Source organism: Bacillus sp. 03113 (assembly GCF_006546985.1).
GTDB lineage: Bacteria > Bacillota > Bacilli > Bacillales > Cytobacillaceae > VATK01.
The window spans coordinates 1-57,671 of record NZ_VATK01000013.1 but is presented as its reverse complement, the minus strand read 5'-3'; the positions used below and the strand labels follow the sequence as shown (position 1 = coordinate 57,671).

At 35.7% G+C, this 57,671-nt stretch carries 47 protein-coding genes (1 of these 47 running past the window's edge); 14 read left to right on the top strand and 33 right to left on the bottom strand.

From position 1 onward, the window contains the following. Positions 1-1,571, bottom strand: partial view of a transglycosylase domain-containing protein gene (locus FDO66_RS13710; protein WP_141433230.1) — the 5' portion only. 511 nt of this gene lie to the left of the window's left edge; the window shows 1,571 of its 2,082 coding nt (coding positions 1-1,571); the start codon lies at positions 1,569-1,571; its stop codon lies off the left edge, out of view. A 122-nt stretch (positions 1,572-1,693) separates the two neighbouring features. Next, a complete protein-coding gene (locus FDO66_RS13705) occupies positions 1,694-2,548 on the bottom strand; it encodes a GNAT family N-acetyltransferase (protein ID WP_141433229.1) in 855 nt (284 codons plus the stop codon). A 223-nt stretch (positions 2,549-2,771) separates the two neighbouring features. Between FDO66_RS13705 and FDO66_RS13700 the strand changes: the two genes are divergently transcribed. From FDO66_RS13700 to FDO66_RS13680, 5 genes are all read left to right on the top strand, one after another. Further along, entirely contained in the window at positions 2,772-4,373 is a 1,602-nt protein-coding gene (locus FDO66_RS13700) for a spore germination protein (protein ID WP_141433228.1), read from the top strand. A gap of 78 nt (positions 4,374-4,451) precedes the next feature. Continuing rightward, positions 4,452-5,651, top strand: coding sequence for a Ger(x)C family spore germination protein (locus FDO66_RS13695; RefSeq protein ID WP_141433227.1), 1,200 nt, complete (start codon positions 4,452-4,454; stop codon positions 5,649-5,651). A gap of 43 nt (positions 5,652-5,694) precedes the next feature. Further along, positions 5,695-6,774, top strand: coding sequence for a GerAB/ArcD/ProY family transporter (locus FDO66_RS13690; RefSeq protein WP_141433226.1), 1,080 nt, complete (start codon positions 5,695-5,697; stop codon positions 6,772-6,774). A 243-nt stretch (positions 6,775-7,017) separates the two neighbouring features. Next, on the top strand, positions 7,018-8,127 hold the full coding sequence (locus FDO66_RS13685) for a GerAB/ArcD/ProY family transporter (protein ID WP_141433225.1): 1,110 nt from the start codon (positions 7,018-7,020) through the stop codon (positions 8,125-8,127). A 115-nt stretch (positions 8,128-8,242) separates the two neighbouring features. Further along, positions 8,243-9,346: a GerAB/ArcD/ProY family transporter gene (locus FDO66_RS13680; protein ID WP_141433224.1), complete on the top strand. Its 1,104-nt coding sequence runs from the start codon at positions 8,243-8,245 to the stop codon at positions 9,344-9,346. Between the two features lie 38 nt (positions 9,347-9,384). On the opposite strand, the gene FDO66_RS13675 is transcribed toward FDO66_RS13680, so the two are convergent. Together FDO66_RS13675 and FDO66_RS13670 are read right to left on the bottom strand one after the other, a co-directional pair. Next, positions 9,385-9,939, bottom strand: a complete 555-nt coding sequence (locus FDO66_RS13675; protein ID WP_141433223.1) for an NAD(P)H-dependent oxidoreductase — start codon at positions 9,937-9,939, stop codon at positions 9,385-9,387. 14 nt (positions 9,940-9,953) lie between these two features. After that, positions 9,954-10,670: an SDR family oxidoreductase gene (locus tag FDO66_RS13670; RefSeq protein ID WP_141433222.1), complete on the bottom strand. Its 717-nt coding sequence runs from the start codon at positions 10,668-10,670 to the stop codon at positions 9,954-9,956. A 180-nt stretch (positions 10,671-10,850) separates the two neighbouring features. Between FDO66_RS13670 and FDO66_RS13665 the strand changes: the two genes are divergently transcribed. After that, positions 10,851-11,195: a winged helix-turn-helix transcriptional regulator gene (locus FDO66_RS13665; RefSeq protein ID WP_181444582.1), complete on the top strand. Its 345-nt coding sequence runs from the start codon at positions 10,851-10,853 to the stop codon at positions 11,193-11,195. Between the two features lie 116 nt (positions 11,196-11,311). Here the strand turns inward: FDO66_RS13665 and FDO66_RS13660 are convergent, their stop codons facing one another. Next, positions 11,312-11,686, bottom strand: coding sequence for a winged helix-turn-helix transcriptional regulator (locus FDO66_RS13660; protein WP_141433220.1), 375 nt, complete (start codon positions 11,684-11,686; stop codon positions 11,312-11,314). Between the two features lie 329 nt (positions 11,687-12,015). On the opposite strand from FDO66_RS13660, the gene FDO66_RS13655 reads away from it, so the two are divergent. Beyond that, positions 12,016-12,696, top strand: coding sequence for an NAD(P)H-dependent oxidoreductase (locus FDO66_RS13655; RefSeq protein ID WP_258535731.1), 681 nt, complete (start codon positions 12,016-12,018; stop codon positions 12,694-12,696). Positions 12,697-13,076: 380 nt separating this feature from the next. On the opposite strand, the gene FDO66_RS13650 is transcribed toward FDO66_RS13655, so the two are convergent. Together FDO66_RS13650 and FDO66_RS13645 are read right to left on the bottom strand one after the other, a co-directional pair. Continuing rightward, positions 13,077-13,703 (bottom strand): LysE family translocator, encoded by a 627-nt coding sequence (locus FDO66_RS13650; protein WP_141433219.1) that lies wholly within the window; start codon positions 13,701-13,703, stop codon positions 13,077-13,079. 54 nt (positions 13,704-13,757) lie between these two features. Continuing rightward, positions 13,758-14,411, bottom strand: coding sequence for a GntR family transcriptional regulator (locus FDO66_RS13645; RefSeq protein WP_141433218.1), 654 nt, complete (start codon positions 14,409-14,411; stop codon positions 13,758-13,760). Positions 14,412-14,644: 233 nt separating this feature from the next. On the opposite strand from FDO66_RS13645, the gene FDO66_RS13640 reads away from it, so the two are divergent. Both FDO66_RS13640 and FDO66_RS13635 read left to right on the top strand, forming a co-directional pair. Next, positions 14,645-15,460: a carbon-nitrogen hydrolase family protein gene (locus FDO66_RS13640; protein ID WP_141433217.1), complete on the top strand. Its 816-nt coding sequence runs from the start codon at positions 14,645-14,647 to the stop codon at positions 15,458-15,460. Between the two features lie 79 nt (positions 15,461-15,539). Then, complete coding sequence (locus FDO66_RS13635; RefSeq protein WP_141433216.1) at positions 15,540-16,184, top strand: LysE family translocator; 645 nt, start codon at positions 15,540-15,542, stop codon at positions 16,182-16,184. A 55-nt stretch (positions 16,185-16,239) separates the two neighbouring features. Here the strand turns inward: FDO66_RS13635 and FDO66_RS13630 are convergent, their stop codons facing one another. Both FDO66_RS13630 and FDO66_RS13625 read right to left on the bottom strand, forming a co-directional pair. Then, positions 16,240-16,830 (bottom strand): class D sortase, encoded by a 591-nt coding sequence (locus FDO66_RS13630; protein WP_141433215.1) that lies wholly within the window; start codon positions 16,828-16,830, stop codon positions 16,240-16,242. A gap of 126 nt (positions 16,831-16,956) precedes the next feature. Then, positions 16,957-23,118, bottom strand: a complete 6,162-nt coding sequence (locus FDO66_RS13625) for a lamin tail domain-containing protein (RefSeq protein WP_141433214.1) — start codon at positions 23,116-23,118, stop codon at positions 16,957-16,959. A 416-nt stretch (positions 23,119-23,534) separates the two neighbouring features. Here FDO66_RS13625 and FDO66_RS13620 point away from each other — a divergent pair, with 416 nt between their 5' ends. Beyond that, positions 23,535-24,797 carry a HupE/UreJ family protein gene (locus FDO66_RS13620; RefSeq protein ID WP_181444577.1) on the top strand — a complete coding sequence of 421 codons (1,263 nt, stop codon included), beginning with the start codon at positions 23,535-23,537 and terminating at the stop codon, positions 24,795-24,797. Positions 24,798-25,183: 386 nt separating this feature from the next. After that, complete coding sequence (locus FDO66_RS13615; protein WP_141433289.1) at positions 25,184-25,990, top strand: alpha/beta fold hydrolase; 807 nt, start codon at positions 25,184-25,186, stop codon at positions 25,988-25,990. A 49-nt stretch (positions 25,991-26,039) separates the two neighbouring features. On the opposite strand, the gene FDO66_RS13610 is transcribed toward FDO66_RS13615, so the two are convergent. The 8 genes from FDO66_RS13610 to FDO66_RS13575 all read right to left on the bottom strand — a co-directional run bounded on the left by FDO66_RS13610 (position 26,040) and on the right by FDO66_RS13575 (position 31,694). Next, the gene (locus FDO66_RS13610) at positions 26,040-26,882 is read right to left on the bottom strand and encodes an oxidoreductase (protein WP_141433212.1); all 843 of its coding nucleotides are present in this window, start codon (positions 26,880-26,882) and stop codon (positions 26,040-26,042) included. Positions 26,883-26,946: 64 nt separating this feature from the next. Then, a complete protein-coding gene (locus tag FDO66_RS13605) occupies positions 26,947-27,240 on the bottom strand; it encodes a YciI family protein (RefSeq protein WP_141433211.1) in 294 nt (97 codons plus the stop codon). Positions 27,241-27,468: 228 nt separating this feature from the next. Then, on the bottom strand, positions 27,469-28,083 hold the full coding sequence (locus FDO66_RS13600) for an alpha/beta hydrolase (RefSeq protein ID WP_141433210.1): 615 nt from the start codon (positions 28,081-28,083) through the stop codon (positions 27,469-27,471). 40 nt (positions 28,084-28,123) lie between these two features. After that, complete coding sequence (locus FDO66_RS13595; RefSeq protein ID WP_141433209.1) at positions 28,124-28,732, bottom strand: flavin reductase family protein; 609 nt, start codon at positions 28,730-28,732, stop codon at positions 28,124-28,126. 72 nt (positions 28,733-28,804) lie between these two features. Next, positions 28,805-29,743, bottom strand: a complete 939-nt coding sequence (locus tag FDO66_RS13590; RefSeq protein ID WP_141433208.1) for a ring-cleaving dioxygenase — start codon at positions 29,741-29,743, stop codon at positions 28,805-28,807. 78 nt (positions 29,744-29,821) lie between these two features. Beyond that, positions 29,822-30,220, bottom strand: coding sequence for a DoxX family protein (locus FDO66_RS13585; RefSeq protein WP_141433207.1), 399 nt, complete (start codon positions 30,218-30,220; stop codon positions 29,822-29,824). Between the two features lie 29 nt (positions 30,221-30,249). Then, positions 30,250-30,663, bottom strand: coding sequence for a MarR family winged helix-turn-helix transcriptional regulator (locus tag FDO66_RS13580; RefSeq protein WP_141433206.1), 414 nt, complete (start codon positions 30,661-30,663; stop codon positions 30,250-30,252). Between the two features lie 170 nt (positions 30,664-30,833). Beyond that, positions 30,834-31,694, bottom strand: a complete 861-nt coding sequence (locus FDO66_RS13575) for a LysR family transcriptional regulator (protein WP_141433205.1) — start codon at positions 31,692-31,694, stop codon at positions 30,834-30,836. A 142-nt stretch (positions 31,695-31,836) separates the two neighbouring features. On the opposite strand from FDO66_RS13575, the gene FDO66_RS13570 reads away from it, so the two are divergent. Further along, positions 31,837-32,523: a class I SAM-dependent methyltransferase gene (locus FDO66_RS13570; RefSeq protein WP_141433204.1), complete on the top strand. Its 687-nt coding sequence runs from the start codon at positions 31,837-31,839 to the stop codon at positions 32,521-32,523. A gap of 105 nt (positions 32,524-32,628) precedes the next feature. Here the strand turns inward: FDO66_RS13570 and FDO66_RS13565 are convergent, their stop codons facing one another. From FDO66_RS13565 to FDO66_RS13550, 4 genes are all read right to left on the bottom strand, one after another. Continuing rightward, complete coding sequence (locus FDO66_RS13565) at positions 32,629-33,954, bottom strand: amidohydrolase family protein (RefSeq protein ID WP_181444576.1); 1,326 nt, start codon at positions 33,952-33,954, stop codon at positions 32,629-32,631. A gap of 362 nt (positions 33,955-34,316) precedes the next feature. After that, complete coding sequence (locus FDO66_RS13560; protein ID WP_141433202.1) at positions 34,317-35,501, bottom strand: NupC/NupG family nucleoside CNT transporter; 1,185 nt, start codon at positions 35,499-35,501, stop codon at positions 34,317-34,319. Positions 35,502-35,782: 281 nt separating this feature from the next. Continuing rightward, complete coding sequence (locus tag FDO66_RS13555) at positions 35,783-37,432, bottom strand: 2-hydroxyglutaryl-CoA dehydratase (RefSeq protein ID WP_141433201.1); 1,650 nt, start codon at positions 37,430-37,432, stop codon at positions 35,783-35,785. 132 nt (positions 37,433-37,564) lie between these two features. Then, a complete protein-coding gene (locus FDO66_RS13550) occupies positions 37,565-41,053 on the bottom strand; it encodes a BadF/BadG/BcrA/BcrD ATPase family protein (protein ID WP_141433200.1) in 3,489 nt (1,162 codons plus the stop codon). 216 nt (positions 41,054-41,269) lie between these two features. On the opposite strand from FDO66_RS13550, the gene FDO66_RS13545 reads away from it, so the two are divergent. Continuing rightward, positions 41,270-42,685 carry a glycoside hydrolase family 18 protein gene (locus FDO66_RS13545; RefSeq protein ID WP_141433199.1) on the top strand — a complete coding sequence of 472 codons (1,416 nt, stop codon included), beginning with the start codon at positions 41,270-41,272 and terminating at the stop codon, positions 42,683-42,685. Positions 42,686-42,756: 71 nt separating this feature from the next. Here the strand turns inward: FDO66_RS13545 and FDO66_RS13540 are convergent, their stop codons facing one another. The 12 genes from FDO66_RS13540 to FDO66_RS13485 all read right to left on the bottom strand — a co-directional run bounded on the left by FDO66_RS13540 (position 42,757) and on the right by FDO66_RS13485 (position 56,935). After that, positions 42,757-43,218, bottom strand: coding sequence for a 2-thiouracil desulfurase family protein (locus FDO66_RS13540; RefSeq protein ID WP_141433198.1), 462 nt, complete (start codon positions 43,216-43,218; stop codon positions 42,757-42,759). A gap of 346 nt (positions 43,219-43,564) precedes the next feature. Then, on the bottom strand, positions 43,565-44,944 hold the full coding sequence (eat, locus tag FDO66_RS13535) for an ethanolamine permease (protein WP_141433197.1): 1,380 nt from the start codon (positions 44,942-44,944) through the stop codon (positions 43,565-43,567). Positions 44,945-44,958: 14 nt separating this feature from the next. Beyond that, on the bottom strand, positions 44,959-45,672 hold the full coding sequence (eutC, locus tag FDO66_RS13530) for an ethanolamine ammonia-lyase subunit EutC (RefSeq protein ID WP_141433196.1): 714 nt from the start codon (positions 45,670-45,672) through the stop codon (positions 44,959-44,961). A gap of 17 nt (positions 45,673-45,689) precedes the next feature. After that, entirely contained in the window at positions 45,690-47,060 is a 1,371-nt protein-coding gene (locus tag FDO66_RS13525; protein WP_141433195.1) for an ethanolamine ammonia-lyase subunit EutB, read from the bottom strand. A gap of 169 nt (positions 47,061-47,229) precedes the next feature. Further along, positions 47,230-48,669: an ethanolamine ammonia-lyase reactivating factor EutA gene (locus tag FDO66_RS13520; protein WP_141433194.1), complete on the bottom strand. Its 1,440-nt coding sequence runs from the start codon at positions 48,667-48,669 to the stop codon at positions 47,230-47,232. Positions 48,670-48,759: 90 nt separating this feature from the next. After that, positions 48,760-49,332, bottom strand: a complete 573-nt coding sequence (locus FDO66_RS13515) for an ANTAR domain-containing response regulator (protein ID WP_141433193.1) — start codon at positions 49,330-49,332, stop codon at positions 48,760-48,762. Beyond that, positions 49,332-50,408 carry a sensor histidine kinase gene (locus tag FDO66_RS13510; protein ID WP_141433192.1) on the bottom strand — a complete coding sequence of 359 codons (1,077 nt, stop codon included), beginning with the start codon at positions 50,406-50,408 and terminating at the stop codon, positions 49,332-49,334. The genes FDO66_RS13515 and FDO66_RS13510 overlap by 1 nt, the downstream gene beginning before the upstream one ends. A gap of 222 nt (positions 50,409-50,630) precedes the next feature. After that, the gene (locus FDO66_RS13505; protein WP_141433191.1) at positions 50,631-51,806 is read right to left on the bottom strand and encodes a mannitol-1-phosphate 5-dehydrogenase; all 1,176 of its coding nucleotides are present in this window, start codon (positions 51,804-51,806) and stop codon (positions 50,631-50,633) included. Position 51,807: 1 nt separating this feature from the next. Next, positions 51,808-52,239 carry a PTS mannitol transporter subunit IIA gene (locus FDO66_RS13500; protein WP_141433190.1) on the bottom strand — a complete coding sequence of 144 codons (432 nt, stop codon included), beginning with the start codon at positions 52,237-52,239 and terminating at the stop codon, positions 51,808-51,810. An 11-nt stretch (positions 52,240-52,250) separates the two neighbouring features. Beyond that, positions 52,251-54,332: a BglG family transcription antiterminator gene (locus tag FDO66_RS13495; protein ID WP_141433189.1), complete on the bottom strand. Its 2,082-nt coding sequence runs from the start codon at positions 54,330-54,332 to the stop codon at positions 52,251-52,253. Positions 54,333-54,381: 49 nt separating this feature from the next. Next, entirely contained in the window at positions 54,382-55,824 is a 1,443-nt protein-coding gene (locus tag FDO66_RS13490; RefSeq protein ID WP_141433188.1) for a PTS mannitol transporter subunit IIBC, read from the bottom strand. Between the two features lie 133 nt (positions 55,825-55,957). After that, entirely contained in the window at positions 55,958-56,935 is a 978-nt protein-coding gene (locus FDO66_RS13485) for an HD domain-containing protein (protein ID WP_141433187.1), read from the bottom strand. 83 nt (positions 56,936-57,018) lie between these two features. On the opposite strand from FDO66_RS13485, the gene FDO66_RS13480 reads away from it, so the two are divergent. Then, entirely contained in the window at positions 57,019-57,513 is a 495-nt protein-coding gene (locus FDO66_RS13480) for a GNAT family N-acetyltransferase (protein WP_141433186.1), read from the top strand. The last annotated feature ends 158 nt before the right edge of the window (positions 57,514-57,671 follow it).

Below are 57,671 nucleotides of genomic sequence, written 5' to 3'. Positions count from 1 at the left end.
ACAGCTTTCGAAGTAACCTTAGTTGTTTTTGGCTTATAGTCAACCAGCACATCTCCTGTTGGACCCACGATTTTAGTGATTAAGTGACCTTCACTTCGCTTTCCTCCATTCGGAAAGGTTGTATATGCTTCTGCCAGTTGGAGAGGTGATATCCCTTTATGCATCCCGCCTAATGCCACTCCTAAATATTCATCTTCTTTATCCAAAGGAATTCCATATCTTCTTAGCGAGTCTAATCCCTTTTCTAATCCAATCTCATTCAATAGCCATACTGCTGGTGCATTAAGCGAGTCCTCAATAGCCTCATACATTGGAACCTCGCCTTTATATGTTTTCGAAAAATTTTCTGGCGTGTAGCTTCCATATTGAATTTTTTCATCCTTTAGAGTAGAAGAATAGGTGTAGCCTTCCTCAAGAGCTGGTGTATAAACAGCAAGAGGCTTCATCGTTGATCCTGGCTGAGCTTTCAAATGAGTCGCTCGATTAAACCCTCGAAAAACAGTTTTTCCCCTTCCGCCAACGAGACCTCTAACCCCGCCTGTGCTTGGATCTAATAAAACAGCTCCACTTTGAATAAGAACCTTATCCTTACTTCTCGGGAATAGGTAATTTTGTTTATATAGATTTTCAACTGATGTTTGAATGTTTTGATCCATTTCCGTATAAATACTATATCCTCTTGTTAGGATTTCTTCTTGAGTAAGTCCGTATTTGTTAATTGCCTCATCAATGACTGCATCTACATAATATGGATATTTACGATCAATAAAGTTACCTCCACCATCTTTAAGGACGATGTTCTCTTTTTTCGCTTTCTCATATTCAGAAGCTGAAATAAATCCTTCTTCTTTCATTTTACTTAACACAATATTTCTTCTTTGAATTGCTCGATCGTAGTGATTGAAAGGATTCAGAGCAGAGGGAGCCTGCAATAGACCTGCCATTAAAGCAGCTTCGCTCACCGTAACATTCTCAATATCTTTATTAAAATATTTTTTTGAAGCTTCATCGATTCCCCAAGCACCACTGCCGAAATAAACTTGATTTAAATACATTTGCAAAATTTCATCTTTTTTATAATGTTTTTCAATCTCAACCGCCAGAAATAATTCTTCAATCTTTCTTTTATAGGTTTGCTGCGGAGATAATAAAGCATTTTTTGTCAGCTGCTGAGTTATTGTACTTCCGCCCCCTGTAATACTTCCAGCAAAAAGATTTTTAATAAAAGCCCTGGTAATTCCTTTCACATCAAAACCATGATGCTTATAAAAGCGTTCATCCTCAATCGCAATAACAGCATTTTTCACATAGTCAGGTAATTCTTCAATCGTAACTCCTTCTGTACGATTGGTTTTAATGCTAGTGGCAACATCTCCATCTTTATCATAGATAATGGTCGATTGATTGATCCCATCTTTTAAAGATTGTACATTGACTCTACGAGCTAAAAAAGCAAAAAGGAGAATATTCAAAAGGATAATGACGAGTGTAATTAGTAAAAGTACTTGAGTCAGATGCTTGCTATTCCAAAAACGTGCGAATGCTTTCCAAATCGAAAGTAAATGTTTCATAAGATCCTCGACTTTCTAGCAATATAATCTAGTTAATATTGATTGTATTCATTTTCTAATTAATATAAACGCTAATCGTATGAGTTCAGACATTATATGAACATAGATTAGTCTTTCTTACTTCATAATGTTAAATACATTTCGTATTGCGCAATCGAATCTTTTTTAAAGCCAATATGCTTTAAAAATCCAGCTAATAGACCATTATTCGGGAAAGCAATTGACATTTTTACAAATTCCAACTCTTTATGAGCTGAATAAAGTAAATGAGTTGCAACTCCTTTTCCTCGAACATCACGATCCACAATGATACAGCTGATTTTCCCTATATTGTTTATGCAAAGGCAGCCTACTAATTTTTCTTGGACGTACGCCCCATAATAGACATCATTTTTTATTTCTCTCATAAAATCAATGTCGTTCTGCCAATTGATATGAAAGTACTTCCATCGATCTACTGCCAGTTCAAACTCTTGAAATGAAATTCTGCTGACCGTTATTTCTTTAGAAGGAGGCGTATCTTTTAATTTTGACAGATCCCTTAGTGAAAAGAAAGAAATATCATAAACCTTCTCATAACCTAGCTTCTGATAAAATTTAATAGCTCGATCATTACCAACAATAACTTCAAGAAAAAGCTGTCTACAATCATGCTTGATTGCTTCTTCTTTGTGCATAATAAAAAGCTCATTGCTAATTCCTAACCCGCGATAGCTGGGACTTAATGCTAATGCACCACATCTTATCGTTTTTACATTTTCATAGTTTTTAATTCCGCCAAGCATTAATCCAACAGGATCATCTCCATGAAACGCAATAAAAGAATGTTCTGTTGCATTCCCCTCCGGCCCAAAAAACTGCTGGATGAATTGATCTTTAGTCAGATTAAATTGGATCATATAGTCAGAAAATCCATCTCGAAAAGCTTGATAGACTAAATCATTTTCTACTTCACTACATCTTTTATATGTAATCATCCTCTATAAGTGAGATCGTAACGTAACGTTTCCATTTGATCCACTACATGTTCACTTCCTTTCTAATCTGAAATTTACACGCATTTCATATATTGACATTATCATTATCTTACATATTTATACAATATTTTAATCTACATCTTAGGAAAAAGAGAAATGATCGCATATTCCTAAAGGTCCGAGGAATAATGAAAATAAATAAATATTGATATGGGTGTGAGATATGTTTCTTAAAAAGAAATCTAAAAAACCGATTAAAAAAAAAGCAACAGATCAAGGAAATAATGCTCTTATCCAGAAAGACTCTCAAACGTTAAACAACGACCTTCAACTAAATATCAATGAAATTAAAGAACAGACAGGAAATAGTACAGATATTACCATTCGAGAAGTTCAAGCAATAGCTCTTAATCAAAAAAAAGCTGCAATTATCTATATCAGCGGAATATCCGATATTCAATTAATCAATAATGATGTCTTGCTAGGGATTATGTTAGGTCATGAAAAAGTAAACCTTAAAGATGCTGAATTAAAGGATCCAATAGAAATCATCAAAAATCAGATTCTTTCTATAGGCAGTATTAAAGAGATAGATGATATGGAATCACTATTGGCGAGTATCCATTCAGGGAACACGGTTATTTTAGTTGATGGCTGTACAAAAGGAATAATGGCCAGCTCTTCTAATCGTAAAGAAAGAGGCGTTGAGGAGCCTTCTTCCCAAACAGTGATCCGTGGTCCAAAAGAAGGATTTGTAGAAAATATAGGCACCAATATTGCACTACTAAGAAGTAAAATTAAAACTCCAAACCTTTGGAAAATAGATCGTAAAATTGGGAAGCTGACACAAACAGATGTTTCAGTCATGTATATAAAAGGCATCGCCAATGATAAAATCGTGACGGAAATTATGGATCGATTAGATCGAATTGATACTGATAGTATTTTAGAAAGTGGTTATATCGAAGAGTTTATTCAGGATCAAACATCTACTACTTTCCCTACTATAATGAATACAGAAAGACCAGACTCAGTAGCTGCGGCTCTATTGGAAGGGCAGATTGCCATCATAGTTGACGGAACACCATTTGTATTAATTGCACCTGTCACCTTTTTTAATTTTTTCCAAGCAAGCGAGGATTATTATCAACGATATGATATCGCCACTTTTCTTCGTATCCTTAGATATATAGCCTTTTTTGTTTCGATGCTACTCCCTTCTATATATATAGCAATAACCACTTTCCATCAAGAAATGCTGCCAACAACCTTATTAATTGGGCTATCCGCTCAAAGAGAAGGTGTCCCTTTTCCGGCGTTTGTTGAAGCATTACTAATGGAATTTACATTTGAGTTTCTAAGGGAAGCAGGAGTTCGTATGCCAAGAGCGATTGGACCTGCAGTTTCAATCGTCGGAGCACTCGTATTAGGGCAAGCTGCTGTACAAGCAGGGCTTGTATCAGCTGCCATGGTCATAATGGTCTCTTTTACAGCCATTTCAAATTTTGTAGCTCCCATTTTAAATATCTCGATTACTGCACGTTTAATCCGATTTGGTTTAATGCTCCTTGCTGCTAGTTTAGGATTATTTGGCATCATCGCAGGGCTTTTTGCTATTTTAATTCATATGCTTAGCATCCGTTCCTTTGGCATCCCTTATTTAGCACCTTTATCCCCCTTGATTCCTTCTAATTTAAAGGACATTTTTATAAGAGTGCCATGGTGGGCGATGTCCAATCGGCCACGCTTATTTTCACAGCAAGACAATCAGCGTCAGAAAAAGCAGCTTCAACCATCACCTCCAAAGAACAAGAGAAATGAATAAAGGAATTCGGTGTTCTATTTCAGGATAATCCTTTCATTTCAGGACACGATAAGACTGAAAAGATAAGGAGAGGAAGCTATGAGACGATCTATCACTTTAATAATAGTCCTTTCAATAAGTTTGATTTTAAGCGGCTGCTGGAATCGGAAAGAATTGAATAGCTTCGGGATCGTTATTGCAACGGCTATAGACATAGATAAAAACAACGAATGGGTAACATCGTTTCAAGTGGTCATTCCTGGGGCGATTGCGACCCAAACAGGTGGAGCAGGTGCTCAAGCGCCGATAACTGTTTTTTCAACAAGAGGATCCACTATAAATGAAGCTTACCTTAATGCAAGCAGGGAAACCCCACGCAAGCTCTTTCTCTCTCATAATCGCGTTCTTATTTTAAGTGAAAGAGCAGCTAAAAAGGGAGTTAAACAAATAATGGATTTTTTAATACGTAATGTAGAAAGCAGAGAAACAATGTATATCGTATTAACTAGAGAAAATGTTCGAAATCTATTGGAAATTCTTCTTCCAGTTGAAAAAATACCGGGAAATGCTATTAAACAAATTCTCGAAGGTGAGAAAACAATCCTTTCGATTACGAAACCAGTTAAATTTATTGAATTTGCGTCTGCCCAGTTTAATCCAACAACAAATGCATTTCTGCCTGAAGTTATTGTGTCTGGCAATGAAAACAAGCAGCGGAACTTGGAAGCTATTGGAGAAACAAAAAGCGATGCTGTATTAAAGGTAGATGGACTAGGAGTATTTCAGGATGGAAAGCTTAAAGACTGGATTCATCGTGAAGACAGCATTGGCATCTCTTTCCTTACTGATTCCGTTGACAATGCTGTAATTGATTTTACATGTAACGAAAATAAAAAGAATTCATCCTTTACGATTGAAAAAAGTTCGACAAAGAAAAAGCCTCATATTCGAAATGGAGAACTTTTTATGGATGTAGAAATAAACGCAAAAGGAACTTTAACCGAAACAGCATGCAAAGAGGACTTCAGTAATCCAACAACTCTTAAAAAGATGGAAAAAAACATTCGGAAGGAAGTTATTAAAGATGTTGAAAGAGGGTTTAATCGAGCAAAAGAATTGAATACAGATCTCGTAGGATTTGGCGATTCTTTTCATAAAAAGCATCCTCAAAAGTGGAAAAAATTAGAGAAGGATTGGGATCATTCCTTTTCAACGATAAAAATGAATGTTTCAGTTCATGTAGAAATTAATCGAACAGGTTTAATGAAGGAATCGTTTAGTAAAGCAGCAAAACCATAGATACATTTCTAATACGATTATCTCAATAAAAGGAATGATTCGTTTGGAGAAAATAAATAAGTATCAACTCTTTGCCATGATCATTCTCTTTTTAATCGGAAGCTCTACTTTATTCCAATTAGGAATGGAGGCAAAGCAGGATGCTTGGATTGTCGTCATAATTGGAATGTTATCATCCCTAATTCTTTTGTCGCTATTTTTGTTTATTCAAAAAAAAGAGCTCGATAAAAATCTCGTTCAAATGTTTACCTACTATTTTGGACCCTTTTTTGGGAGCCTTTTGGTCATTCTCTATTCACTTTATTTCATGTATGAATCTATGCGCAACTTTCGGGATTTTGGGGAATTGACCTTAATGACATTCTTGCCGCAAACACCGATCTCTATTGTTATGCTTATTATGCTTTTATTATCTCTTTATGCGATTTATAAAGGAATCGAAGTTGTTTTTCGAATTGGAGAATTTATCATTCCTGGAGTGCTTTTTTTCCATCTGTTATTATTTGTCTTGTACATTTGTTCACGCATTGTCCATTTCGACAATCTTCTCCCTATACTCGAGAATGGCTTTATATTTGTAGTAAAAAAATCTTTCCCTGATCCATTCTTTTTTCCCTTCGGTCAAATGGTCCTTTTTCTTATGTTTTGGTCCTATTTAAATGAGCAAGAGAAAATGACCAAAACAACAATTTATGCTTATTTTACAAGCGGAATATTAATTATGCTGCATTCTTTATTCAATGTGGCTATTCTTGGAACGACCTATGCAAAGATAAGCAACATACCTATGCTATCATCTGTAAGGATTATTCAAATTGCAGATGTAGTCGAGCGTTTTGATGCTTTGGTTATTCTTCTTATTTTTGCAGGTCTTTTTATAAAAGCGACGTTATGGTATTTAGCTGCTGTATTTGGACTACAGCAACTTTTAAAAAAAGATTACCGAAAGCTTGCATTTCCTGTTGGCGTTATAATCTACGCTGCTTGTTTTTTAGAACCAAACTGGGTTACACATATATGGGTAGGAAATATCGTTGGAAACAAATACTATGTTAGCCGTCTTTTTATGCTCATATTTCCCCTTCTTTTATGTATTGTCATGCTTATAAGAAAAAGGGGGTAATCGAGCAAAAGAATTAAATACAAGTCTTGTTGATTTTGGCGACTCTTTTTCATAAAAAGGATCCTTAAATAAAAAAAAACTAGAGAAGGATTGGGATTGTTCCTTTTCAAGGATCAAAATGAATGTTTTCATCCATGTAGAAATTAATCGAACAGGTTTAATAAAAGAATCGTTTAGTAAAGCAACAGCAAAACCATAGAAGCTATCTAAAAGGATTGATCTCAACAAAAGGAATGATTCGATTTGGAAAAAATAAATAAGTATCAACTCTTTGCCATGATCATTTTATTTTTGATCGGAAGCTCTACTTTATTTGAATTAGGGATTGATGCCAAGCAGGATGCTTGGATTGCCGTCATTATTGGTATGTTAGCATCACTAGTTCTTTTATTGTTATTTTTATCAATTCAAAAACAAGAGCCCGATAAAAATATCAGTCAAATATTTGTCCACTATTTCGGATCCCTTTTTGGCAGCCTTTTGGTTATACTTTATTCGCTTTATTTTATGTATGAATCTATGCGAAACATTCGAGATTTTGGGGAATTAACATTAATGACTTTTTTGCCGCAAACACCAATTGCTATTGTTATGCTCATCATGGTCGTACTATCTCTTTATGCTATTTATAAAGGGATCGAGGTCGTTTTTCGCATTGGAGAATTTATTCTGCCTGGAGTACTGTTTTTCCATCTGTTATTGTTTGTCTTGTACATTTGTTCAGATATTGTCCATTTTGATAACCTCCTCCCTATCCTTGAAAATGGTTTATTGCCTGTCGTAAAAAAAACTTACCCTGAACCTATATATTTTCCATTTGGACAAATGGTCATATTTCTGATGTTTTGGTCATACTTAAATGAGCAAGAGAAATTGATTAAAACATCTCTTTATGCTTATTTGACAAGTGGAATATTAATAATGTTACATTCGTTATTCAATGTAGTTATACTTGGAACAACCTATACGAAAATAAGCAATATAGCTCTGCTATCATCTGTAAGGATTATTCAAATTGCAGATGTGTTCGAACGGTTTGATGCTTTAGTTATTCTCCTAATTTTTGCAGGCCTTTTTATAAAAGCAACATTATGGTATTTAGCTGCTGTATTAGGATTAGGGCAAATTCTAAAAAAAGATTACCGTAAGCTTGCATTCCCTGTCGGAATTATCTTATATGGTGCTTGTTTTTTAGAACCAAACTGGGTTACTCATTTGTGGATAGGAGATATCATTGCAAATAAATACTATGTAAATCCTATTTTTATCATAATTCTGCCTCTCCTTTTATTTTTTGTCATACTTGTAAGAAAAGGTCTTACTAAGAAAAAAGATCCAATAGCTAAGTATTAGAAAAAATTATTTTTCCCTCAATAAGGAAATTCATTGAAAGGTATAGTGAAAGAATGCTTTAACACCATAGAATCATTTTTAACGAACTCATCTCAGGTAGAAGGAATGATTTAACTTGGAAAAAATAAACGTTTATCAACTCTTTGCTATGATCATTCTATTTATAATCGGAAGCTCTACTTTATTTGAATTAGGGATTGAGGCAAAGCAGGATGCTTGGATTGCCGTCATCATTGGCATGTTATCATCCCTAATTCTTTTATGGCTGTTTTTGTTTATTCAAAAACAAGAGCCCGATAAAAATCTCGTTCAAATGTTTCTTCACTATTTCGGGCCCTTTTTTGGATACGTTTTTGTCATTCTCTACTCCCTTTATTTTATGTATGAATCTATGCGCAACTTTCGAGATTTTGGGGAATTGACCTTAATGACTTTTTTGCCGCAAACACCGATCGCTATTGTAATGATTATTATGGTTTTATTGTCTCTTTATGCAATTTGTAAAGGAACCGAGGTTGTTTTTCGAATTGGAGAGTTTATTCTTCCTGGAGTACTGTTTTTCCATCTGTTATTATTTGTCTTGTACATTTGCTCAGGTATTGTCCATTTTGATAATCTTCTTCCCATACTCGAAAATGGCTTTATATTTGTAGTAAAAAAATCTTTCCCTGATCCATTCTTTTTTCCTTTCGGTCATATGGTCCTTTTTCTAATGTTTTGGTCAAATTTAAATGAGGAAGAAAAAATGATTAAAACATCTATTTATGCTTATTTTACAAGCGGGATACTAATGATGTTACATTCGTTATTCAATTTGGCCATTCTTGGAACTACCTATTCGAGGATAAGCAATATCCCTATGCTATCATCTGTAAGAATTATTCAAATTGCAGATGTATTCGAGCGTTTTGATGCTTTGGTTATTCTCCTTATTTTTGCAGGTCTTTATATAAAAGCGACGTTATGGTATTTAGCTGCTGTATTGGGATTGGAGTCAATTTTTAAAAAAGATTACCGAAAGCTTGCAATTCCAGTTGGAGCCATTATCTACGCTGCTTGTTTTTTAGAACCAAACTGGATTACACATATATGGTTAGGAATTATTATTGGGGATAAATTTGTTAATCGCACTTTTATGCTAATTCTTCCTCTTCTTTTATTTGTCGTAATGCTTATAAGAAAACGAATTAATAAAAAAAAAGTTCTACTTAAAATATAAGCCTGGGTCATCTCATAAGGCCCAGGCTAATATTTTACTTATGATAATTCAAATAATTCATTTAAATGCTGTTGAAGGTTCGCTTTGAACTGCTCTATATTTGGATTTGTTATGACATCATAGCATGCAAAGCTTTTTAAAGGTTTCATTCCTATGAATTCATGGATTTTATGCAAATGTAAAATCACTTCATCCAAGCTCTTACCTTCAAAAAATTGTAATGGATCATTAAAAGCATTTTCTGGAGCATTCCATGTAACAGAAAACATATATTTCTTATCCTTAAACAATCCGCCTCTTCCATACTCTTTTGAACCTTCAAAAAATAAGCCGTAGGCATATACTTCATCCATATACGTTTTTAATAGCCCCGGTACGCTAAACCAAAAAATAGGTGTTTGAAATATGACCACATCTGCCCATTTGAATTTTTGTTTTTCTTCTTCTATTTCATATCCTTCTTGAATAATGGTTGTTTTAATTTCATAGTTTTCACTTAATAGATGGATCATTTCATCCATAATCGTTTGATTTAATATTCCTCTTGCACTTTGGTATTTTTGATGTCCATTTATGATTAAAATATTCTTCATTTGCCCCCGCTCCTTTAGATTAAAATATGTCCGCCTTCAACATGGAGAACCGTACCTGTTGTAAACTCATTTTCTATTAAGTACAAGACACCTTTTGCAACATCTTCAGACTGTCCAACCTTCTTAACTGGAAGCTTTTCTTTAATCGAGGAGTAAAAGCTTTCTCTACTTTCTGGATCCATTTTGCTTCTTGAAGGAGTATCAATAATACCAGGTGATACGACGTTTACTCGTTTCGGTGCTAGCTCAAGAGCAAGTGTTTTGCCTAAGTTTGAGATTGCAGCATTGACAGCTCCTAATGCTGCAGAACCAATCATTGATTTATAGGCAACAACACCTGAGAACAAGGTAATGGATCCATCTTGTGCTAATTTTTCTGCACCATATTTCGCTGCATAATACTGACCCCAAAATTTATTTTCAAACAGTTCTCTTACTTTTTTCGTTTCGGTTTGTAAAAAAGATCCTCCAAAAGTGACAGCTGCTGTTACAACTAGGTGATCAACACTTTCTATATGAGCAAAGAAGGCTTTCACTTCTTCTTCATTTGTAAAGTCTAATGAGTATATTTGCACTTTACCTTGTAAGGTTTGTGCTGCTTGCTCTAACTTTTTCGTAGATCTGCTTACTATTGTTACTTCCGCTCCTTTTTGTAAAGCTAGTTCAGCTGCAGATAATCCAATACCTGAGCTTCCCCCGATAATAATCACTTTTTTTCCTTCTAAAGACATTTTCAAATCACTCCTAAGAAATAGATTTTTCATATCCTCATCATAAACATGTAAATATACTTATGGAAGTAGTGATAAATTTTAAAGTGACTTTCTTTAAGGAAACTAATTTGCTAAATAAAGCTTCATACGATAGAATTTATTTAATATTTTATTGGAGGATGAGAATAATTGGAGGAAATGAAACTTGAACGAGGTATGCCAGACAGTGATTGTCCAATTGGTAAAGCTTTAGATGTGATTGGAAGCAAATGGACTTTTCTTATCCTAAGAGATCTCATGATAGATGGAACTTTACGATTTAGCGATTTATTAAAATCATTAAAAGGGATTAGTCCCAAAACTCTTTCTTTACGTCTAAAAGAACTTGAAAAAAGTGGGCTTATTAATCGCATTGTCTATCCAGAAATCCCTCCAAGAGTAGAATACACCTTGACGGACAAAGGAAAAGAATTAGAGAATATATTAATTGAATTGAAGAAATTTGGGTTAAGTTTAACAGAATCAGAAAAGCAAGAAGCTTAACAATCCGATAAGAATTTAACAATAAATCCCTCTATTAAATTTAACAAATAAACTTCATAGAGGGATTCTCAAAAATCGAATTTATCTATTAGTGTGATTTTTATCAAATTAAACCCTTACATCTCATTTTCTCTTACATGTGAAATTCGCTTCGAATACTCAATTCCCCATTCTCTCATCTTTAGAATAATAGGAGTTAAAGTACAGCCAAATTCAGTTAAAGAGTACTCTACTTTTGGAGGAACCTCTTTATATACCTCGCGATAAACAATTCCGTCATTCTCTAATTCTCGTAATTGAAGTGTTAGCATTCTTTGTGTAATCCCCGGTAAAAGTCTCCGTAATTCGTTAAATCGCTTTGTTCCATCTAATAAGTGAAATAGAATGACACCCTTCCATTTCCCACCGATTACATCTAATGTCGCTTCAACTGGGCAAGAATACTTACCGCCATTTGCACATGTTCCATAACCGCTTTTTCGATCTCTCATTTCCCCACCTCCATTAGTATAAAAAATGATACTATACAACATTTATGTGCGTACTTTAAATAATTGTATTATGCTTATAAAATAAACTTACAACAATTGCTTCAATGGAGCAATACTAATTAGAAAAGCGTAAACGCCTTGGTCATCGACGTACGGACTGGAGGGACTTTGACTGAGATAAAGGAAACACGGAGAGCTTAGCGATTCGATGTTGACTTATCGTAGGGAAAAGGCTTGAAGTACGATAGTCGATAGGCGTTGAAGCTAGACAGTAATTTAACTTCAAAGATTTAAATTCTAATATTATTGCAAAAGGATGGTGTTTCTTTATGAAAACAGTTGAAAAAGAATGCTTGATGAATCAAATTATAGAAGCTTATCAATACCGCCATGCATGTAAGGAGTTTGATCCTAATCAAAAAATAAGTGAAAAAGAATTTCAATTTATTCTTGAAACAGGCCGATTATCTCCTAGTTCATTTGGGTTTGAGCCATGGAAATTTATTGTTTTACAAAATGCTGAGATAAGAAATAAACTATTACCTGTTACTTGGGGTGCGCAAAAACAACTCCCAACTGCAAGTCATTTTGTTATTATTTTATCAAGAACAAAAGCAGATATGATTCACGATTCCAATTATATTCAAAACTTCATGCATGATATTCAACAGCTTCCACCAAATGTCATTGAAGGGAAAACTGCTGCTTATAAAGGATTCCTTGAAAAAGATTTTAACGTTTTAGAAAGTGACAGAGTAGCCTTTGAATGGGCTTGCCGACAAACGTATATCGCACTAGGAAATATGATGACATCTGCTGCTCAAATCGGAATTGATTCTTGCCCAATTGAAGGGTTTGATAAAGATAAAGTAGAGGAAATATTAAAAGAAGAAGGGATATTGAAAGGAAACTTCGGCATTTCTTGTATGGTTGCTTTCGGCTATCGTGTGATAGAACCTCGCCCAAAAACAAGACAAGAAATGGAACAAGTGGTTGAGTGGATTGATTAAAAGGGAATAATATTTTTATATTGCCAATTAACTATTTGTATAATAGCACACGTATTTTAGTTAATGTTCTCTCTCCTAAAAATCCCCCACTTACAAAAAGTAGGGGATAAAAATTTATCCCGCATTAACGGGCAGTAAGACCCCACCTCAAGGGAATAAGTGTAAACGAACATTCCTAAGTGGGGGTTAACTGCCTAAAAAACCCGACGACGGACAGGACGTCCTAGTCAGGCGAATGCCATAGGAAGTGGAATGTATGAGCGTGATTGGTTCAACTAACAATCAGTGGGGGATGAGCAGACAAAAGCGTGACGTCCTGTCGCATTGTCTGCACTAGTACTTCGTGTACGTCGGAAAACCCCCACTGATGAAGTTTCACTTTATGAAGGTTTTATTTTTAACAATTTTAGTCCCATCCCGATAAATACAATTCCAGTTAATTTATTTAAAATGGTGGCAGTATTTGCATTCTTTCTTAGTTTTTTCGTTGTGAAGGAAGCGAAATTAGCAACAAGTAAACACCAAATCGTCCCGGTTAAAGTAAAAGTAAGTCCAAGTATAATAAATGGTATGGGACTTGAATCCTTTGTATTAATAAATTGTGGTAGAAATGCCAAGAAAAAAAGTGCTACCTTTGGATTCATTACATTTGATATGATTCCCTGCACATAAATTTTTCTTAATTTTACATTCTTCTGTGTTTCAGCCTCTTTTAAGCTCGTTTTCTTTAACAGCATATTTATTCCTAAGTAGGCTAAATAAACAGCTCCCAAAATCTTAATAATATTAAATAAAAGAACAGATTTAGTTAAAATGATAGATAATCCAAAAGCAGCTAAAAGGGTATGTATAATGGTACCTGTTGAAACACCAAGCACAGAATAGATCCCCGCTCTTTTTCCTTGAGAAACACTTCGACTAATAATATACATAGTGTCTGTTCCAGGTGTTACATTTAAAAGAATGCCAGTTAGGACAAAAATCTCAAAATGAATAATGCCAAACATCGTAATTCCCACCATTCTTTTCGTTATTTTTTGTTATAGTCTGAACTCTAAAAATCAATCGTTAAAATTGGATAATATAGCATTTCTAGTCTTTTCTAAATGCTCAATTGTACGCTTGTATGCCTCTTCTTTATCTCTATTTTTAAAGGCCTGAATAATATTTGCATGCTCTGCAATAACCTCCTCTAGCCTACCAGGAATGACAATTGCTTTTGTACCTAACCAAAGAATCTGTTCACTAAGGATATTTATCCAATTAATTAAGCGTTTATTTTCTGTCAATTCTGCTAAGTGAAGATGGATATCACCACCTGTATTAACAGCTAGAATTTCTTCTTCTGTTTGATTGGGCTGAGGAAGAAAGATTTCTTCTATTTTTTTAATAGTCTTCTCTGAAATAATAGGCATTAGCAAATCAATGACCAAACATTCCAATGCTTTGCGCAGCTGCATGATCTCCTCAACATCTTTTTCCTTAATACTTTTCACTAAAATTCCTTTGCGTGGAAGAATCTCTAACCAGCCCTCCATCTCTAACTGTAGAGTAGCTTCTCTAATTGGTGTTCGGCTAATGCCCAATGTAGCACTTAAATCTCTTTCAGAAATAATTTCTCCACCCTTCATTGAATGATGGATAATTGCTTTCTTTATTTGTTTATAAGCAAGTAATTTATATGAATCGGGCTTATCTATTTTAGGTATTTCCATGCTTTAATCACCTCACTGTGTAAATAATCTTAATGTTTCCTTTTATATTAATCAATAAAATGATTGACAGAAGTGATATTTACAATTACTTTTATGGTATGTGGTATGCCACATACCAATTATATCACGGAAGTAGATTCTTCATAAAGTTATTTAGGGCTTTCTCCTTTATCTACCATGACCTTACATATTAAAGTCCAGCAAACAAACTAAAAATAGATGAGGTGCTTCAATTGAAAATCGCTTTAGCCCAAATGAAAATGAATGAAAATGTTGACAGCAACTTTAATAAGTCGTTACAGTTAATAGAAGAAGCTTCCAAAAATGGAGCGCAATTGATTTGTTTTCCAGAATTACAACTTAGTCCTTTCTTCCCACAATATAGAGGTGTCGATACATCAGACTTTTTACTTTCAATTGAGGATGAAAAGATTAAAAAAATGCAAGAAACATGCAGAGAGTTTAATATTATAGCTGTACCAAATATTTACTTAAAAGAAAATAATAAAAAATATGATGCGTCTCTTATCATTGATCAAAAAGGACATATTTTAGGATCCTCAAAAATGGTCCATATCACAGATGCTCCTCAATTTCATGAACAAGAATACTATGATCCTTCTGACACAGGCTTCTTAGTCTATGACACAATCATTGGCCGAATAGGAATTATCGTTTGTTTTGATAGACATCTCCCTGAGAGTTATCGAATATGTGCTTTACAAAATGCAGACCTCATTATTATTCCTACTGCAAATACAAAAAGCGAACCTTTAGATAAATTTGAATGGGAATTACGCATTTCTGCCATGCAAAATAATTTATTTATCGGTATGTGCAATCGAGTTGGAATGGAAGGGGACATGGATTTTGCAGGAGAATCTATCCTTGTTGGTCCAAGTGGCGATGTTATTGTTAAAGGGGATGATGAAGCAAGCATTATATATGCAGAAATTGATAGAAACGAAGTTGCCATCTCAAGAGAGACTAGCCATTATCTCGAATTAAGAAGACCTGATATCTATTATCAAATATGTGAAGAAAAATAGTTTTATAGTATTCTTCAATCTTAACAATGGGAGTCATGTGAAGAGTCTATGTTCATTTGACTAATAAAGAGGTGACACCATGGAATTTGTAATCGCTGGTTTTCTTCTTTCATTATCTTTATGCTTTGATATCGGAATGGTCAATGTAGCCATTATTCAAACAAGTTTAACAAGAGGTTTGTTTCCTGCCTTTTGGCTGGGGGTTGGATCAAGCTTTGGAGATATACTATATGCATTTCTATCCTTGATCGGAATCTCATTATTGTTAGAAAATGTTTATGTGAGATATTTTCTTTGGATTGGCGGAACCATTATTCTTTTATATATGGCCTTCCAAATGACTAAAACAGCCCTTAAAAAGAAATCAACAAGTCTAGATGAGCAAAAAGAAATAATCTCTTCTTCCCCTGTCCATACATATTTTTTAAGAGGATTTGGTCTTGCTGTTGCTTCTCCATCTGCCCTTCTTTGGTTTGCATCCGTTGGAGGCAGTATTATTGCAACGAGTACATCTGACCATTCTCAAGGAGCTCTTATTTATTTTTTCACTGGATTTTTTATTGCAGGAATATTATGGTCATTAATGCTTCCTATTATTTCTAATAAAGCGGGGAACATATTCGGTGATAAAATTCTCCAAGTATTTTCTTTTATTTCAGCAGGACTATTTATTTATTTTGCTATAAACGTTTTTTTAGATGGCTATCGAAATTTTATTCTATAAATAAAAAGTGTCCAGAATGAAATTTGAGGCAATTTCATTCTGGCACTTTCAACGATTACTTATTCATTTTCTCCGCATAGATGATGTATCTTTTAGGTGCGTTTCCAACATAATTAAAAGGATAACAGGTTGTGAGAATTAACTCTTCTTTTTCATGCTGAAGAGTAATAATACTTGTATCCAATCTGTCAACAATTTTCGTGTTAGTAATTTCATATTCAAACTGTCCATAAGGTAATTTTATTTTAATTGAATCACCTATTTTCAATTCATTTGTACGACGAAATACGGTATCTCTGTGTCCAGATAGAACAATTTGGCCATTTTCATTTGGATAATAGCTTCCTTTATAATGACCTACTCCCTTTTTAAGATCATCCGGATCCGTTCCTTCGACAATTGGTAATTCAGCTGAAAGGGTAGAAAGCTCTAAAATGCCAACAGCATCCCCAAAAGGAGGTTCAAATCGCTTTCCTTCTTCTTTTCTTAATTCATCTGCTTTTACTGGATTTGAAATAGCTCTTTTTGCCTGCTCTAATGAATGAGCTGTTTGCTTATTTGTATCGATTAATCCCCATACACCAAAGCTAACGAAAAGAACTCCCCCAGCAATGAATATTAGAGAAATATATTTAATAAATTTCATTGAATTAGTTCTCCCCCTGACATAGTTAAAGAAGTTTCTATGAATCTTAATATACTCTTTCTGTTAGAAAAAAACAGTACCCTCCAAAGAAGATACTGCATCTTTACATTCATCTCAATTCATTAACTATTCGTAACTATTTGTCGTTTTTCTTGCGTATTTTTTGTATAAAAATAATGATATAGCCCCAAGGATTAAGCATAGAACACCAATCAATAAATAATTAAATAAAGTGGTTGCTGTATTCGGTAATTTTGAGATCGAATCCTTGGATTGTTTAGAAGCCGGATCATTCAAATTATTAGAAGCATTTGTATGCTGCTGACTTTCTAAACTAGAGTTATTTTGATTTTGACTTTGATTTTGTTCAATTCCATTCGCATTATTCCCTGATTGATTGGAATTTTGATTTTCCCCTTGACCAGAAGGGGTTTGCGCTTGGTTTCCTCCTTGATCAGATGGGCTTGGAACTTGGTTACCACCACCATTATTTGAAGGTTCTTCAGTAGGTGGTAACTTATTCACCCCTTTTGTAAATGTCCAAATGTCAGAAACTGCTCTTCCTGTAAATTGGTCCTCAACAACCGCATACCAAGAGTATTGAGTGTTTTCAACCAAATCATTCCAATCTTTTTCTGCTACATCTCCACTTTGAACATTTTCATCTTTCCCAATCTTATTATCCGTGTAAATATTGATTGAAAAATAATCAGTAGCAACACGTTTTTCATTTGCCTGTAGATCAAGCTCTAAGTTTCTCTCGTCTTTTTCAGGAAAATTGCTCGGATCATAGAAATTATAATCATCTAAATATGGTGAATACGTATTGACCATCATTTTGTTATTTTTTTGATCAAAATGAAGCAATTTCATATATCCTTGTCCGCCTTCAGGTCCACCTTGGTAATCTCCAAGCATTTGATAGACTTGGCGGTCAGGATTTCCATCACCATTATCGTCAATTGGATCAATCAATGTTTCCGAGTCATGATAGTGACCACTAAGAACAGTGATAACATTTTTATATGGTAATACAAGCTGATTATAGATTCTATTTCCTAGTGGACTACGATTTCCTGAGACTAACAAATACTCATGGAAGTTTAATATGGCTTTGCGATCTGGATATTGCTTTAAGATATCACTCATCCATTGTATATCTTCATCCTGAACTCCCCAACCCATATATAACATTATATAATCGTTTCCATTCGCTGATACTAAATCATAGTGTCCGCGATTGTTTTTATAAGAACCGCCATAATAAGGCTTATCCTTGAATCTATCTTCACCAAACCACTTACTGTATTGTGTGTAGTCACTTGTTTTATGATCAACATCATGGTTTCCTGCTAGTACGCCGTACGGAACATGGTTGTCATCTAGCACTTTCATAAATTTATCTGCATCTTTCCATTGGTACTCTTGGTCGGCTTTATCGACTATATCACCTGTATGGAATACATATTTAATTTTCATTTCTTCTTGCTTTTCGGCAATCCAGTTCGTCATTCTCTCATAAATCCATGGATAGCTATCTGCATAGTATTGAGTATCAGACATCCAAACAAACGTATAATCATACTGATCAGGTGAACTTGGAATTTCATCTTGGATTAACACATTAATTTTATTGTCTTTCACAAACTCACGAACTGCAACATTTCCTTTTAATTCAAAGTCCCCTTGACCAGCAATTTTGAAATCAATTGTAGTCCATTTATTGGTCGTATGATTCCATGCGTACATGGATACTTTTCTGCCTTCTAAAGATTTCCCTTTCCAAATTAATTCAACAAGATCTGTTTCATCAACAGTAGAATCGACCGTTACATCAAATCGATGATAAGGGAATTTTGTGTTCGAATCTGTGACTAAATATTGCTGATCTTCTTTTGAGACAAGCGATATATCTTCTGTATTGAAGGGTTGTTCTCCTTCAGGAACCATTGTATTTGGCGGTTCAACATCCGCTGCATTTTTAAAAGCTTTTACATCATTTGTTTTACTTGCATCATATTTAAAGCCTTTATAAAACGACACATCAAGAGTATCATTTGTTGGATCCGTTACTTTCACCTTTAAAGTTGGATTTCCATCTACTTTTGTAGAAGAGCCATCAGTAGGTGAAACAAGCTCAGGCTTGTTCGGATTTTCATTTACCACTGAGAAATGTAATGTTTTCTCTGCTTTGTTTCCAACTTTATCAAAAGCTACAATTGTTAACTTATGATCCCCAGGTGAAAGCTTTGATGATGATGTATCAAAAGGAACTGGAATTTCTTTTTCATCTAACATGACTTGAAGTGTTTGAACACCAGCAATTTTATCAGAAGCATCTACATTGATATTAAAATTCCCTTTGTATTCTTTTCCTTCAATTAAGTTCGTATTTAATACAGGTGCTGTATTATCAATCAATACAGAAGCACTTACTTTTTCATCTGTATCTTGTACATTTACAACATGCTCTCCATCAGAAACAGATGTTGTATCCCATTTGTATGATTTTGAAGGGGTGTGCTCTACTGGTATAAAAAATTTGAAATCTTCAAATGGTCGATACGTTCCGTCATCACCCATATCATACGTTTTTTTAGGATCATTATGTGCTGGATCCATTATTACAGTTCCATCTGGTAATACTAAGCGAGCATTTCGAATATTAAAATCATCACGGTTTTCTTCAGATTCGTCTAATTGAAATGGCGATGCTTTATTTCCAGCACGAACCGTAATGATATTGTCACCTAATTGAAGACGATCAGCGTCAATTGGGACTGTAATGGTATCCCAATTATTAATTCCATCATCAAAAATACGGATTATATCCTCGCCCATTGTAACACCATTTTGGAAAAACGTATTAACTCCACTCACTTCAAAAGCGAAATAAGCTGGATTCTCCACGGACATATACGTATTTTCAGCTATATCAGACCCATCAATGGATAATTTCACATGATCAGGTGAATCTGTGTTCGATGTCCCTTTCAGAATTTTAGCTCCTTTTAAAATATCACCATTCTTCACATTTAAACGAAGGCTATCATCGTTAAGGTCACTTGTAATCTCAATCTTATATGTGTCACTTGTTACTTCATTTGTACCATCTGATACGACAAAGTAATATTCCACATATTTCTTTCCAATAATATCAGGTGAGTAAATTGTATGATGATACATCGTATCATTGAAATCTTCTGCTAAAATTGCATTCTTGTATTCTGTGTCAGTGTTTGTACGATAAAACAATCGCACTGATTTAATATCTGTATTATCAGATGCATCTCCTACAATCTTAATATCTTCTTTTTGGTTGATTGTTGTAACCCCAGTCATATTTTCTATAGTAGGCTTCACGCCATCTTCTTCTATATGAATAACTTGCTCAGGTACTTGACCCGATTCAATAGCTCCTGGAGTCGCATCTTTTAAACCAGCACTTATTTTCTTTGATTTGGTGGATCCATCAACAGGATATTTGTAGACAATCCCTTTATTTGCTTGAGTATCATCTACATTCGCTTCATCAAAATAATAAGCCACTGAAAGTTCTTTTTTTGCATTTGTGGCAACAACGAGACCTCTTGTAGAGCCATTTGCCATTCCATCGCTGTATATTTTTACAATATCCTTGTTTTCAACTAAATTTGTGCCGTAATTCGCATTAAAATCCGCTACTGTTTTATCACCATTTTGTACATTAATGATCCAAAATACGAGTGTTTTTCGAGAAGGAATGACTACATCATCTGGAACCGAAGGCCAAATGACATCCGTATTTGGATCCGTACCATATCGGTAATAAAGCTTATAATCTTTAAAACTCAAATCCTTGTCAGTATTGTTATAGATTTCCACGAATTCATATCCATCAGCTGAGCCTACATTCGTAGAATCAGGAACAACCTCTGTTACAAGAAAAGATGGGATTTTACTATAATCAACTTCAGACTTTTTAACAGTTAAAACATGCTCCTCTGTTTTTGCACTATTTGTACCATCTGTTGCTTCAATATAGTAAATCAAATTTGATTCTACACTTGTGCTTGGAATTTCAGCAGAATAATTTGTTGACCCGTCTGCAGATGCATTCATCGTTAAGGAAGTAAATCCTTCTTCTCCTTCTTTTTTATAAAAAAGAGTCGCAAATGGTACTGCCATGTTATCCGTAACGGTTGCTTCTACTTTTACCGATGTGAAAGCATCAGCATTTGTTACAGGAGAATGTGTGATATTAGGCGCCTCTGTATCTATCGGAATAGGATTAATCTCTACAGGCTTTGCTGGAACTTGAACGGAATCAATCGTTCCAGGTGTTGAGGCTGCCAATACTTGATGTTTTGCCATTTCAGTTCCTGATGAAGGATATTTGTATTGAATATCGACACCTGTGTTATCACTTTCAGTGTTAAGATAGCTAGCAGAAACGACTTCTGCTCCTGAATGGTCTTTTATGACAATGGCACGATTCCCCCCATTTGCAAACCCAGGGAAAACATCCTTAAATTCAACTACTTGATCATTTGTTAACGAAAGTCCATAGTTTTGATTGAAATCCGCTAATGTGCGGTCCCCATTGTTATACCAAAAAACCTTTGCTGTCTGTGGCTCAATAGTAACTGCAGGAAGCTGAAATGGTTTTTCTGCTCCGGTGTCTGTGTATTTGTATATAAATGAATAATTTGTTAACGCTTGTGGTTGATTTGTATTGTTATAAACCTCAAAAAACTCATAATAATCTGTACCACCACCACTTGAATTTGGTGACAGTTCAGTGATAAGCAGCTGAGGGTAACGATTAAAATCTTCTTCTACAGGATGTTTAATTGATACTTCAATAGAATCACCAGCATTTTGCGGATATGTTACTTGATGTTCAGAATCCGAAACCGCTAGATAATATTTAACTTTATCAGACGTCAATTTCTCTTTAGAAATAGTAGCTTCATAGGATTGACCGCTTGTATGGATCATATCGATGCTTTCAAAATTTCCATTCGGTTCACTTTGATAAAATAGCTTTACTGAAACATTTTCTTGATCGTCTGTTATGTCTGCTTTTATTTTTAAATCTTCTCCTGCGTTCATTTCTGTTACAGGTGTATGATTTATCATTGGCACTTGATTTTCTGGTATAGTAACTTCTTTCTCAGGGACTTGTTCAGTTGCTATCATTCCTGGTGTTGGAGCTGCTAATACTTGAAGTTTCGCCATTTCAGTTCCTGTCGGTGGATATTTGTATTGAATATCGGCACCTGTGTTATCACTTTCAGAGCTGAGATAGCTAGCAGAAATAACTTCTGCTCCTAAATGATCTTTTATGACAATCGCACGATTTCCCCCGTTTGCAAACCCAGTGAAAACATCCTTAAATTCAACTACTTGATCACTTGTTAACGAAAGTCCATAGTTTTGATTAAAATCCGCTAATGTACGATCTCCATTGTTAAACCAAAAAACCTTTATTTTCTTTGGCTCAATAGTTACTGCAGGAAGCTGAAATGGTTTTTCTACTCCGGAGTCCGTGTATTTGTATGTAAATGAATAATTTGATAACGTTTGTGGTTGATTAGTATTATTATATATCTCGAAGAATTCATAATAATCCGTACCAGTACCTGCATTATTAGGCATAATCTCTGTAATAAGTAAATGCGGCAAAAGATTATAATCTACTTCCAAAGGCTGGTTACTTTTTTCAGTTTGTTCATCTGTAATTGTTAACGCTTCAGTTTGTAAATTACTTGAGGATTGTTCTATCTCTGTACCTGGTTCCTCTTCAACTCCCAGCTCTGCTTGAATTGAAGAAGGTTCATTGTTACTTTGCGTCGTATTTGTGGAAGTCTCTGTTGATTGAGATTCACTTGTGGATGCTTCTGTTGATTGGGTAGACGAATCATTTTCATTTATAGATGCCTCTGTTGATTGTGATCCTGTAACATTTTCAACTGTAGGTTCTACTTTATTTGTAGAAGCTTCAGTATTGTTTGGTTCTTTCTTGTCTTGTGTATTCTCTGTTTCTGCGGGTACTTCTGATTGTGTTGCAGCTTCATTCACAGTCGATTCGTTTTGACCAGAAACAGTCTCTCCTAATTGTTCATCTATAGGTTGTTTAGCCAGTCCTGTATCTTGTTGATTAGCAGAATCTGCCTCATTATTGGTCCCTTCTGCAAAAATCCGTTTGGACGGAACAGCTAAACTTATGTTTGATAGGATGATAGAGAAAAAAAAGCCAAATAAAATGAGCTTATTTAATTTTCTCCTTACTTTTTGCTTATTCATTACTTCCTCCTTATTACCCTTAAAATTTACATTTCTCGACAATTTTATGACACCATTGTTAAGAACTAACTATTTAAATGTAAAAAACTATTAATTTTTTCTAAACTTTGTAAATGAAAATAAAGGATTTCTTTACAATTTTTTATAAAAAATGATAAATTAAGTACTTTTTTGTTAAGTTTTCTTAGTTCCATATGTATTTGTACTATCAATAGATTATCAACCCTCTATTTTCTTTATTTGGGTTTATTTACAAATAAATAGGATTTCTTTACATTTCGTTTAATATTTCTTAACATCCGTTTAATAAAATGAGTCTTATGCATGCAAGTTTAAAGAATCTTACATGCATAAGACTTGTGTCAGTATTATCTAAAAGAGTCCCTATTACTACTAACAAAGGAGAAAAACATTTCATGTATCGGAAAACAAAGCACTTTTTCAAGATTTGTTTCATACTATTTATTTCACTTTCATTCTTTCAAACTCAAAAAGTTGAAGCTCATTCGGGATCAGTAGGCTATTCCGAAGTTAAAATAGAAGGCAATAAAGTAAACTATGATTTATTTTTATTAGCAGATCTTCTTGGTGGTTTATTAAATATCGATAAAAACCAGGACGGTTATATGAAAGAAACTGAAGTCAGCCAGTCCAAGTCTGAAATTGAACAATTTGTATTAAAAAACCTTTCATTCATAAATAATGGAATTAAAGGGGAAGCCAAAGTGACTTCCATTGAACAAACGAAAAGGTTTAATTTTTCTATGTTCCGTGTCAATTTGGAGTTTGTTTTTGATGAGCCAGTTGAAGAGTATGAAATTGACTACAATATTTTTTATAATGGAATTGACGTGAATCACCAAAACTTCACTTCGATTTATATTGGCGATAAAGTAATTGAACATGTATTCACTAAGCAGGACAATATTTTACAAGGTCAAGCTAACTTAGCAAACAATCATTCTGAAAACGGCAGTATTCAAAATGGTACGCCTGAAAACAAGAACAACCAATCTAATGACGCTAGTGTTGATAACAATGACTCTAATGCAACTAACAGCCACAATGATGACAATAGCTCTAATAACAGCAATACTATTTCGAATAACAGTCATTCAGAAAGCAGTAAAGCTAACGATGAAAGGCTAGGATTTAAGGATTATTTAGTGTTGGGTATGAAGCATATTTGGTCAGGATTTGATCATTTACTTTTTTTATTCGGCCTATTGCTTGCAAGGGGTACATACCGTGAATACCTTAAAATATTGACAGCTTTTACTGTCGGACATAGTATAACTTTAGCATTAGCAGCCTCAGAAATTGTCATCATTCCTGGAACCATTATCGAACCACTCATTGCACTTAGTATTGTCTATGTTGCTATTGAAAATATATTCAAAAAGTCAATAAAATGGCGTTGGCTTATTACATTATTTTTTGGATTAATACACGGCTTTGGTTTCGCCGATATCATAATTGGAAAATTAGGAAAGCAATTCACACTCCCACTCTTCTCATTCAATCTTGGTGTGGAGATAGGTCAGATTGTTGTACTTATAATCATGTTCCCATTCATTTGGTATCTTAGAAAAATTCGTTGGCAAACTCAGGTTATAAATATTGTTTCAATTATGATTAGCGTTGTAGGCTTGTACTGGCTTATTGATAGAATTCTATAAAAAAGAAAAAACGAAGTGTCGTTAAAAAGCTAGGGATGTATAATACAGCCCTAGCTTTTTCTTCTATATAAACGGTTCATCATTCTTATTTTTCTTCGTTAAGTACTCTTTCATTTTTTTTGTGAAGCATTGGCATTCCTTGCTCGCTTGCTTGGAAATGGTGCAGATTTACTTCTTTATCAGATCAATGGAATGAGATGAAAAATTTGAGGGAAAATAAGGTGAAATGTTGATGGTCTCAACTTATAAAGGAGGAATTTTCTTTGAAAACGAAAGTTTTATTTATAAGCCTCATTTTATTTTTATTTACATCCATTTTCAGTGTTTCACCAGAATTTGCAGATGCAAAGGCTAAAACCCCCTCTTTTAAGAGACACAGGGGGCATATGCACGGACATTACGTTCGAGTTGAAAAAAATGTAAAACTATATGTAGAAGATGTGGGAAAAGGAAAGCCGGTAGTGTTTATTCATGGTTGGCCAGTAAATTATAAAATGTACGAATATCAGGAAAATATTCTTCCATCAAAAGGGATACGTTTTATCGGAATTGATCTTAGAGGATATGGAAAATCTGATCATCCTTGGGATGGATATACGTATGATCGAATGGCAGATGATATAAAAGAAGTCATTGATCAATTAAAATTGGAGGATGTTACTCTTGCAGGATTTTCAATGGGGGGAGCTGTTTCAATTCGCTATATGGCAAGGCACGGCGGGCATAAAGTTTCTAAATTAATGCTCTTTGGTGCTGCTGCTCCTGTTTTTACAAAAAGAAATGACTTTCCGTACGGTACGCCTAAAAAAGAAGTAGACGCTCTGATTATGAGTACCTATCAGGATCGTCCAAAAACCATTGAGGATTTCGGAAAAACCTTTTTTTATCAGCAGCATTCTCCTGCTTTTCACCAATGGTTTAATCAGCTTGGGATAGACGCAAATCCACATGCAACGATTAAAGGATTAGAAGCTCTTCGGGATGAGGATTTAAGAGCCGACTTACCAAAAATAAATGTACCGACACTCATCTTACATGGTGCCAATGACAAGGTTTGTACGTTTCCTTTAGCGATTGAAATGCACAAAGGAATTAAAAATTCGAAGCTTGTCCGTTTTGAAAAAAGTGGTCATGGACTTTTTTATGATGAAAAGGATAAATTTAATCAAGAAATATTAAATTTTGTTCAATAGACATCAAAACATCCTCGTTTTATTTTTGACGAGGATGTTTTGATTGTATCTAATTTTTTAATTTTTTTAAAAAGAGTGTTTCCCACAAGTTCCAAGAAATGCATTTTCTTAAGAATAAAACAAACTTAACCCCATTCCCTATCGGGTATCTAAAATGAATTTTCTTTTGAGTCAAAATGCGAACGATTAGTTCAGCAACCTCTTTAGGGTCACCAAAGGTAGCTTCACTTTTTTCCAACTGTCTTTCAATTCGGTTCATATATTCAAAGTAGGGAGACTTAGGATTTAATGACTTCTTTGAAACTTGTTTCCCAGATGTCCAAATCTCGGTTTGGTATGAACCTGGCTCCACAAGGACAACGTTAATTCCATACGGTTTCATTTCCAGCCGCAAGCATTCACTCCAGCCTTCTATTGCATGCTTAGAGGCGACATATGGGGAAAGCCCTGGGAAACCCATTCTTCCGCTAATACTGCTAATATTAATAATCGTTCCTTTTCCTTGCTCACGCATCATCGGAAGACAAGCTTGAGTCACTGCAACTGCTCCAAAAAAATTCGTCTCAAATTGTCTGCGATATTCATCCATGTGGATATCTTCTGCAAACCCAGCTGCTGCATAGCCTGCATTATTGATTAAGATGTCTATTCTTCCTAATTTCTTTAGAAGTTGGGGTACTTTTTCTATTGAAGTCTTTAAGGTGACATCTAATTCGTGAATTTGTATATTCTTTTCGATCCCTAGTGCGATTGCTTCATCCAAAAGCTTTCTTTTTTTTGCTTGATCACGCATCGTAGCAACTACATAAAACCCATTTTTGGCTAGCTCTAAAGCGATTAATAGTCCAAATCCACTTGATGATCCAGTAATCAATGCGATTTTTTTATCCAATGTACGATCCTTTCAAATGAGATATTTACAACTAAAAACGTTCATATTTGGTTAACTCAAATTACTACTTATTTTCGACAAAGGAACGAAAATTTTCATCATATTTTGTAGGAAAGAATTCAATCATTTCATAATGAGCGATCCCATGCACATGAAATGGATCCTCTTGAATAATCTCCTGAATTTCATTTTGGTCCTCCGTATTGACCAAAATAACACCGCCAATTCTAGGATTTCTTCTTCCTGAAAAGATAAATTTCTTTTTACTATAATATTTATCTAGGAATTCTGCATGCTCTTCTAAATATTTCTCAACCTCTTTAATTGGTTTTTCATATTTTAATAATACTAAAAACAAAATGAATCCCGCCTTTTTAAATGTAAAAGTACTTATAGCTGTAAAAAGATATACTATAAAACATTTTATGGAAATTATATCATATACAATATTGAAGAATAGACCCTTTCGAGAAATATTTTATCAGAATAACAGTTTTAACTTTATAATTAAAGTAACCAAAGAAAAAAACCAACCAAAATAAACTGTTGGCTAGTTTTTTATCGAATTTATTATTAAAACGTCCTATTATTTATGCAGATAAAGTTGCTGATACCATTTAGCTGCAGCCTCTACTTCTCCAATGGTTAATTGATGACCTCTATTCTCCCAATGAAGATGCACGTTTGCATTTGCTTTTTCTAATAAGCTTTGGAGTTCAATAGACTCTTCTGGGGTACACATCGGATCATTTGTGCCAGCCCCAATGAATACTGATTTCCCTGAAAGATCTGGTAAATCAATCCCTCTTCTCGGAACCATTGGATGATGTAGAATTGCCCCTTTTAGCGCATCCTGATAATGGAAAAGCAAGCTTCCTGCGATATTGGCGCCATTTGAATAGCCAATCGCAATCATATTATGACGGTCCAGTTCATATTTGACAGCTGCTTCGTTTAAAAACTCATACAATTCTTTCGTACGAAAGATGAGATCCTCTTCATCAAAAACACCTTCTGCTAACCTTCGGAAAAAACGGGGCATTCCATTTTCCAGAACGTTTCCACGTACACTTAATATTGCAGCTTCATCATCAATTTTTCCAGCAAGAGGCAATAAGTCTAATTCATTCCCCCCTGTTCCATGAAGTAAAACAAAGGTTGGTTTTGCTGTGTCCTTTCCTTTTTGAAAAATATGCTTCATTCGATTAACCCCCTTTCTTAATTAGGAGTATCCTCTATATCTACTTAGGTCTTTCGATCGTAAAGACATCCCCAATTTTTGCGTAATAATTTCCAGCTAATCGGCTGACAGCCCCTAGCATTTGATGATTAATTCTTCCGTTCTCATATATTTCTTCATCAATATGAAAATGGACAACTTTTCCGATGATAAAGTCAGTTCCAGGAGCATCCTCTCCACCTATTTGTAAGGCATGCTCTAACTTGCATTCCAATCGAACCTTTGCTTCCTTAATTCCTGGAACAGAAATTTTTGTGCTGCTAACAGACGTTAAATTAGCAAGCTTAATCTCACTTTGATTAGGTGGAAGATTGGCTGCTGTCTCATTTACCTTCGCAACGTTCTCCTCATCAACAATATGAACGACAAATTCCTTTGACTCTAAAATATTTCGGGCAGTATCCTTCAATTGTCCGCTCATTCGTTGGATTGATAAAGAAATCATCGGTGGATTAGAAGAAACAAGATTGAAATAGCTAAAAGGCGCACCATTCAATGTTCCATCCTTGGATACTGAAGTTACAAATGCTATCGGTCTAGGAACAACACTTCCAATTAATAATTTATAATTTTCTCTTTCCGTATTGTCGGCTGGATCAATCGAAATCAATGATATTCCCCCTGATTTTATGTTTGATCAGGTGAAGCTGCCACTCCACCTGATCTTTTAGAGATCAAACGTTTACACCAATTCTCTTACTTTAATCGGAATTAAAACACGTTCAATTTTTTCTCTATGCGGTTCATATTGTGATGGCAGTTTTAATGCTGACCCCATTGTTTCTTGTGATTCATCATGGGCAAATCCTGGAGGGTCTGTCGCTATTTCAAATAATATTTCACCATGCTCTCTAAAATAAATGGCATTGAAATAATTTCTGTCTTGAACAGGTGTAACTCCATATCCGTTTTGTTCTACATGCTTTTTCCAATCTAATTGATCGTCATCATCCTTTGCACGCCATGCAATATGATGAACGGTACCTACCCCCATTTTTCCATGTCCAACGGAAGTTAATTTTAAATCAATGACATTTCCAATATCACCTGAGGCTTTGAAGCGAACAAGATCCCCTTCTTCTCCAACTTTGACGAGTCCCATAACCTTTTCCAGCAATTCAGCTGTTTTATCTGGCTTTGCTGACAATAATGTAGCCCCTCCAAATCCTTTAATTGCTACATCAGGTGTTACCTCTCCAACGCTCCAATGATTCTTTTCCCCTTCTTCTCTTTCTACCAATTCTACATGTAAGCCGTGAGGATCATCAAATTCTAAGTACTCCTCACCAAATCTTTGCATTTTACTATATGAAATATTAAATTGATCAAGTCTTTTTTCCCAGAATTCAAAGGCACCTTTTGGTACGACGTAAGAGGTTACTCCAACTTGCCCATCACCAATTTTCCCTTGATATGCTCCAGGCCATGGGAAAAACGTAATGATTGTTCCTGGTTTTCCTACATCATTCCCAAAATATAGGTGATATGTTCCTGGATCATCAAAATTCACCGTTTGCTTTACTAAGCGTAAACCTAACACTCCTGCATAAAAATCGACGTTTTCTTGAGGATGACCTACTATTGCTGTAATATGATGAATACCCATTGATTTTTTTGTCATTTTGTTCCCCTCTTTCCATAACCATTATTTTTATATTAGACAATCATTCGAATTAAAGTATCTTTATTTCGAGATATTTTAGAATAAAAGAGCATCAATTGCATATTTACCTGGTCCAACAAGTGCAATTCCAATCGCAACTGCTAACAATGTTAAATTATACTCATATCCATTTGAAGTTGCCCAAAGACCATTTGCACCGTGAACCTTTGCAATTGCGATTACCATTGTTGCCGCAATGAGTAAGCCTCCGATTGGTGTTAACAGCCCTGCAGCAAATAATATTCCACCTATTAATTCTGATAATCCAGCTAATAAAGCAACTGCGAAACCAGGCTTCATCCCAATAGATTCAAACCATCCACCTGTTCCTTTTAAACCATAACCACCGAACCAGCCAAACAATTTTTGAGCACCATGACCAATAAATAATAACCCAATCACTAAACGAATAATTAATAATCCTAAATCCAACATTATTTTTTCCTCCTAATAATATAATTTTATTAATTGATTTTCCCAAGTAAGCTTATCATCATTTTTTTCTCATCAAGGTTTATTTCTTGAAACAAATCTTGTATAAATTTTTGATGCTCAGGAATGCATCGATCCATTAAGGCTTTCCCTTTATCCGTAATGGACACATACACAGTTCTTCGATCCTGACGACAATCGCTTCGTATTAAGTACTCTCTTTCCTGCAGCTTATCAATGACATAAGTCATGGAACTACTTGCAAGAAGAACTGCTTTCGAAATTTGCTGAACCGTTTGTTTTCCATTTCGATAAAGGATTTCTAATACAGAAAACTCTGTCCACGTTAAGCCATATTTGTTTAAGTCGATTTTCATCTTATCTTGAACCGACTTTGTGGCCTTCATAAATACCACGAATGTTTTAAGAGCTAATTCCTCATTCATCTCACCACCCCTATCAAATTTGTCTCGAATTAATTTATTTCGAATTAATTTATCTTGAATATGAGATAATAATATTACATAAATATCTCGAAGTCAATGCTTTTTTTAATAAATTTTTTAAAGAATTGTAATTTAAGCTTTGGATTGAAAATCTCCTTTTATGTAACAATTTAAGAAAAAGCTTCGTTTATGAAAGTCATAAAAGTTTTTACTTCCTCTGTTTCTTTTTTTGTGACTACATACGTGAGAGAAAAAGGAAGTTGAATATTAGTTTGTTTAATTTCAACAAGTTTCTTATTTTTTAATTCTGATTGCACCATTGAAAAAGGTAAATAGGAAACTCCCAACCCTATTTCAATCAATTGTTTTGTAATTTCAATTTGTGTAACAGGCAGTGTCCGAACTTTAGGATACACACTTTTAATTTCAGATAAAAGCTCTTCCCAATAAGTAGGGTGGTTGTTGGTTAAAAGTCGGTATCTTTTAAGCAGTTCGCTGTCATCTTGGTTTTCCTCTTTGTACGAAGCTACCATAATAACAGGGTCACGATGAATCACCTTAGAGTATACATTATGTTGAATGGGCTCCATTCTAGATAGTCCAATATCTGCCTTCCCACTGTCTACTGTTTCACCAATTTCAAATGACTTTGTCACATTGATAATCACTTCAATCGTTGGGTTTTCATCGATAAAGGACCTAAGTAGCGAGGGAAGCATAGATGCTGCGATTTGAGGTGCAACAGCAATGACTAATTTCCGATTATATCCCTGCTTCCATCCTTCAAACTCCTCCATCCCTTCTTCAAATGTGTTAATCAATCCTTTCGCTATTGAAAGAAATTTTTCACCCGCATTCGTAAGAGAAACATGCTTACCATTTCGTTCAAACAATGGAATACCTAGTTCACTCTCTAATCTTTTTATATGTTTTGTAACTCCTGGTTGAGTCAAATATAGCTGTTCGGATGCTTTTCTAAAGTTTTCATATTCTGCTGCAATAACAAATGTTTTGATCCATTTTATGTCCATTTTCATTTCCACTCCCCAAATTAATAACTAACTGTTATTAATAATAGTAAAAATAGTTAATATTTATTATAAGTCAAAATATTTATAATGGCATTACAGTCATTTTTTGTAATAAATTTATCTTTAAAGGAGTTGTTTTGAAATGAAGCATTCTGAAGAAAGAGTCATCCAGCAATTTAATAAAAATGCACTGCAATATGACAGTCAAAGAAGAAAGCTTATTCCTTGCTTCGATGACTTTTATTCTATTCCCGTATCTATTATAGAAGCATCAACAGATCGACCATCTGTTTTAGATATTGGAGCTGGTACAGGACTATTTTCTTCTTTTGTTAAAGAAAAGTACCCAGAAGCAAAATTAACACTAGTAGACCTATCTGATAAAATGCTTGAGATTTCTAAAAAGCGATTTAAATACGATCCAAGTGTGAATTACATTACAGCGGATTATACACAATTTGAATTTAATCAAAAATTTGATATCATCGTTTCTTCTCTATCTATTCATCACTTATCTCATGAAGATAAACAAATGCTTTATCAACGTATTTTTGCTATGTTAAAAATAGGAGGGGTGTTTGTAAACGCAGATCAGGTTCTTGGCCAAACTCCTTATATCGAATCACTGTACAAAACTGATTGGAAGCAAAAAATTGAAAACAGTGACCTAACAAAGGATGAAATTGAAGCCGCATATGAAAGAACGAAATTAGATAAAATGTCGACACTAGAGGATCAGTTAAATTGGTTGAAAGAAAGTGGATTTAATGATGTAGACTGTGTTTATAAATATTTTAATTTCGTGGTGATGTTTGGAAGGAAATTATAAAATACTTGTATGATTACTTAGGATATAGTAATTCCTTATCTCTCTTGAACTTTGGTGAAAATACACTTGTCATTTTCACCAAAATTCAACTGAATAAGATTGTAGCTAGTTTTTCAAAACTGATCTTAAACGATTTACTTCTGCAATCAATTTTTCTTCATCAATGGTTAAGCATTGTCTATTTTTTACTAATTGTTTTCCATCCACATATACATCACATACATCTTTCCCGCTTGCTGCATAAAGCAAGTGAGAGTAAGCTTCTGCTACAGGCTGCAAATGAGGTTTGTCAGATGGATCAATCGTAATAAAATCCGCTCGCTTTTGTATTTCTAATGATCCAGTGTAATCCATCCCAACGGTTTCTGCACCCATTCTAGTAGCCATAGACAATACGGTTTCAGCTGGCAGCTTTGTTGCATCCTTGTAAACTCCTTTTTGAAGCAATGCAGCTGTTCTCATTTCCTCAAACATATCTAAATTATTATTAGAAGCAACCCCATCGGTTGCAATTCCAACTTTAATTCCTGCTTCAAGAAGTTTAGGGACATCCGCAATCCCTGAGCCAAGCTTTAGATTACTTATCGGATTATGAGCAACTCGGACATTATATTCCTTTAACAATTTACGTTCGTCATCATTTAATACTACTCCGTGGGCAATAACGGTCGGCTGATCAAAAAGGCCTGAACGGCGTACATGTTCGACCGGTCTTATACCGTATTTATTCCAAATATCTTCAATTTCAAAATCTGTTTCAGAAACATGGATATGTGCCATTAAGTTATTTTCTTTAGCAATCCGAGCACTCTCTTCTAAAGCCTTAGGTGTACAAGTATACGGACTATGAGGGGCAACCATTGTTGTGAGACGTCCTTGTGCAAACGATTTATACGTTTTTGCAAATCGCTCAGCTTCCTGTAAATTTAATTGTTGTTCCTTTTCACTTCCAAAGCTAAAAATCGTATGCGAAAAAGCTCCGCGAATTCCCGTTTTCTCTAAAGCAGCCATTATAGCATCTGCATCAATCCCATTTGGATTATACATGTCAGAAAAAGCAGTCGTTCCTGACTTCAGCATTTCGAGAACACCTAGAGTTGAACTTACAACACCTATTTCAGGTGTAAACTGCTGCTCCAAAGGCCAAATTCTCGTTTTCAGCCAAGGATGAAGCAGCATATCATCACCAATTCCTCGTAATATCGTCATAACAATATGTGAATGGCTATTAACAAGCCCTGGCATTACCCATTTTCCATTTAAATTAATTGCTTCTTCGGCCATTGCCAGCTTCTCTTGACACATAGGCCCAATATAGGTAATTTGTGATCCCTCAACAAGCATTAAACCATTTTCAAAAATATCATTATGATCATTGATCGTAAAAAATGTTGCGTTATAATAGGCTTTTATCATACTAGACCCCCTCAAAAATATAAGGTGAAACTTCAATCAGTGGGTTTTCTGACATGCAGGAAGTACTAGTACAACAATGAGACAGGATATTGCACTTTTGTCTGCTTTATCTCCCACTGATTGTTAGTTGAACCAATCGGGCTTTTACGGTCAGTTATCCTCTACCTAGGATTTCTCGTTTACTCTCATAAACCTTAAGGTGGAGGTTAGTGACCGTTAATACAGGATAAAAAAAGAAGGCTCTAGTGAAGAAAGCATTCAAAGAAAAATTCTTTTCCTTCTGCTTTACATTCAACTACTAAAGCCAACATAAATTAGTAAGAATCATAAAACTCAAGACTTTCGTCTGACGTCAGACCTTATAAAACGACATAAAACTACACAAATAATCCTACAATTGTACCTGTCAGCACACTTGCTAACGTAGCTACAAATAACATCTTGAGTCCAAATTTCGCTGCAATCGAACTTTGTTTTGAATCAATTGCTTGCAATGTTCCTCCAATTATACCAATTGAAGCAAAATTTGCAAAGCTAATTAAAAAGGTTGAAACGATCGCAACGGTTTTTTCCGATAAATGAGGGATCATTTTCATAAAATCCAACATGGCTACAAATTCATTGGCAGCAACTTTTGTCCCCATAATGGAGCCAGCCTTCAATAGCTCGTGATGCGGAATCCCCATTAAAAATGAAATCGGATAAAATATATATCCTAATATCGTTTGAAACGTCACGCCGACGGTATTCATTAAAATGCCATTGACCAATGCTAAAAGCCCAACATAAGCTACAAGTATAGCAGCTACAATGACAGCTACCCTTCCTCCATCTATAGCTCCATTTCCGATGGCTTCAAAAAGCGATGTTTCTTTTATCATGTCCTTCACTTGTATTGATTCCTTCGCTTCCTCCTTCTTCACAGGAGCAGCTATACTTGTAACAATCAATCCAGATAGTACATTCAATGGAAGAGCAATAAAAACATATTCAGCCGGGATCATTGCCATATAAGCTCCAATAATACTAACGCTGACGGAAGTCATGGAAGCTGTACAAAGAATAAATAAACGATTATTGCTTAATTTTGGTATAAAGGATTTTACTGCAATTAAGGCTGCTGTGTCTCCAAATATCATTGAATTTACGGCTGAGAACGATTCAAGCATAGGCAATCCTGTTATTTTAGCAAGCCCTCCACCAATCCACTTAATTGCTAGCGGCAATATTCTTGTATAGGTTAAAACATTCAAAATCGTTGAGATAAAGATAATCATCATTAGTACATTAATAACAAATACATTCTTCCCCTCTGGTACTAAACCACCTGCAACAAAGTTAATTCCTTCATTACCGTAGCTTAATAAATGCGAAAAAACCTTTGCAATAAATCCTATTCCTTTTTCTCCAATGTTTGTATTCAACATAAACCAAGCTAATGCTAGCTGCAAAGCAAACATAATAATGACAGCACGATAATTAATATTTTTTTTATCGTTTGATATTACAAAAACGATGAAAAATACAGCGAGAACCCCTACAATTCCAATCAAAAACGACAAGCAAAATCCTCCTCCGATACATAACTTATGTGTGCATACATTTAAACTTCGATGTCAAATACCTTATTTTTCATTATTTCTCTCTAGTTGAACAAAATCTGTCCAAAATAAAAAATCTAACACACACATTTTTTCATTATATACTTTTTTCGAATCAGTTTACATTAGTAAATTGTGAAAATAATTAGAAATGATAAAATCATAAAAAAAGAAAAAAGACAAGAAATCGCTTCTTGTCTTTAATTTGTACTAGTGATTTATCATTGTTCTCCCAATGAAAATCAAACATATTCCGTTTCTTTTTTGCTTTTAAATAATGAAAAAAGATTGAATACTTTATTGATCCCATAAACGGTGTTTGCCGCTGTACAAGCGACAACATGACGACCTGTTTGTAATGGTTGATTTGCTTTTAATGATCTTTTTGTTTTCAGCTCTTCAATGGTGAACCCTTTTATTGTTAAAGCTTCGTTAAACTCCTTTTGTGCTGCCTGCTTGGCCTTAAACAGCATCATTTGAATTCTGCTGTGTACGTTAATCGCCCCATCTCCCGTTGTTTCAATTGGGAGGAAAATGGCTTCTGGGTAGCGCTCCGTAATCAATGATTGAACACCGTCCGAAACACCTGATGAAGGCATACATCCAAACGGTTTAACCGAAACCGTCATGTTCACTTTTCGTTTTATAACATTCAGAATGAGCTTGCCAACCTCCATATGGCCCTCCCCGCCTCTTAGATGGTTGTTATAATGAGTGTGCGCGACCTTAGCAATCTCATCCATATTAGGTAAGTGATAGTCACGAAGGCCAATGGCTTTGGCATATGTTTGAAACAGGATTCGTACCGTACGATCTGCTAATTGTAGCATTTTGAGACGAAGGTAAGGATTTTTTCCTTCTAGCCCTTTTCGCCCAGAATCAGCTTTTCGTAAATCCATGCGTTGGAGCGTATCATAACGTCCTTCCCAAATTAAAAATAAAGTCCATGCTGTAACAGATTGAACTTCGACTTCGGCTCCTTCACTTTCTAAAAATTGCTGTAATCGATAGTTTCCTTCCCCTTCAGTTGTCATTGCCCAAAATTCACCAATAATACTTACCTTTGGTTTAACGAGGGTACGATTCACTTGAACTTTTTGAAGCTCCTTCCGGCATCGATATAATACGGGAAGCAACGATTTACGTTTACTAAAAGCATCATATAAATATTTCTTGCAACGTTCTAAAGCAGCATTTGTTGAACCCTCCTCAACCTCATAAGGGCGAATACGATAACCAAGTGCATTTAAAATATCACCGATTAAAACAGCTTTTAAAAAGGTCATAAAAAAGGAGCTGTCTAATTTTAGCGCTGATTCTTCTCCTGTAGCTTGTTTTAACCCGCTTTGCTGCTGGAATAAAAGCACGCGAAAACCGTCAAAACCTGCATCACGCAATGCTTTACGATATTCAGTCACATACGTGCCAAAACGGCATGGTCCACAGGAGCCGCTTGTTATAAAGAGATAGCTGCGAACAATTTCTTCTTTTGATTTTCCTTCTACATCACGAAGATGGGTAAGATATTTAATCAAATTTCCGACAGTAAAATAAGTTGGGTTGCATTGACCCCTATTTCCAAATTCCTTCCCGTAGCGTAACGAATCATTATCCGGGCAATCCATATGCTTCACATGATATCCTAATCCATTAAGAGCCCCTTCCACTAAAAAGTCGTGTGCCATCGTAAGCCCTCCAAAAAGGATGGTTGTTGAAGCTTTATCCTTTGCAAAAAACTGGCGTGGAACAGGATCAAACCATTGATTTTTTGTTTGATTTAATCCTAATTCAGCTTCCTGTTCTTTTTTAAATCGATTCAATTCTTCCTCAAATAATTGTTCTACATTTACTTTATTATCCAAACCAACGGAATTTTCTTTTACTGATTTCATGATGTATCAACTCCTTTATGATCTTTTAGGGATAAGACCCCAGCCTTTAAGCAATACACAGATGGATTTTTTTAATCAGGTGAAGTAGAGTCTTCACCTGATTCCTCTTGTTTTTAGCTTCCTGTAACGAGTTTACTCAGATATAGCTTTTTTTCTGCTTGACTGTTCATGATCCGATTCACTTAACCATTCACGTCGTTTATTCTCAATCATTCTTTCTAGCTCTTTCTTTTTATTTGCTAAATCTTGCAGACGTTCTTCATGCAGACCAAGACTATGGGCATACGTTTTTACACGAATTTTAATCGAGCCGCTCGGCTTATTTGCATCAATATCATGAAGAGCGGAATAAGGTGTACCAGCCGTTGAAATGATCGAGTCAATTAATCCGTAAGTCGGCGCATCATGTCCACATTTAAAGCTGGATAAATCAACGACCGCCACATTCGGATGACGAGCGGCAAATTTAGCAGCCCATACTTTCTGTACGCTGTTAGAGCTAAAATTTTCAGGCCATACATCCGTTACTTCTAATGCATAATCCACCCTTTTGCTTTCTAAATCACTTTGAAAAAAGCGGCGCAGCCATACTTCATCCTTTGGAATAGAGCGCATTGATAGAATCGGATATCCAAGCACTTGAAACTCGTCTAAAATTCCATGATTAAGACCTGGATCTGAATGATATGGACGTCCAATCATCAAAATGCCAAGGCGATTTTCTTCTTCCAGCTGCTCTAAGATCATTTTTCCTTTTTCCTGCATTTCTTGATCGAAAAGATGCATCGCCTTCCATGCTTCGTCTGCTGCAAAATTACTCTCATCCTCCGTTATTTGCAAGTAATCTTTAAACGACTCAAATAATTGTTTTTTCTGCATATTTTGCTCTGTGAAGGTAACAGCTGGATCAAAATAAGTGATATCTCTTGCTTTAAAAAAGTCTGTTTCTTTTGTAAAAGCTGCTTTAATCACATTAGGAGCACCTGCTACAATTGGACAGCTGGAGGAATCCATTACATTGTTCAAATGAGTAGGAATATGCGTGATGCACGGGAAAAAGATCGCATGTAACGGTCTTTTTTCACTATGCTTTTTAAATAGCAAATTGTGAATATGTGCTTGCGCTACTTTTGATGGATAACATGGATCGATCGAGCCGTATTTTCCTCCTTCCTGCCACATTTCTTCACTTGTATCATCACTAAAGACAATATTCTTTGTCTGGATGCCAAGCGTTTCAAAATAAGTCCGCCAAAAAGGAGCAGTTGACCAAATGTTCAGTACCTTCGGAATTCCGATCCGAATTTGTTTACGCCATTCAATTGCTTCATTTGAAGATCGCTCGAACGAACGAGTATATTTCATTTTTCGTGTACCAAGACCGAGCAGCCCTGACTTTACCTGTACATCTTCAATCTTATGTTCAGTATCCGGCATTGGAGCAGTATCATAGAAGTGCTGATACATACGGCGTGCCTCATATTCAACGAGATTAGGATATTGCTTTTTCAATTGGTTGCGGTCCTTTGTTAACAGGAGCATCGCTTCCTTATCTTCTACTGTCCCCTTTTCACAGCTAAAGCCAGAAATATAACGAGCCGTTTGGCCTTCAGGGGTTGAAGTATCAATAAATGTTCGACTGCAGTTATTCGGACAGAAATTACAGCGTGTTGACTCATCATTTCTAGATGTATAACGAACGCCAATCGCAGAATCCAGCCCAAGAAACGTTGAATAGCCTCGCCGTTTTACAACACGGATTGTTTCCATTGCTGCTCCAATGGCTCCGGCTTCACCTGTATGAGGATGAACATATACTTCAGCATCTGGAACCCGTTCCTTAATATAATCCACTTGCGCTTTTACAGCGGCAAGATTATGCTGCGTTCCGCCTTGCAGGACAAATTTACGGCCTAGCTCAGCCATCCGCGGTATTTGTACGACATACTGCCAAACATTTTTCGGTAATACTAACGCTAATCCAGCTAACAGTTCTTCTTTTGCATATCCTTCCTTTTGGAAATTAACTCGATCTGAATCAAGAAAGACAGCACAGCCATAAGAAAATTTCGGAGACAGATCAGCCTTAAAGGCGGTTTCGGCATATTCTTGAATCGGGATGCCAAATTGGTCAGCCATCGCTTGTAAAAGCATTCCATTCCCCGCTGAACATTGGTTGGATAATCTAAAATTACGAATATCTTTATTTTTAAGAAAGAGGACCTTTATATCTTGACCTCCAATATCACATATCACGTCCACGTCACCAAAATAATGAACAGCACTCATCATATGAGCAACCGTTTCAACGATATTGACATCTGCTTTTAATGTTTTCTCGAGAACATCTGCTGCATATCCCGTTGCACCAAACCCCTTGATTTCAAGTACCGCTCCAGCTGCGTGTACCTTTTCACGAATACGTCCAAGAAGCTCCTTCGTATCTTGAATGGGGTTTCCTTTTGATAATTGATATTCCTTCAAAATAATTTCGCCATCCATGTTAACTAATACAGCTTTTGATGAGGTAGAACCCCCATCGATGCCAATTACCGCTCGGATTGTTTCGCCTTGCCCGAAACGAGCTGGGGTAAACTTAGGAATACTGTATTGACGCCTGAACTGCTCTAATTCTTCAACATTTTTGACAAGTGGAGCCCCTGCTTTTTCTCCAAGCTTTGCCTTTCTTCCATGCGTGATAAATGTTTTCAAATCTTCGAGTCCAGTGTAAGCACCAACCCCTTGAGGTTCATACATGCCATACATAACAGCACCATAGGCTGCATAGTATTGAGCATTTTCTGGAATGAAAATTAATTCATCAAGCGGAACATCCTTTGGATAATCGTACCCCCGCTGTTCCCATGATTCCGGGATTCGTTTCCTCCAGCATTGCTGCAGGAAAGGCAAATATGTATTAGGTCCTCCTAACAATAAAACCTTATGTCGCAGCGTATTTCCGCGCGTTAATACAGAAAGATTTTGCATTACAATTGCATCGGCTAAGGAACACATTATTTCAGAGGACGGAATGCTGCTTTTTACAAGGTTTACAATATCCGTTTCTGCAAATACGCCGCATTTTGCTGCTACATGATGAAGCTTAGAATCATCAAACTCAAGCTTTGCCACTTCGTCTTCCGGCAATCCGACTTTAATCATACACTTATCAATCGTGGCCCCCGTACCGGAAGCACATTTGTCATTCATCGAAGTCGTAGCTTGCTTATCTCCTGTTTCTTCGTTTTCTTTAAAAATAATGATTTTGGCGTCTTGTCCTCCAAGCTCAATCACACTGCCAACATCCGGATGAAGTTGTTCCACTGCCATCGTAACAGCATTAACTTCTTGAACGAATTTTGCTCCGATATGTTCAGCAATAGGACCCCCACCTGATCCAGTAATAAAGACGCGTAAATTTTCTTTCTTTGTATCAGAAAATTCCTTGCCAATACGAACCAAAAATTCTAACACCTTTTCAGCTTGTTTCGTATGGTGCCTTTGATAATCTGACCAAAGAATTTCTTTGTTTCGCGGATTCACCACTGTTGCTTTAACAGTCGTTGAGCCAACGTCAATTCCGATAAATAAAGAATCATTACCTTGGATCCTACCCCTCAAAAAATCACATCCTTACCATATAAATTTACAAGGTTTAGTATATTTATTAAGTTAACAATATATACATAGTGAAAAGCCTTTTGTTTTTGAATCATACATAAAATTACTATTCTTACATTTATGATAAACCTTGAGAGACGATAAAATTAATAAAATATGTGTCAAATTCGCTGAATACAGTATAAAGAAGCAAAGTTTGCGAGGGGGACCACAACAATGCAAATTCATGTCGTGCAAAGAGGAGAAAATTTATGGGTGATTTCACAGCGATACGGCATTAACATGAACCAAATTTCAGCAGCTAATGAATTGGATAATCCTAATGTTCTAGTTGTTGGTCAGGCACTTGTCATTCCAACTCCTTATCAAACCTATATTGTTCAGCGAGGAGATACTCTTTATGCTATAGCCAGAAGATTTGGTACTACCGTTCAAGCTATTGCAGCAGCAAATCAGATTACCGACCCGTCCTTCCTTTATATCGGGCAAGTATTAACCATTCCTGTTTTATTCCACACGGTTCAAGCTGGAGATACTTTATGGTCGATTGCCAGGCGTTATGGTACAACGGTAGATTCGCTTATACGAGAAAATCAGTTGACTGCTGCTGGCTTGATTTACGTAGGGCAAGTATTAAGAATCCCCGAAAGAACGAAACCTGTAAAAGAGATAAACGCTTATTCGACAAGCATGACCGAAGCTGGGCGGCAGGAGGTTATACGCTTAGGAAGATATTTTACGTATTTAACCCCTTTTTCATATCATGTGAAAGAGGACGGTTCTATTACCACTTTGAATGATGAAGCTTTAATAGCCGCTGCAAAAACGCAAAGAGCAGCCCCACTTCTTGTTTTAACAAACTTTTCTGAAAATGAATTCAGCTCTGATTTAGCTGCTGCTATTCTTCGTAACCCATCACGTCAAGAAACGCTCATTACAAACATCCTAAACACGATAAAAGCAAAAGGGTATACTGGGTTAAATATTGATTTTGAATACGTATATCCACAGGATCGTGAAAATTACAATTCATTTCTCAGACGTGTCGTTTCCCGTCTGCGTCCAGAAGGACTTTCTGTTTCAACTGCATTAGCACCTAAAATTAGTGCAGACCAAAAAGGTTTATTATATGAGGCTCATGATTACAAAACGCAAGGGGAAATTGTCGATTTCATCGTATTGATGACATATGAATGGGGATGGGCTGGTGGCCGTCCATGGGCGATAGCTCCAATCAATGAAGTGCGGCGTGTGTTAGATTATGCAGTCACGGATATCCCACGCAATAAAATAATGATGGGAATGTCGCTTTATGGGAGAGATTGGAAGATTCCGTGGGTTCAGGGTACTTTCGCACGAACTGTCAGCCCTCAGGCAGCGATCCGACTAGCTGCAAAATATGGTGCAAATATTCAGTATCATGAAACGTATCAATCGCCATTTTTCCGTTACACAGATGAAAACGGACAGCAGCATGAAGTATGGTTTGAAGATGCACGCAGCGTTCAGGTGAAATTTGATACAGTAAAGGAATACGGTCTTCGCGGGGTAAGCTATTGGGTATTAGGAAACCCATTCCCGCAAAATTGGCTTGTACAAGATTGGAATTTTACGACTAGGAAATTACTATAGTGCATAACATAAAGAGGGTATCCCAAAAAGTGCCCTCTTTAAACTAGTATTAAAAAATACAAAATCTAATATTAAAGAGAAAATAACTGATCTAATTCATTCTCAGATATGACTTTATATCCTTCTCTTCTAAGCAAAGCGGCTGTTACACCTTCTCCTGATTCTTTTTGATTTAAAAAGCTCCCATCATAAATCATTTGACTGCCGCACGAAGGGCTGAACTCTTTTAAGACAACGCATGTGGCTCCTAATTGTTTAGCAAGCTCCAACGTTTTGTAGGCACCTTTTAAATATAAGTCGGTTACATCAGTTCCTGATTTACTAAAGATTCGTGCTTTTCCTGTTAGAACATCCTTCCCAGTCCCGCCTACTATTTCAGCAGGCTCACGCGGTGTAGAAAATCCTCCGAGGAGTTCTGGACAAACCATCATCGCTTTCTCCTGCTTTACCAACTCTTGTATCTTTTCTACTAATTTATGAGTGCCATTATATCGGCATTCTACCCCTGCTAAGCATGAACTTACTAAGATCATGAGTATTCATCCTTTAATTAGTTTTGACTAAATCCATCGTATCCTATTTCTGAAAAGAAATCTAATTAATGAGTAAAAAAAGCGGTAAGCGTCCTACTATTTCTGAAGGATAAAATTCTGTTTGTGACCTGAAAAAATGGCCTTCATTTAGGTTCCGAAGGACAAAATTCAGTATATAAGCTAAAGAAAGGTCCTTCATTTGGGTTCTGAAGAACAAAATTCAGTATGTGAGCTGAAAAAAATTATGCTTTCTTATCATTTAAAAAACCTGGCAAGGAAGGTGTTTTTTTACCTTTCTTGCCAGGTTAACTAGATCATAAAACTAAGGAAAAAGCGGGACAGCGACTTATTTTTCTACCGGTTCTTCACTTGAAACCATAAAAGACTCAATTCTAGATAATGGCTGAATTTGTTTTGTTCCGTACACAAGATAATACAATATTGACACGATAAAAATAACTCCAATGACAATCGTTAATGATACATCCATTCCAAAAATGGATAAGGAAGTGGTAAAGACACTGTATCTGACTATACTGTACAGACAGATTAAACCAAGGATAAGTGCAATCCCTGGAACAATTGGATAAGTCACTTTAAATGGACGTTCCAGATTCGGTTCTTTTTTACGTAATATAAAAAGCGAGATCATACTTATGCAATACATTAATACAGCACCAAAAACAGATAAAATAATTAAGGCGTTTGCAAAAGAAGCAGAACCTGCACAGATGACAGCAATTGCACCCGGCACTAATAGCCCCCAAACTGGTACACCTTTTTTATTGACTTTCGCTAGCACACGCGGGAAATAACCTTCCCTTGCCAAAGCGTAAGTTTGTCTAGAGTAGCCTAAAATGATTCCGTGCAAGCTAGCAATTAAACCAAATAAACCAATAATGGCTACAATGGTTGGGATTATACTTCCATCCCCATATACAGATGTTAATGCTTGTGGCAATGGGTAATCAGCCGGCTTCCCGCTTCCCCCTCCTAGACCTGCTGTTACAAATAGTGTAAACAAGGTTGCGATGGCTAAAGTTAAGATTCCGCTAATAAATCCTTTTGGGATATCTTTCTTTGGATTCTCTACTTCTTCCGCTGCCATAGCACCGCCCTCAATGGCTAAATAAAACCAAATAGCAAAAGGTATGGCTGCAAGAATCCCTGTCCAGCCGTTGACATATGAAGCATCATTAAAAATATTGTCCATTTTAATATGCGGCAATCCCATTACATAATAAATAGCTAAACCAATTAAGGCTAAAATCGTTGCAATTAATTCAATTACTGCTGCTTCTTTAACCCCAATTAAATTAATTAAAATAAAAAAGATAAACACGCCAACAGTTGCATAAACCGGATTAATGGCAGGAATTAAAAAGTGGAGATAAGCCCCTGTTGAAACCGCAATCGCTGGAGGAGCAAAAACAAATTCCAACAAACAAGCAATTCCTGCAATAAAGCCACCGAAAGGTCCTAAGGCACGTCTCGCATACGCGGACGGTCCTCCAGCGTGAGGAATAGAAGTTGACAGCTCCGAATAGCTAAAAATAAACGTCGTATAAAAAACTGTAACGATAATGGAAGCAATGGCTAAGCCAATAATACCGCCTTGCTCGAACCCATAATTCCAGCCAAAATATTGACCGGATATGACCATCCCAACCGCAATCGCCCATAAATGAATCGGCTTTAAATGTTTTTTCAGCTCATTTGTTTGCATGATTCTCTTCCCCCTTAAATGATTAAGCTTACGCCGCTTGTTTTTTGTGCAAGCATTTGACTAATAATCGTTCCCATATGAGCAGCTGCCTCAATGGGCGGTGTGCCTCTTCGATGAATATTTGAAATAACCATTCGATCAGATTCTTTTGTCCCCTTTCTCGGCTTATAACACATATAAGCGCTAAGAGAATGAGCACAGACTAGACCAGGTCGTTCGCCTATCAAAAGGATAAACGCTTCTGGTTTTAATATTTCTCCGATTGCGTCCATACACCCTACTCTTCCTCCTTTAACAAAGAAAGGAGTTCCTGCCTTTAATCCATATGATTCTAGTGAATCTAGTAAAGCGGGATATACATCCATGATATTTTCTTCAATCGCATTGGCACTCAACCCATCTGAAACAACAATTTGGACTTGCGGATTTTGAATACAACGTTCTTTAATGATTGTTTTTCCCTTTTCTGATAATATTCTCCCTTGATCAGGTCGCTTTAAATACCTTTCTTTTGTTTCATAACAAGTTTCAATTGAAAATAGGTTTAACTGTTGTAATAAGTCATGGGACACTTCTCCATATACAGTATCAACAGCTGCCGCATGATCAACCCGAAATGATAAGTAGTCTTTCGTAAGAGGTCTTGTGCCTGTTCTGCCAACACCAATTCGAGCGGGTGTAAATTTCTTCAGGTACAATAATGGATCCATTTCCTCAATCTCGCTCATGCCTTATCCCTCCAAACTCATGCTTTTGTTAAAAATAAAGTAGGATCACCAGCAAACTTAGTTAACTTCCCCCCTTCTGTAATCCCTTGTTTTTCAAGCCATTGTGCGAATTCTGGGGCAGCACTTAAACGAGAAATACTTCTTAATGTAGCAATATCATGGTAGCTTAACGATTGATAATTCAGCATACAATCGTCTGCCATTGGTACACCAATTACAAAATTCACCCCGGCTGAGGTTAATAGCATACTAAGATTGTCCATATCATTTTGGTCTGCTTTCATATGATTCGTGTAGCAAACATCTACCCCCATCGGCAAGCCATGCATTTTCCCCATAAAATGGTCTTCAAGCCCTGCACGAATCACTTGCTTGCTATCATACAAATATTCAGGGCCAATAAATCCAACAACAGTATTTAACATAAAGGGGTGATAGTGTCTTGCAAGCCCGTAGCATCTGGACTCTAACGTTACTTGATCAATACCAAAATGTGCCTCAGCAGATAATTCGGATCCTTGACCTGTTTCAAAATACCAACGATTAGGACCGACTGCTGTTCCTTTTTCACGAATTATCTCTGATGCTTCATTGAGCAAAGAAACAGAGATTCCAAATGATTCATTCCCTGCTTGTGTACCAGCTAGGCTTTGAAAAATAAGATCAGCAGGAGCTCCTTTTTCGATTGCTCTCATTTGACTTGTAACATGGGATAACACGCAGTTTTGTGTTGGAATTGCAAATTGGTTGATTACATCCTTCGTTTCACACAATAGACCATAAATGTTATCAGTCGTATCAATAACCGGATTTATACCAATCACGGCATCCCCTACTCCGTAGCTCAAAGCTTCATACAAGGATGCACGCATTCCTTGTAAATGATCAGATGGATGGTTTGGCTGTGCTCGTGAAGCCAACACTCCTTTTTGACCTATTTTTGTTTGGCAATGAGTAATAACCTTTATTTTGGAAGCAGCTTGAATTAAATCCAGATTGGACATAATTTTTGCAGCAGCGGCAATCATTTCACTTGTTAACCCTTTGCTGAGCTGTAAAAGGTCAATGCCGTTTTGTTCGTTATTTAAAATAAATTCTCTTAAGTCAGCCACTGTCCAGTTTTTAACTGCTTCATAAACGTTTTCATCTATATCTTCCTCAATGATTCGTGAAACTTCATCCTGTTCCGGAGGAAGCAATGGATGATTTCGAATTTCTGCTAAAGTTAAGTCCGCTAATACAATCTTTGCTGCCATCCGCTCTTTCATATTTTCAGCACTAATACCCGCAAGCTGATCACCTGAACGCTCTTCATTCGCTTTCGCCATGATTTCTTTTAAACTATTAAACTGATAGGTGCTTCCTAATAAATTTGTTTTCTTATGCATTCTTATCACCTTTCCTGTATTAGCAAACCACTATTTATAAAAGGCTATCTTAAATAACTTTGTTGATTTTTGAATCATTTAGCAGGATCTTCATGAAGCTACGCTTCAAGGCGTGGGAAACACGGTTTCCCACGAATGATTCAAAAATCGCTTTTATCAACAGAACTCTTTAAAAAGCCAAGGTTTTAATCGAGATCGAAATAGCCTCTTTTGCAACGGGCAAACCCAAATCAATATAATCTCCATATGTGAAATCAACTTGATCGACACAAATAACGTGAAGTCGCTGTTGGCTTCTTTTCGCTAAAGCTTGACCTAACGCCTTTGCCATATCATTTTCACAAATGACCACCAGTTTGCTTGCATCTGGAAAATAAGTTTTAAACTGATCATAGAGCGACTGAGCCAAGCTCTGCAGCATTATATAGGTACAATATTTTATGGATGATAAAGCAACCGCAAATGGAGGATCCTGTTTCTCGTCATATAGTTTCTTTGCTTGAATCATGGCATTCTGTAAACGAAAGTGAAAAGACTCGCTGTCCCATTTTCCGTGTTCTTCTACAGATACGGTTACCAGCGGAATATTTTTGAGCGGTAAAAGAGACTCATCCACATAGACGGTTGCACCGCTTACCTCCGTATTTTGCATTCCGGCTCCAATGACAGTAGCTCTTGTTGTTTCAGCTGCTTTTTTTATATGCACAATATACTTTTGAACAGCTTCCTTTAATGTAGAAGCAAGTAACGGTCCCATATCTCCATATTTTGTAACTTCCTTTATTTGACTCGTCTGTTCATTCATCATTTGACCAATTCCACCTGAAATAAGGATTTCATCTATTGGATAATTGGACCCAGCAGGTGGCTCAAACAACAATAATTGGGCATCAAATTGTGGTGAACCAATAAGATAAGAAAGCATACTTTCGTTCATGCATAAAGTTAATTCTTTAAGCTCTTCATAAGTAACAATACCTCCTATTTGCAGATTGAAATGATTGGTCTTTAGCCAAGGCTTAATATGCTTTGAAATGTATTGGATTTCACCATCCTCTTTTAGCCGGATAAGCCTTCCTCCAATATGGAAGGTAAATGTTTGAATGGCTCTTCCATGTTGAAATAATGCAACATTTGCTGTACCTCCGCCAATATCTACATTGGCCACAATTCCTTCCGTTTTTTTAGAGCGCTGCATCGCTCCTGAGCCTTTACCTGCTAAAATCCCTTCTAAATTAGCCCCTGCTGTGGCTACGACAAAATCGCCAGCACGATCCGCTAAATAATGAATGATCGTTTGTGCGTTCTCTTTTTGAGCAGTTTCTCCCGTAATGATCACTGCTCCAGCTTTAACATCCTTCAAGCTAATACAAGACCTTTCATACTCCTTAGTTAATAACTTAGCCAATTGATCCATATCAATTTCAAATTCATTCTTTAAAGGTGTTGTATAAATAGGACTAGCATATATGATTTTACGGTCAACGATTTGACATTTTGGAAGACTAAATCGATCTCCCTGTTCCCCAATATGCAAGTGACTGACAATGAATTTTGTCGTGCTAGTTCCTATATCAAGGCCAATACTTGTAATCCAATGATCCGCCATAACTCCCTCCCAAAACATAAAAAGCGCCTTGAACCAGCACTATTCTATTTACTAGAAGAGGGCTGGTTCAAAGCGCCGTTGCTTTATCATTTATGAACTTGTTTGTTGGATAATCTTCTCCGCGATCTTAGCCAAAGGCATTTGCCTTTTCATGCTTGCTTTCTGCATCAAATGGTAGGCTTGTTCCTCACTGCAATTTCGCCGCTTCATCAGCAAGCCTTTTGCTTTTTCAATTGTTTTTCGCTCAGCCATTTTCTGTTCCAAATGACCAATTTTATTTTGCAAGAGCAGAAATTGTTCACGTTGATTCAAGGTAATTTCAACAGCTGGCAGTAATTCTCTTTCTTTAATGGGTTTAACTAAATAAGCGTTGACATTTGCTTTTTTTGCTTCTTCTACAAGATCTTGGTGACTATAAGCAGTAAGAAGGATAATAGCACAATCCGAAAAACCTTTAATAATCGAAGCGGCTTTAATCCCATCCACTCGAGGCATTTTAACATCCATTATCATTAAATCAGGTTTCAATAAATGAGCTTTTTCTATCGCTTCTTCACCATTTTTTCCTTCTCCTACGACATGATAGCCATTACCTTCAAGCATTTCTTTCATATCGAGCCTTGTGATCGGCTCATCGTCTACGATTATAATTTTGTATTTCATTACATCACCTTATCTATGACCGGAAAAGTGATGGACACCTTTGTCCCTCTTTCAGAAATAAAAAATGATAGAATTCCCTGTAATTCTTCTTCAACCAGTAATTCAACAAGTTGTAATCCTAAAGAAGACTTTTCATGGGAGATAACCTCTTCATTCATTCCAATGCCATCATCAGTAACTGTAATAGTCGCCATTTGTTTTCGGCAATTAACATATATATCAATCTTTCCTTTATTACAAGAAAATGCATGCTTGATACTGTTTTGAATTAATTCATTTACAATTAATGCAACAGAAGTCGCTCGATTCGATGGCAAAAAAAGTGAATCTCCATAAGTCGAAACCGCAATACTCTGTCCTGGGATAATGGATGATGAGAACAAATCAGCAATTTGCTTAATTACAAATTTCACATCTACTTCTTCTATCCCATTTTGTGCTAAATAGTCGTGTATCATGGCCATGCTAGAAATTCTGGATATGCTGTCACGAAAGACTTCTGCAACATCCTCAGAAGAAGAACGCCGCATTTGCAAGCGGAGTAAACTAGAAATTATTTGTAAATTATTTTTCACTCTATGATGAATCTCTTGAATTACGATGGATTGAATAGCGTGTTTTTTTTCTATACTATTTTCATTTTTCATCAATTTTGTAACTTTTTGCTGTGTCTGAATGACTGATGAAATATCACGCTCTTTGATCAAAACAGCAAACGTGAATCCTAATGAGTCGGTAATGGGGACTATATCTTGTTGAATGACAACATATTCTTGAGATATTCCTCTTGATCCAATAACAGGCTTCCCTGTTTTTAAGCTAAATAAAACTCCCGGCTCAGCTTCTTCATACGCAATTTGCCCGAGTACACTATTTTTATACAATGATTGTGTTGTGGTCGGATTTGCTTCAGCGACAACAATAGCTGCATTACCTTCTGGCAAGAGACAATCAATAAAAATATCAGATTGAGAAATATCTGCAATTAACTGGAGATTTTTTGAGAGATTGATAATAGTATCACATTGCTCATTTGAAAGACTTGTCACTTTATTTAAGTTTAAAATTCCTTCCATGATGCATTTCTTCCTCTCATAGCTTCTAAAGGAATTTATTTAATAGTTTTTAACAAATATTCATAATCTTTCGACTTAATATACCATAAAAAATTTTTCCAATCAAAAAACCTGTAAGATTATCTAACGTATTTTTTGAAATCATTTATAGGTAGATATTTGCAAGAGAAACATGGCAACTCTCATACAAATAAATACTGTCAATAGGAAAAAGCACACCACTTAACCTAAGCGGTATGCTTCATCTGTATCATAAAGTGTTTTATAAGTCTTTATAACTTCTTCTACTAACATATGATCAGGATCCAGTTTTGCTATGTCACAATAGGCTTTTCTTACCCCTTTTATTTTAATTCGTTCATATAAGGTGATAGACTCCTGATCACTTTCTGTTTGGAATGCAAGTGCCGCAGCAATTACCTGTACGAGATGGACAGGAACTTGATGAAAGGCAGCCATATATTCTAGTGCAGGTGCAACTAAACGATCCTTCTGACCTAACTTTCGTATTGGCGACCTGCCAACTCTTATAACATGGTCAACAATATGATGATTAGAAAATCTACCAATAATTTTTTCAATGTAACCAAAATGCTTTTCTTCATGAAATTGATATTTCGAAATAAGGAGCCGACCCGTTTCTTTTAAGGCGCCTAATACCACTTGCTTGATCTGATCATTTTCGATAGCCTCAGAAATGGTATGAAAATCATTTACATACCCCAAATAAGCCGTAGCTGCATGCCCTGTATTAACTGTAAATAACTTTCGTTCAATATAAGCCTGAAGATTTTGTACAAAAAGTACGTCCTTTAATGCAGGCTGTTTTCCTACTATTTCGGTTCGATCAATAACCCATTCATAAAAAGGTTCGACGAAAACATCTAATTTATTTTCATTATTTTGATTAGGGACAATTCGATCCACAGCTGAGTTTGGAAAACCAACATATTCACTTGCCCAATCTTGTTCCTCTTTATTTAAATGATTCATCACAAACCCTTTCAACTGACTGCTTCCGCCAATCATATTTTCACAAGCTATAATATTAATCGAAGAACCATGAATGTCTTTCCTTTTTTTCAGCCCTTCCGCAATGAGTGGAGCAATAAAAGGAAGAATACTAGGTCCTACTGCTGTAGTGATAAGATCTCCTGTTGCAATCGCTTGGACAACACTTTCTGGATTTTTTTTGCTGTTCAGTCCGTTAAACCCTTGAACAAGGAATTCTTCTTTTTGCTCATTTGCCAAAATTACCCTGTAGTCATTTTTTTTATTCAATTCATCAATTAAATCGTCATGAATATCTACAAAATTAATTTCATAGCCAGATTGATGCAACAATAGTCCGATAAACCCTCTTCCGATATTCCCAGCGCCAAAATGAACAGCTCTCACGTCAGTTCACCCCATTTAGAAGATTCATAATTTCCTCTTCTGTCTGAGCATGAACAAGCTTCTCCACATTTTCTACTTCTGAGCAAACAATGGCAATCTGTGATAGCAGATCTAAATGTTCATTGTTTTTCCCTGCGATCCCAATTAGAAGCTTTACGATATTTCCTTGACCAAAGTCCACACCATCTGGAACCTGTACGATGGATAATCCAGATTGCAATATGGAGGATTTTCCTTCATCGGTACCATGGGGAATCGCAAGATAGTTACCCATAAAGGTAGTAGCTAGCTCTTCTCTTTTTAACATTTCATGAATATATGATTCTTCTACATAACCTTGTTTGACTAATAGTTCTCCTGTTAATTTAATTGCTTCTAATTTATTGATAATTTGTTGATTTAATAGAATGTTTTCTTTTGCTAATAAGGACATAATAGAACCTCCTAATTTTTATAAGAAAAATGATGTGCAAATTGTTCTGTAATAAATTGAGTTAAACGCTTTTGGTAAGCCTTTTCAAAAATATGCATGCTTTGCTGATTTTGAATGATAAGGGAGCTAATAAAGCTTAATACTTCTAAAACATGACTATTTTTTTCTTCAGGTGCCAGCATTAACAAGATTCTTTCAACCTCTATCGTTTGATCGTCCATTGACTTGATCATCATTGGAGCCTCAAGATCAATGACGTTAAAAACCGGTTTACAAACATACGCATTTCTTGCATGAAAAAGTGCCAGCCTCGTTCCAGGAATTCCAAGTCCACCTAATTTTTCTCTTCGTAAAAGAGCATCTACACTTCCATTGATACTGCCAATCATTTTCTTTTCAAAAAGCTTTTGACTGACAGCATAAAGAACACTTTCTACACTTTCTCCCCTACCCATTTGATAAAAATCCAAGGAATCTAATAACTCAATGATCAATTTTGATTGAATTGTAAATGTTTTGAAGTCTTCATATTCAATAGCTGCTTGACCTTCCTCTTCTTCTTTGTGAGTTCCAATAAAAGTCTCACCTTTGACTTGAAAATAAGACTTTAGCTTTTCTAATTCTTCATCTATTAATATTGGGCTTACGAGTAAATACTCTCTTTCCATTCCTTCAATAGGTATGGTAGAAAGAATGAAATCAAAAAGATCTAATGAAATATTCTTTAAGTCAAAGACGGAAACGTTTTTAATTTCAGCTTTTGGAATATGCTGTTTTATTTTCGCAGCAAGCATTTTGGAAGTTCCAATCCCGCTCGAGCATATAATTAACACTTTTAACTTTTTCGTTAATGGCTGCATATTAATCGACGAGCCAAAATGAAGGACAAGATAACCAATTTCTTCATCTGGTACATCTATATTTGGCAATGTAAGCTCGACCGCTTTTTTTACAAACTGATAAAGCTCTATATAGTCCTTTTTAATATTTAAAAGCAATGGATTTGTAATTCTCATATTTTGTTTGATGCGAAATAATGCTGGCTGGAGATGAGCTTTTAACCCTTGAAACAAAGATATATCTTGTTTCAGACTGATATTTGCCAATTTCTCAACATTTTCAATAAGCTGCTGAGCAATTATAGAGGTTTCTACATTTTCTTCGAAAAAACCAAGCTCTGTTTCAAAACGAATTTTCGCTCCAGATAGATGCATTGTGATATAGCCGATTTCCTCATCTGGAATCATTAATTGAAAGGTTTCTTGAAGCTTCTCGCCAACTTCTTTTGCAAATGAAAATTCTTTTAATAATCTTAACTGTGATAAAAGTTCGTCTTCTACCTTCAAAAATTGCCCCCTTTGAATTCTTTCAATGAGAAGAGCAAGATGGACAACAAGTCCTACATAAGAGCTATCAGCCAATGGATAAGGCAATCGTTCATTGATTTGACCAACAATTTTTTCGATATTTAATAGCTTTTCATGATGAATAAGATTTAATAATCTTTTGGAGATCACATCTGTTTGATCTAATGATCGTTTTTGAATATATTCTTGAACGACTTTTAAAAATTCTGGAACATCAAAGCGATCCGCAATTAATTTTCGAATCGCTTTTCTCTTCGATTCTTCTGATCCATACAGTTCAATCCCGTACCCTCTCCTTCTAATAAGTATTAAGTTTAATTGATGAAGGTAGGATTCTAGCTTATCTAAATCGTGGCTGACTGTAGCTATTGTGACACCGAGATCATCGGCTAAAGTTAAAAGCTTTACTGGTTCTTGTTGATCTAATAAAGTACTTAAAATGATCATCAATCGTTCATTAGGTGTGTATTCAGGAGAGTCAGTTAAAATAGATCGATTTAATTGAATAAACTCACTTGCATTCCCCATGATCTTAAGACCAAAGCCTGATTTTTTTACTAGCTGGAGATGAAACTTTTTCAGAAAGTCTTCAATATTATTTAAATCTCGATGGATCGTTCTCTCACTAACGCCTATTTGAGCAGCAATTTCTTTTACAGTAGCCTCCTTGCCTATATGTGTCGTTAAAAAGTGAATAATTTGGCGTTCTCTTGCTGAAACCATCATTAGCTTCAACTCGTTTCAAAAGATTTTAATTAAGATCCAAATTGAATTACTAGATCGCTTTTTCTTGTTTTAATTGGCTAACAATTTCATCGTATTTTGGGCTATTTAAAAAATTATCTACAGAAACGTGATAAGTATGCGGCAATTTGGCTTTAGCACGATCTGTTAAGTCTTTGTGGGTAATGACAATATCTGCATCATAGGGCAGGTTATTAATAGATTTATTTATTACCTCAACGCCGTCTATTTGTGCATTTTTTACTTTATTTCTTAAGATGGATGCACCCATCGCACTTGATCCCATTCCAGCATCACAAGCGAAGATAATTTTTTGTACATGTTGAAATGAAATTTTCTTATTCGTTTCATAGGCTGTACTTCCTGTTAAAACCTCACCGACAGAGCTTTTCTTTCCTTTTAAGGATTCCATTTTTTCTGTTGCTGATGTTAGGTCCGCTTCTTTTTTACTAGATTTATGAATAAGTGTTGCAACGGTAAATGATACTGTTGCTGATACTAGCACACCTGCAATGACCCCTAAATATCCTCCTCTTGGAGTCATAGCCATTAAAGCAAAGATACTTCCCGGGGATGGAACCGCTACCAATCCAGCGTGAAAAATAGTAAATGTAAAGACACCGCTAATCCCACCTGCGATGACAGCCAATAACATGAGTGGTTTCATAAGGATATATGGGAAGTAGATTTCATGAATACCACCTAAAAAATGAATAATCGCAGCACCCGGTGCGGTTTGTTTCGCAGTCCCTTTTCCAAATAACCAATAAGCTAGCAAGATCCCTAATCCTGGACCAGGGTTCGTTTCTAATAAGAAAAGGATGGATTGACCTGTTTTAGCTGCTTGCTCGATCCCTACAGGACTTAAGATTCCATGATTTATGGCATTGTTTAAAAATAATACTTTTGCAGGTTCTATGAAAATACTTGCTAATGGCAGTAATCCAGCATTTACAATCACTTCAACTCCACTGGCAAGTGTTTTATTTAACCCTAATACAACTGGTCCAATTCCTTTAAAAGCTAATAGAGTTAGGATAGCGGCCAAAATACCGGCTGAAAAATTATTGACGAGCATTTCAAAACCAGATTTTATTCTATTTTGTAATAAACCATCTAGTTTCTTAATCAGATACCCTCCAAGAGGTCCCATAATCATGGCTCCTAAAAACATCGGGATATCTGAACCGACGATAACCCCCATTGTTGCTGTTGCACCGACAACTCCTCCGCGGATATCATAGATCATTTTCCCGCCCGTATATCCAATTAATAGTGGCAATAAATAAGTAATCATTGGACCAACAAGCTTTGCTAAATCTTCATTTGGCAGCCAGCCTGTTGGAATAAATAAAGCTGTAATAATCCCCCAAGCAATAAACGCTCCAATATTTGGCATAATCATTCCACTTAAATAACTGCCAAATCGCTGGATCTTTACACGAAAATCGATTTTTTTATTTACTTTCTCCATTTTTGTTACCCCCTTTGTTATCTTATCTTCATTATAAAGCGCTTACATTTTTGAGATCAATGAAAAGTAAACACAATTTTGACACATTTATTGTTGACAACATTTAAATTGCACTCTTGATGAATGCTCGCCATTATGTACCAATTATTTTAATGTAAATCCCCTCAGTTGCCTTACTTGTAGCCTTTTGTGTCATTTCATAAATGTTCTTTGATAATAGGGAGGATCGCACGAGCTTCCCTTCATTCCAAATGGAAGGATCGATAAGACGCACCTTGTTTTTCCTATGAATATCAAAGTTCATTTTGCTTTCTTCCAAATGGATTTCTCCATGAAGCTGATTTAATGTATGTTGAAGTTCCTTGTTTGTTGAAGATTGCAAAATCATCATAAGTTCATCATCCGTTTTTAGAAAATCTTGTTCAGCTATAATCCCTTTTTTTGAAGCGATTTTTAAGGCTTTAGCTAACACATCATAGCTATAAATATTTAACGGGTCCATAAAAAAATCAATTACTTCTTTATAATAGGTTTTAACAAACCACTCAGCTAAACTTAGATCATTTATATAGATTTTCCCTTCAATCGCGATCAAATGGGCTAAAAATTCTTCAACCTCTTTTTTAGAGATATGGCCATATGTATACATATCTCGAAGGGTATAATCGATTCGGTCAACACACAGTTCAGGTGCAGACTGCTCAAGTAACGTCCATTTTGCAGGATTAAAGAGAATCTCTCTATAATAAAAGCCATGCCATTCCAAAATTCTAGGAAGCTCTGATTCTGTTATGACCTTTTGATAGATTTTTTCATGATAATCTTCTTCTCTATTCTCCATAACAAAATCGATTACATGCGAAAAAGCAGTATGAGAAATATCATGGAGCAGTCCTGCTATCTGCTCTTCAATAGTTCCCCCTAATCTTTTAATTAGAAGCATTACACCAATAGAATGCTCATACCTCGTTACATTCCATTTCGGATTCACTAAATAGCTCGCCCCACCTTGACGAATTTTCTTTAATCGTTGAACTGGAGCTGAGTTGATTAAATCTTCAATAACTTTATCAACTTTAAATTCTCCATATATTGCATCTGAAATGATCATCGTATCACCCTTTCTACAAACTTACTTTACTCTGTTAATGATATTATAAAAGAAGTATATTCTAATATAAAAAGGAGCTCGCCATGATCAGGAAAATACAATTATCAGACGCTTATTCATTTCTACAATTGTGCAAGCAGCTTGATCGAGAATCCAAGTTTATGATGTACGAGCCTGAAGAAAGAAAAGCAACGGAGGATCAGCAAAAAAATTTTATCGATTCACTTTTAAAAGAAGATCAATCTATTATTTTTGTCTGTGAAGTAAACGGGCAATTAGTAGGGCATTTAACCGCTATTCGACAAAACTTACATAGAATTCAGCACAGTGCTTATATCGTAATTGGAATCTTAAAGGAGTTTACAGGGAAAGGTAATGGGACAAAGCTCTTTGAACAATTAGAACAATGGGTTTTTTCGAAAAAACTACATCGGTTAGAGTTAACTGTTATGGCTCATAATAAAGCAGCCATTGCCCTCTATAAAAAAATGGGCTTTGAAATTGAAGGAACAAAAAAGCATTCTTTAGTGGTAGATGGACAATTTGTAGATGAGTATTATATGGCAAAGCTTCTTTAATCTTTTTATAAAATGGGCTTATTCTATAACGACTTTGTACTGAATATAGTAAAATAAGATGGTGAAAAAGTTTTTGTTATGTGGTAGTGTCAAAAGTTCTATGAAAAAACAGATTTTTGTTCAAGCTAATGCCAAAAGAAGTTTTCTGACCGCCACAA

Bases quoted from the DNA above. Each gene is read 5' to 3' on its own strand.
- FDO66_RS13670 (WP_141433222.1), bottom strand. From the start codon at position 10,670: ATGTCTTTAGAAGGAAAAAAAGTGATTATTATCGGGGGAAGCTCAGGT.
- FDO66_RS13545 (WP_141433199.1), top strand. From the start codon at position 41,270: ATGCAAATTCATGTCGTGCAAAGAGGAGAAAATTTATGGGTGATTTCA.
- FDO66_RS13585 (WP_141433207.1), bottom strand. From the start codon at position 30,220: ATGTTGGATTTAGGATTATTAATTATTCGTTTAGTGATTGGGTTATTA.
- FDO66_RS13570 (WP_141433204.1), top strand. From the start codon at position 31,837: ATGAAGCATTCTGAAGAAAGAGTCATCCAGCAATTTAATAAAAATGCA.
- FDO66_RS13510 (WP_141433192.1), bottom strand. From the start codon at position 50,408: ATGGAAGGAATTTTAAACTTAAATAAAGTGACAAGTCTTTCAAATGAG.
- FDO66_RS13615 (WP_141433289.1), top strand. From the start codon at position 25,184: ATGCACGGACATTACGTTCGAGTTGAAAAAAATGTAAAACTATATGTA.
- FDO66_RS13650 (WP_141433219.1), bottom strand. From the start codon at position 13,703: ATGTTTGGCATTATTCATTTTGAGATTTTTGTCCTAACTGGCATTCTT.
- FDO66_RS13555 (WP_141433201.1), bottom strand. From the start codon at position 37,432: ATGAAATCAGTAAAAGAAAATTCCGTTGGTTTGGATAATAAAGTAAAT.
- eat (WP_141433197.1), bottom strand. From the start codon at position 44,944: ATGCAAACAAATGAGCTGAAAAAACATTTAAAGCCGATTCATTTATGG.
- FDO66_RS13705 (WP_141433229.1), bottom strand. From the start codon at position 2,548: ATGATTACATATAAAAGATGTAGTGAAGTAGAAAATGATTTAGTCTAT.
- FDO66_RS13630 (WP_141433215.1), bottom strand. From the start codon at position 16,830: ATGAAATTTATTAAATATATTTCTCTAATATTCATTGCTGGGGGAGTT.
- FDO66_RS13665 (WP_181444582.1), top strand. From the start codon at position 10,851: ATGAAACTTGAACGAGGTATGCCAGACAGTGATTGTCCAATTGGTAAA.
- FDO66_RS13645 (WP_141433218.1), bottom strand. From the start codon at position 14,411: ATGGAAATACCTAAAATAGATAAGCCCGATTCATATAAATTACTTGCT.
- FDO66_RS13590 (WP_141433208.1), bottom strand. From the start codon at position 29,743: ATGACAAAAAAATCAATGGGTATTCATCATATTACAGCAATAGTAGGT.
- FDO66_RS13660 (WP_141433220.1), bottom strand. From the start codon at position 11,686: ATGAGAGATCGAAAAAGCGGTTATGGAACATGTGCAAATGGCGGTAAG.
- FDO66_RS13540 (WP_141433198.1), bottom strand. From the start codon at position 43,218: ATGATCTTAGTAAGTTCATGCTTAGCAGGGGTAGAATGCCGATATAAT.
- FDO66_RS13575 (WP_141433205.1), bottom strand. From the start codon at position 31,694: ATGGACATAAAATGGATCAAAACATTTGTTATTGCAGCAGAATATGAA.
- FDO66_RS13485 (WP_141433187.1), bottom strand. From the start codon at position 56,935: ATGATCATTTCAGATGCAATATATGGAGAATTTAAAGTTGATAAAGTT.
- FDO66_RS13695 (WP_141433227.1), top strand. From the start codon at position 4,452: ATGAGACGATCTATCACTTTAATAATAGTCCTTTCAATAAGTTTGATT.
- FDO66_RS13490 (WP_141433188.1), bottom strand. From the start codon at position 55,824: ATGGAGAAAGTAAATAAAAAAATCGATTTTCGTGTAAAGATCCAGCGA.
- FDO66_RS13600 (WP_141433210.1), bottom strand. From the start codon at position 28,083: ATGAAGCATATTTTTCAAAAAGGAAAGGACACAGCAAAACCAACCTTT.
- FDO66_RS13655 (WP_258535731.1), top strand. From the start codon at position 12,016: ATGAAAACAGTTGAAAAAGAATGCTTGATGAATCAAATTATAGAAGCT.
- FDO66_RS13525 (WP_141433195.1), bottom strand. From the start codon at position 47,060: ATGCATAAGAAAACAAATTTATTAGGAAGCACCTATCAGTTTAATAGT.
- eutC (WP_141433196.1), bottom strand. From the start codon at position 45,672: ATGAGCGAGATTGAGGAAATGGATCCATTATTGTACCTGAAGAAATTT.
- FDO66_RS13580 (WP_141433206.1), bottom strand. From the start codon at position 30,663: ATGAATGAGGAATTAGCTCTTAAAACATTCGTGGTATTTATGAAGGCC.
- FDO66_RS13515 (WP_141433193.1), bottom strand. From the start codon at position 49,332: ATGAAATACAAAATTATAATCGTAGACGATGAGCCGATCACAAGGCTC.
- FDO66_RS13480 (WP_141433186.1), top strand. From the start codon at position 57,019: ATGATCAGGAAAATACAATTATCAGACGCTTATTCATTTCTACAATTG.
- FDO66_RS13520 (WP_141433194.1), bottom strand. From the start codon at position 48,669: ATGGCGGATCATTGGATTACAAGTATTGGCCTTGATATAGGAACTAGC.
- FDO66_RS13620 (WP_181444577.1), top strand. From the start codon at position 23,535: ATGTATCGGAAAACAAAGCACTTTTTCAAGATTTGTTTCATACTATTT.
- FDO66_RS13495 (WP_141433189.1), bottom strand. From the start codon at position 54,332: ATGATGGTTTCAGCAAGAGAACGCCAAATTATTCACTTTTTAACGACA.
- FDO66_RS13500 (WP_141433190.1), bottom strand. From the start codon at position 52,239: ATGTCCTTATTAGCAAAAGAAAACATTCTATTAAATCAACAAATTATC.
- FDO66_RS13635 (WP_141433216.1), top strand. From the start codon at position 15,540: ATGGAATTTGTAATCGCTGGTTTTCTTCTTTCATTATCTTTATGCTTT.
- FDO66_RS13700 (WP_141433228.1), top strand. From the start codon at position 2,772: ATGTTTCTTAAAAAGAAATCTAAAAAACCGATTAAAAAAAAAGCAACA.
- FDO66_RS13675 (WP_141433223.1), bottom strand. From the start codon at position 9,939: ATGAAGAATATTTTAATCATAAATGGACATCAAAAATACCAAAGTGCA.
- FDO66_RS13625 (WP_141433214.1), bottom strand. From the start codon at position 23,118: ATGAATAAGCAAAAAGTAAGGAGAAAATTAAATAAGCTCATTTTATTT.